This is a genomic window from Streptomyces sp. NPDC055632 (assembly GCF_053618675.1).
On the sequence record NZ_JBSHHY010000015.1, the window covers coordinates 54,568 to 108,239 of the forward strand.

General features: G+C 71.1%; 61 protein-coding genes, 2 tRNA genes and 2 pseudogenes (2 of these 65 only partly in view). 37 read left to right on the top strand and 28 right to left on the bottom strand.

The annotated features are described in order from the left end of the window. Positions 1–521, top strand: partial view of an SMI1/KNR4 family protein gene (locus tag ACWGSR_RS20290; protein ID WP_453567943.1) — the 3' portion only. The gene continues 28 nt to the left of window position 1, outside the view; 521 of the gene's 549 nt are visible here — the last part of the coding sequence; the start codon falls outside the window, past its left edge; its stop codon occupies positions 519–521. 133 nt (positions 522–654) lie between these two features. Here the strand turns inward: ACWGSR_RS20290 and ACWGSR_RS20295 are convergent, their stop codons facing one another. From ACWGSR_RS20295 to ACWGSR_RS20305, 3 genes are all read right to left on the bottom strand, one after another. Further along, positions 655–1,107 (bottom strand): hypothetical protein, encoded by a 453-nt coding sequence (locus ACWGSR_RS20295; RefSeq protein ID WP_453567946.1) that lies wholly within the window; start codon positions 1,105–1,107, stop codon positions 655–657. A 152-nt stretch (positions 1,108–1,259) separates the two neighbouring features. Further along, positions 1,260–1,357, bottom strand: a tRNA-OTHER gene (locus ACWGSR_RS20300). Positions 1,358–1,943: 586 nt separating this feature from the next. Beyond that, positions 1,944–2,699: a GntR family transcriptional regulator gene (locus ACWGSR_RS20305; RefSeq protein WP_453567949.1), complete on the bottom strand. Its 756-nt coding sequence runs from the start codon at positions 2,697–2,699 to the stop codon at positions 1,944–1,946. Between the two features lie 78 nt (positions 2,700–2,777). Between ACWGSR_RS20305 and ACWGSR_RS20310 the strand changes: the two are divergent. The 6 genes and pseudogenes from ACWGSR_RS20310 to ACWGSR_RS20335 all read left to right on the top strand — a co-directional run. Beyond that, positions 2,778–3,052: pseudogene (locus tag ACWGSR_RS20310) on the top strand (hypothetical protein); the annotation flags it as partial. 382 nt (positions 3,053–3,434) lie between these two features. After that, positions 3,435–3,659, top strand: a complete 225-nt coding sequence (locus tag ACWGSR_RS20315) for a hypothetical protein (RefSeq protein WP_453567952.1) — start codon at positions 3,435–3,437, stop codon at positions 3,657–3,659. Next, positions 3,656–4,363, top strand: a complete 708-nt coding sequence (locus ACWGSR_RS20320) for a GntR family transcriptional regulator (protein WP_453567955.1) — start codon at positions 3,656–3,658, stop codon at positions 4,361–4,363. Before ACWGSR_RS20315 ends, ACWGSR_RS20320 begins: the two co-directional genes overlap by 4 nt. A 681-nt stretch (positions 4,364–5,044) precedes the next feature. Next, on the top strand, positions 5,045–6,175 hold the full coding sequence (locus tag ACWGSR_RS20325; protein ID WP_453567958.1) for a nucleoid-associated protein: 1,131 nt from the start codon (positions 5,045–5,047) through the stop codon (positions 6,173–6,175). A 2-nt stretch (positions 6,176–6,177) separates the two neighbouring features. Beyond that, complete coding sequence (locus ACWGSR_RS20330) at positions 6,178–7,161, top strand: hypothetical protein (RefSeq protein ID WP_453567961.1); 984 nt, start codon at positions 6,178–6,180, stop codon at positions 7,159–7,161. A gap of 32 nt (positions 7,162–7,193) precedes the next feature. Continuing rightward, positions 7,194–7,802 carry a hypothetical protein gene (locus ACWGSR_RS20335; RefSeq protein WP_453567964.1) on the top strand — a complete coding sequence of 203 codons (609 nt, stop codon included), beginning with the start codon at positions 7,194–7,196 and terminating at the stop codon, positions 7,800–7,802. A gap of 463 nt (positions 7,803–8,265) precedes the next feature. Here ACWGSR_RS20335 and ACWGSR_RS20340 read toward each other — a convergent pair whose 3' ends face one another. Next, positions 8,266–8,619, bottom strand: coding sequence for a hypothetical protein (locus tag ACWGSR_RS20340; RefSeq protein WP_453567967.1), 354 nt, complete (start codon positions 8,617–8,619; stop codon positions 8,266–8,268). Further along, positions 8,616–9,086 carry an NUDIX hydrolase gene (locus ACWGSR_RS20345; RefSeq protein ID WP_453567970.1) on the bottom strand — a complete coding sequence of 157 codons (471 nt, stop codon included), beginning with the start codon at positions 9,084–9,086 and terminating at the stop codon, positions 8,616–8,618. The genes ACWGSR_RS20340 and ACWGSR_RS20345 overlap by 4 nt, the downstream gene beginning before the upstream one ends. An 18-nt stretch (positions 9,087–9,104) precedes the next feature. Between ACWGSR_RS20345 and ACWGSR_RS20350 the strand changes: the two genes are divergently transcribed. From ACWGSR_RS20350 to ACWGSR_RS20395, 10 genes are all read left to right on the top strand, one after another. After that, a complete protein-coding gene (locus tag ACWGSR_RS20350; protein ID WP_383430917.1) occupies positions 9,105–9,884 on the top strand; it encodes a GntR family transcriptional regulator in 780 nt (259 codons plus the stop codon). Positions 9,885–10,021: 137 nt separating this feature from the next. Continuing rightward, on the top strand, positions 10,022–10,378 hold the full coding sequence (locus ACWGSR_RS20355) for an SCO3933 family regulatory protein (protein ID WP_453567973.1): 357 nt from the start codon (positions 10,022–10,024) through the stop codon (positions 10,376–10,378). Positions 10,379–10,380: 2 nt separating this feature from the next. Next, entirely contained in the window at positions 10,381–11,748 is a 1,368-nt protein-coding gene (locus tag ACWGSR_RS20360; protein WP_453567975.1) for an FtsK/SpoIIIE domain-containing protein, read from the top strand. 88 nt (positions 11,749–11,836) lie between these two features. Next, complete coding sequence (locus ACWGSR_RS20365) at positions 11,837–12,493, top strand: DUF2637 domain-containing protein (RefSeq protein ID WP_453567977.1); 657 nt, start codon at positions 11,837–11,839, stop codon at positions 12,491–12,493. A gap of 17 nt (positions 12,494–12,510) precedes the next feature. Beyond that, complete coding sequence (locus ACWGSR_RS20370) at positions 12,511–12,705, top strand: mobile element transfer protein (RefSeq protein ID WP_453567979.1); 195 nt, start codon at positions 12,511–12,513, stop codon at positions 12,703–12,705. A gap of 13 nt (positions 12,706–12,718) precedes the next feature. After that, positions 12,719–12,877: a hypothetical protein gene (locus tag ACWGSR_RS20375; RefSeq protein WP_104860443.1), complete on the top strand. Its 159-nt coding sequence runs from the start codon at positions 12,719–12,721 to the stop codon at positions 12,875–12,877. A 26-nt stretch (positions 12,878–12,903) separates the two neighbouring features. Further along, positions 12,904–13,212: a SpdD-like protein gene (locus ACWGSR_RS20380; RefSeq protein ID WP_453567981.1), complete on the top strand. Its 309-nt coding sequence runs from the start codon at positions 12,904–12,906 to the stop codon at positions 13,210–13,212. 90 nt (positions 13,213–13,302) lie between these two features. Next, entirely contained in the window at positions 13,303–14,694 is a 1,392-nt protein-coding gene (gene repSA, locus ACWGSR_RS20385) for a replication initiator protein RepSA (RefSeq protein ID WP_453567983.1), read from the top strand. Next, positions 14,691–14,885 carry a helix-turn-helix domain-containing protein gene (locus ACWGSR_RS20390; RefSeq protein ID WP_453567985.1) on the top strand — a complete coding sequence of 65 codons (195 nt, stop codon included), beginning with the start codon at positions 14,691–14,693 and terminating at the stop codon, positions 14,883–14,885. Before repSA ends, ACWGSR_RS20390 begins: the two co-directional genes overlap by 4 nt. Then, on the top strand, positions 14,885–16,042 hold the full coding sequence (locus ACWGSR_RS20395; protein ID WP_453567987.1) for a tyrosine-type recombinase/integrase: 1,158 nt from the start codon (positions 14,885–14,887) through the stop codon (positions 16,040–16,042). Before ACWGSR_RS20390 ends, ACWGSR_RS20395 begins: the two co-directional genes overlap by 1 nt. A 63-nt stretch (positions 16,043–16,105) precedes the next feature. Here the strand turns inward: ACWGSR_RS20395 and ACWGSR_RS20400 are convergent. After that, a tRNA-Thr gene (locus ACWGSR_RS20400) sits at positions 16,106–16,182 on the bottom strand. A gap of 182 nt (positions 16,183–16,364) precedes the next feature. Here ACWGSR_RS20400 and ACWGSR_RS20405 point away from each other — a divergent pair. From ACWGSR_RS20405 to ACWGSR_RS20415, 3 genes are all read left to right on the top strand, one after another. Next, positions 16,365–17,462, top strand: a complete 1,098-nt coding sequence (locus ACWGSR_RS20405; protein WP_376242422.1) for an ABC transporter ATP-binding protein — start codon at positions 16,365–16,367, stop codon at positions 17,460–17,462. A gap of 224 nt (positions 17,463–17,686) precedes the next feature. Then, positions 17,687–18,097 carry a hypothetical protein gene (locus ACWGSR_RS20410; RefSeq protein ID WP_366376048.1) on the top strand — a complete coding sequence of 137 codons (411 nt, stop codon included), beginning with the start codon at positions 17,687–17,689 and terminating at the stop codon, positions 18,095–18,097. 172 nt (positions 18,098–18,269) lie between these two features. Further along, on the top strand, positions 18,270–18,986 hold the full coding sequence (locus ACWGSR_RS20415; protein WP_376242420.1) for a nucleotidyltransferase family protein: 717 nt from the start codon (positions 18,270–18,272) through the stop codon (positions 18,984–18,986). 138 nt (positions 18,987–19,124) lie between these two features. On the opposite strand, the gene ACWGSR_RS20420 is transcribed toward ACWGSR_RS20415, so the two are convergent. The 6 genes from ACWGSR_RS20420 to ACWGSR_RS20445 form a co-directional block, all read right to left on the bottom strand. After that, positions 19,125–20,732, bottom strand: coding sequence for a DoxX family membrane protein (locus tag ACWGSR_RS20420; RefSeq protein WP_453567990.1), 1,608 nt, complete (start codon positions 20,730–20,732; stop codon positions 19,125–19,127). A gap of 104 nt (positions 20,733–20,836) precedes the next feature. Then, positions 20,837–21,793 (bottom strand): 23S rRNA (guanosine(2251)-2'-O)-methyltransferase RlmB, encoded by a 957-nt coding sequence (rlmB, locus tag ACWGSR_RS20425; protein WP_366376042.1) that lies wholly within the window; start codon positions 21,791–21,793, stop codon positions 20,837–20,839. 76 nt (positions 21,794–21,869) lie between these two features. Continuing rightward, positions 21,870–23,267, bottom strand: a complete 1,398-nt coding sequence (cysS, locus tag ACWGSR_RS20430; protein ID WP_453567992.1) for a cysteine--tRNA ligase — start codon at positions 23,265–23,267, stop codon at positions 21,870–21,872. Between the two features lie 73 nt (positions 23,268–23,340). Beyond that, entirely contained in the window at positions 23,341–23,838 is a 498-nt protein-coding gene (gene ispF, locus ACWGSR_RS20435; RefSeq protein ID WP_453567994.1) for a 2-C-methyl-D-erythritol 2,4-cyclodiphosphate synthase, read from the bottom strand. After that, positions 23,828–24,577 (bottom strand): 2-C-methyl-D-erythritol 4-phosphate cytidylyltransferase, encoded by a 750-nt coding sequence (gene ispD / locus ACWGSR_RS20440; protein ID WP_453567996.1) that lies wholly within the window; start codon positions 24,575–24,577, stop codon positions 23,828–23,830. Before ispD ends, ispF begins: the two co-directional genes overlap by 11 nt. A gap of 365 nt (positions 24,578–24,942) precedes the next feature. Then, entirely contained in the window at positions 24,943–25,425 is a 483-nt protein-coding gene (locus ACWGSR_RS20445; RefSeq protein ID WP_003953493.1) for a CarD family transcriptional regulator, read from the bottom strand. A 627-nt stretch (positions 25,426–26,052) separates the two neighbouring features. On the opposite strand from ACWGSR_RS20445, the gene ACWGSR_RS20450 reads away from it, so the two are divergent. Beyond that, positions 26,053–26,718: a DUF461 domain-containing protein gene (locus tag ACWGSR_RS20450; RefSeq protein WP_453567998.1), complete on the top strand. Its 666-nt coding sequence runs from the start codon at positions 26,053–26,055 to the stop codon at positions 26,716–26,718. Between the two features lie 70 nt (positions 26,719–26,788). Here the strand turns inward: ACWGSR_RS20450 and ACWGSR_RS20455 are convergent. From ACWGSR_RS20455 to ACWGSR_RS20465, 3 genes and pseudogenes are all read right to left on the bottom strand, one after another. Next, positions 26,789–26,860 (bottom strand): annotated as a pseudogene (locus ACWGSR_RS20455) (DNA-binding response regulator); the annotation flags it as partial. A 99-nt stretch (positions 26,861–26,959) separates the two neighbouring features. Beyond that, entirely contained in the window at positions 26,960–27,640 is a 681-nt protein-coding gene (locus tag ACWGSR_RS20460; RefSeq protein ID WP_017242433.1) for a response regulator transcription factor, read from the bottom strand. After that, complete coding sequence (locus ACWGSR_RS20465) at positions 27,637–28,863, bottom strand: sensor histidine kinase (RefSeq protein WP_376242406.1); 1,227 nt, start codon at positions 28,861–28,863, stop codon at positions 27,637–27,639. The genes ACWGSR_RS20460 and ACWGSR_RS20465 overlap by 4 nt, the downstream gene beginning before the upstream one ends. Positions 28,864–29,160: 297 nt before the next feature. Here ACWGSR_RS20465 and phoU point away from each other — a divergent pair, with 297 nt between their 5' ends. Both phoU and ACWGSR_RS20475 read left to right on the top strand, forming a co-directional pair. Further along, positions 29,161–29,841, top strand: a complete 681-nt coding sequence (gene phoU, locus ACWGSR_RS20470) for a phosphate signaling complex protein PhoU (RefSeq protein ID WP_376242404.1) — start codon at positions 29,161–29,163, stop codon at positions 29,839–29,841. A gap of 153 nt (positions 29,842–29,994) precedes the next feature. After that, complete coding sequence (locus ACWGSR_RS20475; protein ID WP_366376031.1) at positions 29,995–30,147, top strand: hypothetical protein; 153 nt, start codon at positions 29,995–29,997, stop codon at positions 30,145–30,147. An 88-nt stretch (positions 30,148–30,235) separates the two neighbouring features. On the opposite strand, the gene ACWGSR_RS20480 is transcribed toward ACWGSR_RS20475, so the two are convergent. Then, complete coding sequence (locus ACWGSR_RS20480; protein WP_453568001.1) at positions 30,236–30,724, bottom strand: GNAT family N-acetyltransferase; 489 nt, start codon at positions 30,722–30,724, stop codon at positions 30,236–30,238. Between the two features lie 81 nt (positions 30,725–30,805). Between ACWGSR_RS20480 and ACWGSR_RS20485 the strand changes: the two genes are divergently transcribed. Continuing rightward, positions 30,806–31,645 carry a hypothetical protein gene (locus tag ACWGSR_RS20485; RefSeq protein WP_453568003.1) on the top strand — a complete coding sequence of 280 codons (840 nt, stop codon included), beginning with the start codon at positions 30,806–30,808 and terminating at the stop codon, positions 31,643–31,645. A 175-nt stretch (positions 31,646–31,820) separates the two neighbouring features. On the opposite strand, the gene ACWGSR_RS20490 is transcribed toward ACWGSR_RS20485, so the two are convergent. After that, positions 31,821–32,396 carry a CGNR zinc finger domain-containing protein gene (locus ACWGSR_RS20490; protein ID WP_453568004.1) on the bottom strand — a complete coding sequence of 192 codons (576 nt, stop codon included), beginning with the start codon at positions 32,394–32,396 and terminating at the stop codon, positions 31,821–31,823. A gap of 201 nt (positions 32,397–32,597) precedes the next feature. Between ACWGSR_RS20490 and ACWGSR_RS20495 the strand changes: the two genes are divergently transcribed. Next, the gene (locus ACWGSR_RS20495; protein WP_453568006.1) at positions 32,598–33,239 is read left to right on the top strand and encodes a LysE family translocator; all 642 of its coding nucleotides are present in this window, start codon (positions 32,598–32,600) and stop codon (positions 33,237–33,239) included. A gap of 82 nt (positions 33,240–33,321) precedes the next feature. On the opposite strand, the gene ACWGSR_RS20500 is transcribed toward ACWGSR_RS20495, so the two are convergent. The 3 genes from ACWGSR_RS20500 to ACWGSR_RS20510 form a co-directional block, all read right to left on the bottom strand. Continuing rightward, positions 33,322–33,795, bottom strand: a complete 474-nt coding sequence (locus ACWGSR_RS20500) for a hypothetical protein (RefSeq protein ID WP_453568008.1) — start codon at positions 33,793–33,795, stop codon at positions 33,322–33,324. 94 nt (positions 33,796–33,889) lie between these two features. Next, positions 33,890–34,627: a dienelactone hydrolase family protein gene (locus ACWGSR_RS20505; RefSeq protein WP_376242392.1), complete on the bottom strand. Its 738-nt coding sequence runs from the start codon at positions 34,625–34,627 to the stop codon at positions 33,890–33,892. A 206-nt stretch (positions 34,628–34,833) separates the two neighbouring features. Next, on the bottom strand, positions 34,834–35,595 hold the full coding sequence (locus ACWGSR_RS20510; RefSeq protein ID WP_376237028.1) for a phosphoglyceromutase: 762 nt from the start codon (positions 35,593–35,595) through the stop codon (positions 34,834–34,836). 124 nt (positions 35,596–35,719) lie between these two features. On the opposite strand from ACWGSR_RS20510, the gene ACWGSR_RS20515 reads away from it, so the two are divergent. Further along, positions 35,720–37,045 carry an MDR family MFS transporter gene (locus ACWGSR_RS20515; RefSeq protein ID WP_453568011.1) on the top strand — a complete coding sequence of 442 codons (1,326 nt, stop codon included), beginning with the start codon at positions 35,720–35,722 and terminating at the stop codon, positions 37,043–37,045. Between the two features lie 48 nt (positions 37,046–37,093). Here the strand turns inward: ACWGSR_RS20515 and ACWGSR_RS20520 are convergent, their stop codons facing one another. After that, positions 37,094–38,014 carry an MBL fold metallo-hydrolase gene (locus ACWGSR_RS20520; protein WP_453568105.1) on the bottom strand — a complete coding sequence of 307 codons (921 nt, stop codon included), beginning with the start codon at positions 38,012–38,014 and terminating at the stop codon, positions 37,094–37,096. A 144-nt stretch (positions 38,015–38,158) separates the two neighbouring features. On the opposite strand from ACWGSR_RS20520, the gene ACWGSR_RS20525 reads away from it, so the two are divergent. Further along, positions 38,159–39,208, top strand: coding sequence for an AraC family transcriptional regulator (locus ACWGSR_RS20525; protein ID WP_453568013.1), 1,050 nt, complete (start codon positions 38,159–38,161; stop codon positions 39,206–39,208). Here the strand turns inward: ACWGSR_RS20525 and ACWGSR_RS20530 are convergent. Together ACWGSR_RS20530 and mshA are read right to left on the bottom strand one after the other, a co-directional pair. Beyond that, on the bottom strand, positions 39,117–39,686 hold the full coding sequence (locus ACWGSR_RS20530) for a YbjN domain-containing protein (protein ID WP_453568015.1): 570 nt from the start codon (positions 39,684–39,686) through the stop codon (positions 39,117–39,119). The genes ACWGSR_RS20525 and ACWGSR_RS20530 overlap by 92 nt on opposite strands. Then, positions 39,679–41,046 (bottom strand): D-inositol-3-phosphate glycosyltransferase, encoded by a 1,368-nt coding sequence (gene mshA, locus ACWGSR_RS20535; protein ID WP_376237040.1) that lies wholly within the window; start codon positions 41,044–41,046, stop codon positions 39,679–39,681. The genes ACWGSR_RS20530 and mshA overlap by 8 nt, the downstream gene beginning before the upstream one ends. Before the next feature lie 333 nt (positions 41,047–41,379). Here mshA and ACWGSR_RS20540 point away from each other — a divergent pair, with 333 nt between their 5' ends. From ACWGSR_RS20540 to ACWGSR_RS20550, 3 genes are all read left to right on the top strand, one after another. After that, the gene (locus tag ACWGSR_RS20540) at positions 41,380–42,174 is read left to right on the top strand and encodes a class I SAM-dependent methyltransferase (protein ID WP_453568017.1); all 795 of its coding nucleotides are present in this window, start codon (positions 41,380–41,382) and stop codon (positions 42,172–42,174) included. A 246-nt stretch (positions 42,175–42,420) separates the two neighbouring features. After that, entirely contained in the window at positions 42,421–43,467 is a 1,047-nt protein-coding gene (locus ACWGSR_RS20545; protein ID WP_453568019.1) for a C40 family peptidase, read from the top strand. Positions 43,468–43,966: 499 nt separating this feature from the next. Further along, a complete protein-coding gene (locus ACWGSR_RS20550) occupies positions 43,967–45,202 on the top strand; it encodes a PP2C family protein-serine/threonine phosphatase (protein WP_383324948.1) in 1,236 nt (411 codons plus the stop codon). A 40-nt stretch (positions 45,203–45,242) separates the two neighbouring features. On the opposite strand, the gene ACWGSR_RS20555 is transcribed toward ACWGSR_RS20550, so the two are convergent. The 3 genes from ACWGSR_RS20555 to ACWGSR_RS20565 form a co-directional block, all read right to left on the bottom strand. Continuing rightward, positions 45,243–45,587, bottom strand: coding sequence for a DUF2516 family protein (locus tag ACWGSR_RS20555; RefSeq protein WP_376237049.1), 345 nt, complete (start codon positions 45,585–45,587; stop codon positions 45,243–45,245). Positions 45,588–45,677: 90 nt separating this feature from the next. Then, positions 45,678–46,268 (bottom strand): hypothetical protein, encoded by a 591-nt coding sequence (locus ACWGSR_RS20560; protein ID WP_376237052.1) that lies wholly within the window; start codon positions 46,266–46,268, stop codon positions 45,678–45,680. Positions 46,269–46,303: 35 nt separating this feature from the next. Continuing rightward, a complete protein-coding gene (locus ACWGSR_RS20565) occupies positions 46,304–46,750 on the bottom strand; it encodes a helix-turn-helix domain-containing protein (RefSeq protein WP_453568022.1) in 447 nt (148 codons plus the stop codon). A gap of 191 nt (positions 46,751–46,941) precedes the next feature. Between ACWGSR_RS20565 and ACWGSR_RS20570 the strand changes: the two genes are divergently transcribed. Further along, positions 46,942–47,565 (top strand): histidine phosphatase family protein, encoded by a 624-nt coding sequence (locus ACWGSR_RS20570; RefSeq protein ID WP_376237058.1) that lies wholly within the window; start codon positions 46,942–46,944, stop codon positions 47,563–47,565. 108 nt (positions 47,566–47,673) lie between these two features. Then, positions 47,674–48,648, top strand: a complete 975-nt coding sequence (locus ACWGSR_RS20575; RefSeq protein WP_453568024.1) for an endonuclease/exonuclease/phosphatase family protein — start codon at positions 47,674–47,676, stop codon at positions 48,646–48,648. Positions 48,649–48,828: 180 nt separating this feature from the next. On the opposite strand, the gene ACWGSR_RS20580 is transcribed toward ACWGSR_RS20575, so the two are convergent. Continuing rightward, a complete protein-coding gene (locus ACWGSR_RS20580) occupies positions 48,829–49,404 on the bottom strand; it encodes an HAD domain-containing protein (RefSeq protein WP_453568026.1) in 576 nt (191 codons plus the stop codon). A gap of 186 nt (positions 49,405–49,590) precedes the next feature. On the opposite strand from ACWGSR_RS20580, the gene ACWGSR_RS20585 reads away from it, so the two are divergent. The 5 genes from ACWGSR_RS20585 to ACWGSR_RS20605 all read left to right on the top strand — a co-directional run bounded on the left by ACWGSR_RS20585 (position 49,591) and on the right by ACWGSR_RS20605 (position 53,531). Further along, positions 49,591–49,986 (top strand): helix-turn-helix transcriptional regulator, encoded by a 396-nt coding sequence (locus ACWGSR_RS20585; RefSeq protein WP_366376000.1) that lies wholly within the window; start codon positions 49,591–49,593, stop codon positions 49,984–49,986. Positions 49,987–50,155: 169 nt separating this feature from the next. Continuing rightward, complete coding sequence (locus ACWGSR_RS20590) at positions 50,156–50,572, top strand: VOC family protein (protein WP_453568028.1); 417 nt, start codon at positions 50,156–50,158, stop codon at positions 50,570–50,572. A 59-nt stretch (positions 50,573–50,631) separates the two neighbouring features. Beyond that, positions 50,632–51,342 carry a DUF5710 domain-containing protein gene (locus ACWGSR_RS20595; RefSeq protein WP_453568030.1) on the top strand — a complete coding sequence of 237 codons (711 nt, stop codon included), beginning with the start codon at positions 50,632–50,634 and terminating at the stop codon, positions 51,340–51,342. 80 nt (positions 51,343–51,422) lie between these two features. Further along, entirely contained in the window at positions 51,423–51,908 is a 486-nt protein-coding gene (locus ACWGSR_RS20600) for a MarR family winged helix-turn-helix transcriptional regulator (RefSeq protein ID WP_376237074.1), read from the top strand. A 114-nt stretch (positions 51,909–52,022) separates the two neighbouring features. Further along, entirely contained in the window at positions 52,023–53,531 is a 1,509-nt protein-coding gene (locus ACWGSR_RS20605; protein ID WP_453568033.1) for an MFS transporter, read from the top strand. Here the strand turns inward: ACWGSR_RS20605 and ACWGSR_RS20610 are convergent. After that, on the bottom strand, positions 53,518–53,672 hold the end of the coding sequence (locus ACWGSR_RS20610) for a HelD family protein (protein WP_453568035.1). It continues 1,852 nt past the right edge of the window; only the last 155 of its 2,007 coding nucleotides appear in the window; its start codon lies beyond the right edge, outside the window — the gene reads right to left on this strand; its stop codon occupies positions 53,518–53,520. The two genes, ACWGSR_RS20605 and ACWGSR_RS20610, sit on opposite strands and share 14 nt — an antisense overlap.

The window sequence follows — 53,672 nt, forward strand, 5'->3', positions numbered from 1 at the left end:
GCATAGCAGCGAAGGCCAAGTCCCCTTACAAGGCCTTGCCCCCCGCCGTCACTGCCGATGATGTCGCCGAGGCGGAGGCAGCTCTCGGCTTCGCCCTCCCGCCCCTGCTGGCGAGCCTGTACCGGGAGGTGGCCAACGGTGGCTTCGGCCCCGATTACCAGCTCCTTCCGCTGGTGGGGTCAGGACGCACGGTGCTGAGCGAGTACCAGTCCGAACGATCCGCCTCGGCCGAGGACGAGACACCGTACTGGCCGGCGGGCGTGCTGCCGATCCTCGACTGGGGCTGCGCCATGTACGCCGCGGTGGACTGCCTCAGCGAGACCGCCACGGTCCTTCTCTTCGAGCCGAACGCCATGGAGGACGACGGAGCCGCCGCCTGGTTCGTCGACGCCGGGAGTCTGGCCGAGTGGCTCGAAACCTGGCTCGCCGGAACAGGCTGGTACCGGGAAGACGCCGACGAGTACGAAGACGTGGCAGAGCCGACCCCGTGGGAGATGGCCGCCTCCCGGATCGGGGAGTAAGCGAACCAAGGGATGGCCGTTGAGCTCACTCGGCTAGCGGCTCCTCAAGCGAAAGCGGCCTGGGGGGACCCGACTGTGGCTGAGTGCGCTGGATGCCTGTCCGGCCCGACCTCATGCTCAGCGCGGGAGCGGGTCAGTGGAACCAGACGACGAGGCGCACGTTCTCCGCGCCGTGAACTTCGCCGAGGATGCGCATGACGCTCCAGACGCGGCCCCAGTCGGTGTCGGTCCCTGCGGCCGATGCACGACTTCGTGTGCCGGAGGCGTCCGTCTCCTGCCAGTCGGTGGCGGACAGCTCGGTCCAGGTCACCCATGTCGTCCCGTACACGGAGTCGGGGCCGCCGTAGCCGGCGAACTCACGACGCAACCCTTCCGACGCGTCGTCCGGGAAGCCACGGTCCTCGGCAAGCGGACGGAAGCCGAAGGAGTTGCGAATACCGAAGAGACACGCCAGGCCGTCGTAGGCGTTGCCCCTGTTCAGCAGGAAGAGGTCTATGCCCGCTTCCCAGACCGTGTCCTCATCGTCCACGCCCCACAGCCGGGCCCCCGGACGGCACTCGATCATTCCACTGACGTCGGTCGACATGGCGTGATCCTGCCTGCCAGGCCCGGGAACGAGCATCCGTATTTCGCTCCGCGCGCTCGCGGCCGCCCTCGACCGACCACAGCCGTCGATGTCACCCGTAGACGGCGAAGACCCCCGACCAAGATCGGTCGGGGGTCTTCGCGTGTCCCACCTGGAGCCCCCTGTCGGGTTCGAACCGACGACCCCCGCTTTACAAGTTCGGCCAAGCGGTGCTGAGCAGAGGAGGGGCGCTACTGGCGGCTGCTGCGGCGATCCGGGGGCGACCGTCCCCGTCCACCATCGTTGATGTCAGATGTAGATGTCAGCCGGGCCGACCTAGCGGCGCGCTACCGCTTCTTCCGGAGCTTCTTCATCTTGGCTTCGGCTTCCTTCTTCTTCCGCTGCTCGACCCCGTACGGGGACCACGGACCCTGGTGCTTGGAGCACCGCGAGGTACCCGTGATCGCCTTGTTCTGGCAGCGGCCTCCGCTCCGAGTAGGAGCACCGCACCTCGGCTGAACCATCCCGTTCTCCTTCGTCACCGGACGCGGGAATGCTTCCAGCGCTCGCCGTAGAAGGGGGAGGCGCAAGCGCGGCGGACGGCAGCACGCCGACAGCACACGCACCGAAGGATGTGTTCAGACTTCCTCCGCTGTGGCGACCGGCCGCCCTGACATGCGCTGCCTGTCCACCTCTAGCTCTTCGTTCTCCAGAGCCGCGATGGCCTTCCGCCGCCATCGTCGAACCACGACGGACACGACCACCAGGGTCACGAGAGCGGCAGCAGGTGCACCCCAGACCAAACCACTGATGAGAAAACCGAGCGACTCCATGACTCCCCCTTGCGCAATGCTCCGTCAGCGGTTGATCGGGATCTCGTAAACGATCTCGCACAGGGCGGCCGGCACGACGATGTCAGCGGTCTCCACAGGCTGTCCCTGGTCGCTGTAGTACGTCCGCCGAATGTGGGTGACGAGCGCGGCCTTCTGGATCCCGAGAAGTGAGGCTTCTTCGGTGGTGGCCTGCCGGGGCTCGGGCTGCTCGACGGCATGGCTGACGGTCACGCCGATCTCGGCCATCCTGTTCACGACACCGGCGCCGGCGTGCGGTCCACCCTCCGGAAGGACTACGAGGGTCCCGCCAGTGAGGTCGTACGGCTCCCAGCTCGTCGACAACTGCACGGGCCGCCCGTCGGCGAGGAACTCGTACACGGTCCGGACGCACAGCTCGCCCTCACCGATCCCGAGCCGCGCAGCAATCTCCGCCGGCGCGGGGACCTTTGCATCGGTCCGACTCTCCCAACCACCGTTCCGCCCGACGGCCTTCATGTCCGCCCGGAACGGCGACCTGTCCGGCTGCTCGCGCGCCGCGGACCGCACCATCCGCACCCGCTGCCGGGGCTCGGCGACATAGGTCCCGGACCCGGCCCGCCCCTCCAGCACGCCCTGGGAGATCAGCAACTCCTGGGCCCGGCGAACGACGTTCTCGCCCACCCCGCACTCCTGGCCGATCTGGGCCCGCGAGGGCAGCCGGTCTCCAGGACTCCACTCGTGCTCCGCGATCCGCCGCCGCAGTTCGTCGGCGATACGGAGGTATGGCGGCTGCTCAGGCATATGGAAAATCTAGTCCACTAGCTCTAATCTAGTTAACTAGCTTCACTGAAAGTGATCGCCGGTAACGGAGGCTGCCCTGTGCCTGCTCCAGAAGTAAGCGCGGAGACCCTCGCCGCCCGGCTGTCCGCCCTGGGACTCACCACACGCGTGCTGGACCACACCAGACACACGTCGATCGAAGCGGAAGTACCGGAGACCCTCACCGCCGAGACATGGCGGGAGGTCCTGGAAGTCCTGGCCCAGGCAGATCGCTTCGGCCTGCTCGCCACCAGCCTGGGCGGCCGAACCCTCTGGGCCGCCGTGAACAAGCGGTCCCCGCGACACGCGACGTCCGGGGACCCGGCCATCAGCGATGGGAGCTGATCAGCATGCGCAACCGTATCCGCCGCACACTCCACCCCACCAGACCACGGCACGCCCGAACCACCCACCCCCACAAGCCCTTACGCCGCTCCACCCCACCGGGACGGACCATCACCCACGGCGAGAGCACGCCCCGCGTCAGCCGATACGCCGCCACCGCCGAGCGCCCCCACCGCATGCCGGCGGAGGCAGCCTGATGCCCTACACGAAGCCCACCCCGTACCTCTCGTCCCGGTGCCAGATCGGCACCCACCACGAGTGCGCCCACTCCTCCCCGGCAACGGCCCCGGTCGACATCCCGGTGATCTACGAGGCATGCGCCTGCCCCTGCCACACGCCAGCGACCACCCCACCCCGTCCGGAGGCAACGGCATGAGGCCCTGGGCCCCGACCGGCACCGTGGTCGCCCCCATCGAGATCAGCTCGATCAACGTCCAGCGAGGCGACGTCATCCAAATCGGCGGCCAGCCCTGCCGAGTGGCCGACCTCCGCCAACTCCCCCTCGGCGCCAAACGCCTCCTCTTCGAGACGGGCGAGCAACTGACCATGCACCCCCGCACCCGCCTGGTCGCCCTCCGAATCCAGAAAAGGTGGTGACCACGAACATGCCGACCCTCCGCGACACCATCGCCGAAGACCTCCGCATCCAGATCACCACCGGCGGCCTCAAGCCCGGAGACCGCCTCCCCTCGGAACCCAAGCTGGCCACCCACTACAAGGTCAGCACCCCGACCATCCGCCAGGCCCTCGCCCTCCTCCAGGCCGAAGGACTCATCGAGAAGACCCACGGCAAGGGCAACTTCGTCCGTGCTCCGCTCCGCCGTATCACCTACAGGGGCGGCACCGGCATACCGTTCGCCCCTGACCTCCAGACCACCATCCGCACCACCACTGTCCGGGCGCGCGGCCGCATCAGAGCCCTCTTGAGGGTCCCGTTCAACACCCCCCTAACGGAGTTCCACTGCACCACCTACGAGGGTGAGACTCCCCGAAGCGTGGCCCGCATCTACATCCCCCGTGATCTCGCGCCGGCCGCACAAATCACCTCCTCCTCCTGGCCCAACAGTCGAGACGCGGGCCGAATAGAAACCCAGGAAACAGTCACCGCCCGTCTCCCCACCCCGGAAGAGGCAACCGCCCTCCATATCAGCCCCACGCGGACAGTCCTCACCATCACACGCATCGCCCTCGACGCCACCGGCCGTGTGCTCGAAGCCGTACTCCTGGCCCTCCCCAGTGATGCCGCAGACGCGGTATTCACCACGTACCCGACAGTCAAGGAAAGAGAGACCGACAGGTGACCTCTCACGGCGAACTGCGACTCCTCCCGTGGTCCAGCCCGGACGGCAAGTCGTGCTTCCTGAGCACCGACGACAGCAACAGCCGTCTGTCTCGTCTGGCTGACTCCACGGAGGTGACCCAGGTCAACTCCGCAGTCGTTCTCCTGAACTACGTGCACGAGGTGCTCGACGACAGGACCGCGGACTCTAGAGAACTACGGTCCTTGGTGATGGACCTTGCAGACTCCCTGCGGGACATCCTGCGTGTGGCAGAGAGCTACAAGCATCGCCTGCCCTCCCATACGTAAACGGGAAGCGAGCGGCAGCACCGTACTGGGATGAGGTGAGGGGGAGGCCCCAGAGGAGATCTGGGGCCTCCCCCTCTGCGCGCACACCTCTCTTTGACCAGGATTTGCTGGTCAGAGGCGGCTAGGACGCCTCCGATGCACCAGGGATGTCCCCTGCCTCGTCCCCGCCCTACCTGACGGCAGGAGCGACCCAAGCAAGCCTCTGAACAGCGCGAATTGCGCCAGTGCCAGCAGCTACCCCCCAGTCATTCATATGGTGTGCCACCATACGGCCACGACGGGGTGGCTTCCAGAGGGGGACACATCCCGTCTGGGCGTCTCAGCTACCAGAACCACGGGTAGCGAACGCTTGCACTAAGTCTGACTAATTTGATTATTCTATGGGTAGGGGAAATTGCGAACCGATTTTGGCGATCTCGTCATCGATCAGGCAATTGTTCACGTGGTGCCGCAAAAACGACGTTCGGACCCCAAAGAAGAAATCCCCCTCAGTCAGACTGTCTGCAATCTAACAGATGATGTTCGAACGGCACTGCAGGCCAAACTTCGCGGGATCCTTGCCTCTACTGCGCGAGAAATCGTAGAGGATCCAGAATCTAAATCTAGCTTGCCGAACCATGTGTACGACTTCTTGACTGGGTCGTCAGATCTGGTCGAAGTCTCGGCAGAAATGGTCCACTTGCTGCGCAATAGCCAAACCGGAGTCAATCCCGCCGGCCTCCTTCTTGTTGCAGATTCTAGGCTGGCTGGCAAGCGAGCCCTGCTCCTCGTCAAGCTTGAGCAGGAAACGGGGATGCAGGCGAAGGTAATTGAAGCGAACGGGTTGCGCACCTTCGATATTCAGTACTTCGCGGATCTTCTTTTCACCGAAAAGTCAAAGGTCTACAAGGTTGCCCTCTTTTCTGAGGATGGAATTTCAGAAGAAGGACTTGAAGGGTGGGCCGCCGACCGACAGATGACTGGAAAAATGGCGAAGTTTTTCCTGGAACGCTTCCTAGGGTGCCAGCAAAAGAGCGAGCCACGTGAAGTGACGCGTCGGTTTCACGATGCGGCCACCGAGTGGATCAATAAGTACGTGACCGATCCAGACGTGCGCATTAACTACATCATGGCTACTCTTTCTGAACTACAAAGCCCGAATCCGGTCCTCGACCCGATCACGTTCGCCCAACAGCATCTCGCCCTCTCACACCGAGATGACTTCACAGAATTTCTGACGACAGCGGAAGTCCCTACACGCGCCTTCGATAAAGATATCGAGCATTTGCAGAGCCGATTGAATAATATGCGTGTCGCATTCGCTAACGGCGTCTTCATCGTCGCACCCATTGGCGCAATGGAAGACGATGAAATCGTGCAACTTGAAGATCAGGGCGACGGGAGGACGAGTGTAATTATCACAGGCACCGTCACAACCGCTACTGCCTACGCGCCCCCGGGCGGCAAGCGACGCGTTACGGATAAGCCTGGCTCTGAGGAATCTTCTCGGCCCGACGGGGACGGCAATGGCAGGATTTTCGAGTAGCCATGAGTGCTATCGAAGCAGCCCTTGAGAGATTCCTAAGAGAACGGCCGCAGATTGAGAATGCTGCGGAGCTCACGGCGGCGCGCATTCGTCGGCGAGCTGCGCGGGCTCACATCAGCTGTGAGGTCATCTGTCGAGCGAAAGAGCCGGCGAGCTTCCGACTGAAAGCCGAGCATAAGGAGTACGAGGACCCATGGAGGCAGATAACCGACAAAGCTGGCATTAGGGTTATCGTGCAACATCAAGGGCTGCTTGATCCAGCCTTGGAGCTCATCAAGGAGTCGTTCACCCTCGTAGGCGAACCGGAGGATGGACGCAAGGTTGCAGGGGCAGAAGATCGACTTCAGTATCCGCGCCTGCACGTACAAGTGGTGGCTTACGGAGATCAGGTCAGCGAAGACGGCCAGCCCTACGATTGCGAGATCCAGATCCGTACCGAGGCTACGGACCTGTGGGCCCGGATGTCTCACAAGCTCATGTACAAGCCTGCTTCTGGGCCCGTACCCTCCGATGTCAGACGCTCGCTGTACCGTCTGATCGCTCTGGTCGAGCTATACGATCTCGAAGTCCAGCGGGGGGTGGAAGCCTTGGCAGATCACCCGAACATCGCACGAAGCAACCAGCTCCTAGAACAAGCCGAGACCATATTCGAAACGTTCACACGTCACGACTATCGCCGAGATCTTTCCGAAGAAGTTGTTGATGTGCTCACTAAGACAATCCCGGAGAACATCAACTATGCGGATCAATTGGAGAGATTCACCGAAGAAAGACGAGTGGATCTGGAGCGAATTTACGAAGATTATGGCCCCGATAGTGATCACTTCCTAAGACACGGCCGATACTTGCTGGCTAGCCAGCCCGAAAGCCTAATCATTTTCGAAAGGCTCTCTTCCGCGAAGCTTCTACTGCAGGGGACTTGGCAGGATGAATTGCCCGATTCTATGTTGCGCGACATGGCCGATGCGTGGGGGGTTTCTTTTTGACTAAGATTCAGCAGCCAGAAATTTCGGGAGCTGTGGCTGCCACAACCATGTTCGTGGAAGTCTTGGTTGTGGGTATTGGATCCCTAGCAGCACTAGTCACTTTCCTTGCGGCTATTGCTGGTCCCGATAACGCATCCCGCATTTCCCCCATCATGGGGTCCTCTATCGCCGCCGGCCTGGCTCTCGCTTTCTCTTACGCGCTGGGTATCCTCGTCGACCGGGGAGCGGATGGTCTACTGGCGAAGCGGCGCAGAAGCATTCGATCCGAATATTTTACTTCAAATTCGTCTTACAGTGCGGCTCGCCAGCATGTTTCAGGGCGACCAGACCTTGCGGCTCGCGCCGACTATGCTCGCTCTCGGATGAGGATTTGTCGAGGGTGGATTCTTAATAGCCCGGCACTCTTTGGTGCGGCCATTTTCTTGATTGCGCGCTTCGAGCTGAAAAACTCTACCACCTTGATCGCTTGCTCTGCGGCGGTGGGTGCTCTTTTGACGTTCGGATTTTATGTCGCTTGGCGTAATATTACGGCGACAAGTTACAGCAAGATCGCCCAGCAGGCACAGGTAAACACAGTGAGTGTTCCCTCTCAGAACTCCTCGGAAGTTCAGGGAGCACCCCAAGCTTCGTTGGCGGAGTAGGGCCACCTGTTTTGCAGCCTGCGCCCTGCGTTCCGCACCTGACAAAGTAGCCCGCTCCCATCCCGTCTGCCGTCGACCCACACACCGTGGAGCAGGCGCGGTGCTGGGCGTCCAGGTGGAGCGCGCCACTGTACGAACGACCTGGACGCCCGGCGCCGTGTCTGCTGGGCTCTGCCTGGGTCGACGGCAGACGGGATGGGAGCCCCCCACCCCCACATCCCACCGGCCGGCACCCGCAGACGGGCCCCTCCATCCCGGAGCCTGAGCGCCCCCGCCGGAGGCATCGTTTGATCCGCAGATCACTTCGGTCGCGTCGTGGTTCGGCGCCCATCAACCCGAGCTGTCAGGCGTGCGGGACGGCGGCCGGGCTGGAGCGGGGCGTCAGACAGGAGCGCAGGCCCGGGCGACGGGCCGCGCGCGCCGCGCCGTGCGCGGCGGGTGCCTTGATGAAGTAGGGAAACTCTTACCGCGCCTGCGGGTTTCGCTCGGCCTTGAACTCGTCTAGTAGCTCGAAGAACAGGTCAATACCAGCTCTGTCGGCTGCCTGCGCGGTCTTCGTGATCTCGATGGCCCAGCCCATGGGGCTGCTGTGCGTCCGGCCAAGTCGTGGCCACAGCCACTCCGTGAAGGGGCCTTCGTGTTCGAAGTCCAGCACTGCCTGAGGGCCGTAGATCGCGGAGGCCACGCGGAAGCCGTACAGCATGGACTGGAGCTCCAGGAGGGAGCCACCTCGGACGAACATGCCTGGCCGAAGGCGGACTTGATCCAGGAAGTCGTAGATGTCACGGCACTCGTCGACGTGCTTCGCCTTGGTCACCCGGACTTCTCCAGGAGATGCCGGCCGTCGTGACTGCGGACGTGCGGGCCTTTGTCGTCCAGGGCGTCGAGGAGGCGGACCGCGTACACCTCGGTCATGCGGGCGGTGACCTCTTCCGGCGTAAGCCACTCGACCGCAGTCGACTCCATGGAGGTCCTTTCCTCGCCGCCGGACGGCCTGCAGCGGAAGACAAGCGCCACGATGCCGCGGGTCGTGTTCTTGTAGACCCCAGTCAGTTCCTCGACCTCTACCTGGATGCCGGTCTCCTCCCAGACCTCGCGGGTCACGCCCTCTTCGGGGGCCTCCGTAAGTTCCAGGACTCCGCCCGGGAGCTCCCACGTGCCGTTGTCCGCGCGGCGGATCGCCAGGAGTCGGCCGTCTTCGCGTACGACCGCGCCCGCGACGGACACGGAGTGCAGTGGCGTTGACGTCGTCTCTCGGGCGCTGTTACTCATGTACAGGAGCATAGGAGAGTGAGAAGGACTATGGGAACGACAGCAGGAGGTGGGAGGGCCGTACCCCGGTACGTCCAGATCGCCGAGGAGATCGTGCAGCAGATCAAGGCCGGCGTTCTCAAGCCCGGCGACCTGGTGCCGAGTGAGTCCGAGCTCGTCGAGCGATACGGCGTCGCCGGCGGGACCATTCGTAAGGCGATGGTCGAGGTTCGTGCGAGCGGGCTCGTGGAGACGCGGCACGGCAAGGGGTCGATCGTGAAGGACCGGCCGCCCGTGCGGTTGCGTTCCTCGGACCGGTTCCGGGCCTCGCATCGCCGGGGTGGGAAGGCTGCCTACCTCGCCGAGTCCGCCCAGTCCGGCGCCACTGCCAAGGTGAGCGTCCTCTACATCGGGCCGATGGAGGCGCCGGAGGACATCGCCGAGCGCCTGGGCGTCGACACCGGTACGCAGGTGCTCGCGCGGCGGCGTCTGTACTTCCGTAACGGCGTGCCCGTAGAGACCGCCTCCTCCTATCTCCCATGGGACGTGGTCAAGGACATCCCCCAGCTCTTCTCCGAGAACCCCGGACCCGGCGGGATCTACGCCCGCCTGGAGGACGACGGACACGTCTTCACCGAGTTCGTCGAGACGTTGCAGGCGCGGCCGGCCGCCAAGGCCGAAGCCTCCGAACTCGCGCTGAGCCCTGGGGCGCCCGTCGTTCACCTGCTGCGGAACGCCGTCACCAAGACCGGTCGCGTGGTCGAGGTCTGCGACACCCTCATGGCCGCTGACCAGTTCGTCTTCGAGTATCGGATCCCTGCTGCGGACTGACGCGCGGTCAACTCTCCTCAACCCGCTTGGACTTCTTCGTCCGGCGGGTTGACTCATATATAGGAGTCAGGCACTCTTCTTCATGTCACTCATATACATGAGTGACGGAGTCAGACACTTCTAGAGGAGTGATCTCTGTGCGTCAGATCCCCGTCGACACCTCCGCAGCCTCCGTGATGGTCGCCCAGCCCCCGCAGCCCAAGGTGAAGGACCGCCGTACCGGCGAGCGCGCCACGGACGCCGAGACCGGCGCCGCGCTGTCGACCGTGGACGTGATGTTCGCGGCGAACGGCGAGGTCGAGATCCTGACCGTGACCGTCCCGGAGACCGGCGTCTCCGCCGACCTCGTCATGGGCACCCCGGTCGCCGTCACCGGCCTGATCGCCCGGCCCTGGGAGAACGAGTTCAACGGCCAGCGCCGGCACGGCATCGCCTTCCGCGCCGTCGCGGTCACCTCGCTCGTCGGCAGCGCGGCGAACCAGAAGGCCGCCTGATCATGGAGTGGTCGATCCTCTCCGCCGTGGTGGTCGTCGTCGCCCTCGCCGGTCTTCTGCGGTGGCGGCGGCCCGCCTGGTACTGGTTGGCCTTCGGGGCCGCGCTCGCCGCCCTCCGGGTCCTGGTCCGGTACTCCTCGGTCATGGACGCCTGCGGGCTGACCGTTCCTCCGCCCCGCTGGCGTCTTGCCGTCGCCCGGATGGCCAACCGGCCCGTGCCGGAGCCCCGCGCTCCGCGCATCCTGCGGCTTCGGCCCACCCGGACCGGCCTCGTCTTACGGCTGGGGCTCCGCCCCGGACAGGACGCCTTCGACGTGGCCGCCTCGTGCGACCGGCTGCGGCACTCGTTCGGCATGCACGGCGTCGCCTCGCGGGAGGTCCGCTCCGGCGTCGTCGAACTGCGGATGACCGGTTACGACGTGCTCAAGCGGGTTCAGATGCCCGCAGGCGTCGAGCGCTCGACCATGCGCCTGCCGGTCGCCCTGCGGGAGGACGGCGCCGTCCACTACCGCGACTACCGCACCACCCCGCATGCCCTCACGATCGGAGCCACCAAGTCCGGGAAGTCCGTCTACCAGCGGAACCTGGTCGCCGAACTCGCCGCTCAGGAAGTGGCCTTGATCGGGATCGACTGCAAGCAAGGGGTCGAGCTGTTCCCCCTGGCCCGTCGCTTCTCCGCCCTCGCCGACAACCCCGACACCGCCGCCGACCTCCTCGACGCCCTCATCGCGCACATGGAAGGCGTCTACCAACTCATCCGCGCCGAACAGCGCATCACCGCCGACACCCCGGACGTCGACATCGCCGCCGACATCTGGGACCTGCCCGACCACCTCCGTCCCGTTCCCGTGGTCGTCCTCGTCGACGAGGTCGCCGAACTCGCCCTCTTCTCCACGAAGGAGGAGGAGAAGCGGCGGGACCGGATCATCACCGCACTCGCCCGGCTCGCCCAGCTCGGCCGTGCCGCCGGCATCTACCTGGAGGTCTGCGGGCAGCGCTTCGGCTCCGAACTCGGCAAGGGCATCACCATGCTCCGCGCCCAGCTCAGCGTCCGTACCGCCCACCGCGTCAACGACGAGACCAGCGCCAACATGGCCTTCGGCGACATCGCACCGGACGCCGTGCTCGCCACCGTCCAGATCCCCGTCGAGTCGCCCGGCCTCGCGATCACCGGCGACGCCTCCGGCGGCTGGGCCCGCATCCGTACGCCCCACACCTCGCTCCGTGCGGCCGTCAACGCCTGCAACAAGTACGCGCACCTCACCCCGGACCTGCCCGGCCTCGCCGCCTTCCGGCCCGCCGTCGAGCCGCTCACGCACCCGACCAAGGTTCCGGCCCCGGCATCCGCCGAGTACCCGGCCACCGCCTGACCTTCCCCACCCCACCCGGTCGGCGCGACCGCATCGCGCCACGTCCCTACTCCGCCATGCCCGGAACGCCCGCAAAGGAGGTGCCGACATGACCAACAAGCTCCGCGTCAACGCCGTGCTGGTCCAAGCCCTGATCGCCGGTGCGCTGTCCTTCGCCCACCTGCACGACCTGGCCGCCGCGGCCGGTCAGACCGGATGGAAGGCGTGGGCCTATCCCGTCTCCGTCGACCTGCTCCTGGTCGCCGCCTGGCGTCGGCTCCGCTCGGACGGCTCGTCCCGGCTCGCCTGGTGCTGGTTCCTGGTCTCCCTGTTCGCCTCGCTCGGCGCGAACGTCGCCACCGCCGGGTTCCTCGACCTCGCCCATCCGCCCGGCTGGCTGCGCTTCGGCGTCGCCGGATGGCCCGCGGTCGCCTTCCTCGGCGGCACGCTGCTCGCGCACTCACCGGCTCCGACGACCTCGGAGATCCGCCCAGTGGTCGAGCCGGAGCCGACAGAAAGCGTGTCGACCGAGGCGGAGCACGTCCCCGAGCCCGACCCCGAAGCCGTCGCCGTGGGGGAGCCCACCCGGCCCGCGCCGGCAGCCGCGCCCGCCGTGTCCGTCCCCGCAGCCCTCGTCGAGCACGCTCGCAAGCTCGCCGACGACCACCACGCCCGTACAGGCCACCCCATCGACACCGACACCCTGCGCGCCCGCCTCGGCGTCCCCGCGCCCATGGCGGACGCCATCGCCGCCCAACTCTCCTGATCAGAACGGAGAACGCCATGTCCCCTCGCGACCACTTCCACTCCGTCATGCGCATCGGTCCCGTACAGATCGGCACCCACCGCGACCGCCACGGCCGCACCAAGTACGCCGCCGTCTGCACCGCCGACCGCTGCGGCTGGTCCTCCGACTACTCCAGCTCCTCCACCGCGCAGCTCGCGGCCCGTACCCACCGCTGCCGCATCTCCGACTGAAGGGATACCGCTCGTGGACGTTCCGCTCTGGCTCGCTCTGGTCGTCGTCGGCGCTCTCGGCATCAAGCTCATCCGCCCGCCCTGGTGGCTCGTCGCCGTGCTCCTCCTCGGCGGCTTCCTCCTCGCCGACAGCCTGCTGGCCCCCGTCATCGACACCGCGATCTCCAAGTGACCCGACCCGGAAGGGAGAACCACCCCATGCTCCGACCCAAGATCCCGACCATGCCGACGCCGACCGGCCTCGTCACCCCGCCCGCCGCCGTTCAGCCGACTGTCGTCCAGACCGTGCAGCAGCCCCTGGCCCCGGTCGCCCCGCCCGCTCGGCCCACCGTCCAGATCACCCCCGGCACCGCACTCGCCGTCATCGGCGCCGGCAGCGCCGTCGTCCTGGTCGTCGGAACGGTCCTGGTCTCGATGCTGCTCGCGACCGCCGTCACGGCCGCGTCGGTCGCCGTCTGCGCCGTCGTCGTCCGTTCGCTGATCGCGTCCTCGGCCAAGTGCCGCTGACCGGCCCCCGGGCGGCCTCGATACCGCCAAGCATCCGCCGCCCGGGAGCCGTACCCCTCACCGATCTCTCAACCGGAAGGAACACCCATCATGGATCAGCGCGCCGCCGCCACCGCGGCGGGCCTGGACCCGGCCACCCTCCACGACGTCCTCCGAGTCGCCGCCGCCCCCGACTTCGACCGCTGGCGGGACCAGGTGCACCGCACCGGCGGCTGCTCCGACCCCGTGCACCTGACCGGCTGGTCCCTCGCCAAGGACCGCACGTCCGGCGAGATCATCCGCCGCTACTCCACGGAGGCCGAACCCGGCGGACGTCTCCGCGTCGCCTGCGGCAACCGCCGGGCCTCCCGCTGCCCCTCCTGCGCGCACACGTACGCAGGGGACACGTACCACCTGATCCGCGCGGGCCTCGCCGGTGACGACTCCAAGGACGTCCCCGCGACGGTCCGCGACCACCCCCGGGTCTTCGCCACCCTCACGGCCCCGTCCTTCGGTCCCGTGCACAACCGGCCCGACCGCGGCGCCTGCCGCTGCGGCGCCCGCCACCCGGAAAACGACTCCGTCCTGGGCACGGCGCTCGACCCCGAGTCGTACGACTATGCCGGAGCCGTCCTCTTCAACAACCACGCCGGTCAGCTCTGGCAGCGCTTCACCAACCGGCTGCGGCGCGAACTGGCCGCCCGTGCCGGGCTCACCCAGCGCGAGCTGAAGGACGTCTTACGGATCTCGTACGGGAAGGTCGCCGAGTTCCAGAAGCGCGGTGCCATCCACTTCCACGCCGTGATCCGGCTCGACGGACCGAACGGCCCCGGCACCGTCCCGCCCTCGTGGGCCACTGTGCAGCTCCTCGACGACGCGATCCGCGCCGCCGCCGTCCACGCGTACACGACCATCACCGTCCCGGCCGCCGGAGACCAGCCGCGCCGGCGGTTCCAGTGGGGCCGCCAGCTCGACATCCGACCGGTCAAGGCGTTCGGTGACGGCTCCGACATCACCGAGCAGGCCGTGGCCGCGTACGTCGCCAAGTACGCCACCAAGGCCGCCGAGACCACCGGCAGCCTCGACCGGCGGATCGGCAACCGGGAGGTGCTCGACCTCCTGGACGTGGCCGACCACCCCCGCCGCCTCATCAAGGCCTGCCTCGACCTGGCCCCGCTCTACCCGGACCGCAAGCTCACCGCCTGGGCCCACATGCTCGGCTTCCGCGGCCACTTCTCCACCAAGTCCCGCCGCTACTCGACCACCCTCGGCGCCCTCCGCCAGATCCGCGCCGACTACCGCGCCGCTCAGGAACGCGTGGACGCCGACCCGGACACCGTGCTCGTCCTCGCCTCCTGGCAGTACGCCGGGCACGGCCACACCCTCGGCGAGGCCGCCCTCGCCGCGACCATCTCGCGCGGAATCCGGCTCAACCGCCAGACCGCACGGGAAGCCCTGCGCGACCAACTCGCCCCGGAAGGACAGGAAGGAGCCGCAGCATGATCACCGCCACCACCACCGACGAACTGCTGACCGTGCCCGAGGTCATGGCGCGGCTCAAGCTCGGACGGTCCACCGTCTACGACCTCATCCGCTCGCGCCGCCTCACCTCGATCACCGTCGGCCGTGCGCGCCGCGTCCCGGTCGACGCCGTCCGGGACTTCATCTCGTACGAGATCGGGGAGGCCGCCTGATGGCCGCCCAGCGCAAGCGCAACCCGAACGGCGCCGGCACCATCACCCAGCGGAAGGACGGGCGCTTCCAGGCCGCCGTCTACGTCCTCCAGCCCGACGGCACCCGCGCCCGGAAGTTCGCGTACGGCAAGACCTGGGCCGAGTGCGACGCCAAGCGCCGCGCGCTCCTCGACAAGGTCGCGAGCGGCACCCCCGTGCCCACCCGTTCGGCGAAGCTCTCCGAGTGGCTGGCGTACTGGCTAGAGAGCGTCGTCCGGCCGCGCCGCAAGCTCAGCACGTACGACAAGTACGAGGCGCACGTGCGGCTCTACCTCTCCCCCATGCTCGGCACGAAGCGGTTGGAGTCGCTGAGCGTCCCCGACGTCCGGCGCTTCCTGCTCCAGTTGGAGAAGAAGACCACCGCGGCCACCGCCAAGGAGTCTCACCGCGTACTGCGTACGGCTCTCTCCGCAGCCTGCCGGGAGGAGCTGATCGTCCGGAACGTCGCCAAGCTCGTGGAACCGCCCAGGGCCGCCGTACGCGACCTCAGCCCGTGGTCCCTCGACGAGACGCTCGACTTCCTCGCCGCCGCCCGCCGGGACCCGCTGTACGCCGCCTTCGTGCTCGCCATCGCGATGGGGCTGCGCCGGGGCGAGATCGTCGGACTGCGCTGGAACGACATCGACCTGGAGAACCGCGTCCTCCTGGTCCGCCAACAGGTCCAGCGTCGTCGCGGGGTCCTCTACAACGACGAGACCAAGGGACGCCGCTCCCGGGCGATCCCGCTCCCCGCCATGTGTCTGGCTCCCCTGCGCTGGCACAGGATGCGGCAGAAGACGACGTACGAAGCGGCCGGTACGGAGTGGACGACTGCGGGCTACGTCTTCGCCACCCGCACCGGCCGCCCCGTCGAGCCCCGCAACGTCCACCGCTCCTTCGTCCGCGTCAGCGAGGCGGCCGGCCTCCGTCCCATCCGCCTCCACGATGCCCGGCACGGCTGCGCCACGCTCCTCACCGCGGCCGGGGTCGCGCCCCGCGTCGTGATGGAGATCCTGGGCCACAGCCAGATCAGCCTGACCATGGACGTGTACACCCACGTCGTCCAGGACACCCAGCGCGAGGCCATCAGCCACATGGACCGGCTCCTCACGCGGAAACGGCCCGACCGCCCCCGTTGATGTCACCCGTGGATGTCAAAGACCCCCGACCAAGATCGGTCGGGGGTCTTCGCGTCTCCTGCCTGGAGCCCCCTGTCGGGTTCGAACCGACGACCCCCGCTTTACAAGAGCGGTGCTCTGGCCAGCTGAGCTAAGGAGGCAGCCCGTGCAGTGTATCCAACGAGCGTCCCGTGGTGGTCGGGAATCTCACGGGGCGGGGAGTGCTGACAGATCCCGCGCCGCCAGGTAGCGTCACCCGTGGTTCACCCAGGTGGACTAGACCTCAATCCTTCCTTTACTCGGATCGTCCGGCACGTTCCTGCCGGTGAAGGGACACATCACCATGGCTTCCGTCACGTTCGACAAGGCGACCCGGGTGTACCCCGGTGCCACCAAGCCCTCCGTCGACCAGCTCGACATCGAGATCGCCGACGGCGAGTTCCTCGTCCTCGTCGGGCCCTCCGGCTGCGGCAAGTCGACCTCCCTGCGCATGCTCGCGGGTCTCGAGGACGTCAACGCCGGCTCCATCCGCATCGGTGACCGCGACGTCACGCACCTGCCGCCCAAGGACCGGGACATCGCCATGGTGTTCCAGAACTACGCGCTCTACCCGCACATGACCGTCGGCGACAACATGGGCTTCGCACTCAAGATCGCCGGCGTCAACAAGGCCGAGATCCGCGCCAAGGTCGAAGAGGCCGCGAAGATGCTCGACCTCACCGAGTACCTCGACCGCAAGCCGAAGGCGCTCTCCGGCGGTCAGCGCCAGCGCGTCGCCATGGGCCGCGCCATCGTCCGCGAGCCGCAGGTCTTCCTCATGGACGAGCCGCTGTCGAACCTCGACGCCAAGCTCCGCGTCTCGACCCGTACGCAGATCGCGAGCCTCCAGCGCCGTCTGGGCATCACCACGGTCTACGTCACCCACGACCAGACCGAGGCCCTCACCATGGGCGACCGCGTCGCCGTCCTCAAGGACGGTCTGCTCCAGCAGGTCGACTCCCCGCGCAACATGTACGACAAGCCCGCGAACCTCTTCGTCGCCGGCTTCATCGGCTCCCCCGCCATGAACCTCGTCGAGGTCCCGATCACCGACGGCGGCGTGAAGTTCGGCAACAGCGTCGTCCCGGTCTCCCGCGACGCCATCGCCGCCGCCTCCGCCAACGGCGACACCACCGTCACCGTCGGCGTCCGCCCCGAGCACTTCGACGTCTCGGGCCCGACGAGCAAGGACGGCCTCGCCGTCACCGTGAACGTCGTCGAGGAGCTCGGCTCCGACGGCTTCGTCTACGGCTCCACCCGCGTCGGCGGCGAGGACAAGGACCTGGTCGTCCGCGTCGGCGGCCGCGACGTCCCCGCCAAGGGCTCCACCCTCCACGTCGTGCCCCGCGCCGGCGAGCTGCACGTCTTCTCCACCTCCACGGGCGCCCGCCTCAGCGACTGACCCGCAGGCGACGAGAACGGCCCCGCGTCCGGGTGGACGCGGGGCCGTTCGGCCATTCGGCCTTCCCCAAGGGGTTTACGGTGGAAAACCCCGGCATTCCGGGCCCGCACCCACCCCGGGCCTCCCTCCCGCGTCAACACGGAATTCGAAAAGCCGCCTCGAACCATCCCCCGCGAGAGTGACTAAATGTCGCCATATCACTACCGCCCGCTACGCTCGCCTGCGTGACCCACTCTGCCCGCCGAATCGGCCGCTCCCTCGCCCTCGTCCTGCCCGTCGTCCTGGTGCTCTCGGGAACGCTCGCGGTGTCCGCCGTTCCGTGGGCCGGCCAGGACTCCGCGACCCAGCTCACGGCGTCCGCCAAGGACGTCTCCGTCCCGGCCAAGTCCCGTGCCCCGCAGGACGTCCTGCGCGACCAGCTCCTCGCCGAGCTGCAGGCGAAGGACCCCGGCACCGCCCTCACGCACCTCCAGCGCGAGGTCGAGAACCGGCCCTCCCTCGCCCAGCACTGCATGTCGATCGCCCGCGACCTCGGCCGCGCCGCCGTCCAGCGCTACGGCGCCGCCCGCGCCCAGTCCTTCTCCCGCCCGGTCTGCGACACCTCGTACGCGACCGGCGTCATGCGCGCGAGCTGAGACCCGCCGGCCCGTCACCGCGTCACGGGCCGCGTTCGTCGTCGCACGCACCGGGCCCGTCGCCCCGCCCGCCGGGCCCGTCACCGCGCCACGGGCCGAGGCCCGTCACCGGGCCGCCGCGAGCCGAGTCCGTGGCGCGGAGACCGCACACCGGGCGCCTATCGTTCCCCGTATGCACTCCACTCCGACGCAGGCCGTGGTCCTGGCGGGCGGCCAGGGCTCGCGGCTGCGCCCCTACACCGACGACCGCCCCAAGCCGATGGTCGAGATCCCGGGCACCGGGACCCCGATCATCGGCCATCAGCTTTCCTGGCTGGCCGCCGAGGGCGTGACCCACGCCGTCGTCTCCTGCGGCCACCTCGCCGAGGTCCTCCAGGAGTGGCTGGCCACCGCCGACCTCCCGCTCGACGTGACCACGGTCGTCGAGAGCGAGCCCCTGGGCCGCGGCGGCGGCCTCAAGTACGCCGCCCAGCGCCTCCCCTCGCCCGACGAGCCCTGGTACGCCACCAACGGCGACATCTGGACCCGCTTCTCGCTGCGCGAGATGGCCGCCTTCCACGCCGAGCGCGACGCCCTCGCCACCCTCGCCCTGGCCCGCCCCCGCATCCCGTGGGGCGCCGTCGAGACCGACACCTTCGGGCACATCACCGACTTCATCGAGGCGCCGCCGTCGCCGTTCCTCATCAACGCCGGCGTGTACGTCTTCTCCGCCGACTTCGCCGAGTTCCTGCCCGACCTCGGCGACCACGAGCGGACCACCTTCCCCCACCTCGCCCGCGAGCGGCGCCTGGCCGGCTTCCCGCTGCCCCAGGGGGCGTACTGGCGGGCCATCGACACCGCCAAGGACCTCACCGAGGCCGCCAAGGAGCTCGCCGCGCAGAAGGTCTGACGCACGGGCACGCGGGCACGCGGGCACGCGGACGCCCAGGCTCCGGGCTCCGGGCCCGGCACGCCGAAAGGGCGGTCCCGCTTCGAAGCGGGGCCGCCCTTTCCTGTGCGTACGAACGCCGCGCGTACGTACCCGGTCTCAGCCCAGCAGGCCGCCGATCGGGTTCCGGGCGCCGCCGTCCCCGCCGCCCGACGTCGGGCCGCTCTCCGACGGCGTGCCCGTCGAGCCGGTCGAGCCCGTGGAGCCGCCGCCCGACGTGCCGCCCGTGCTGCTCGGGGTGTCGCTGGTGGACGGCGGGGGCTCCGGGTTCGACCGGGTGGGCGTACGGCCGCCGGAGCCGGTGCCGGCGCCCTGCGTGGCGGTCGGGCGCTGCTCCTGGGTGCGGGTGGACTCGCGGGTCGGCTCGCTCGTGCGCTCCGCCTCCCGGGTCCGCTCGCTCTTCGCCGGGGCCTCGGTCGTCTTCTCGGCGGTCGCGGCCGGCTTCGGCGTGTCGGACGCCGGCCGGGAGGGGGCGTCGCCGCGCGGCTCCTGGAGCGGACGGCCGGGGAGACGGTTGATCGGGTCGTCGTTGGGGCCCGGGACGGTGACCATTTCGGTGGAGCGGACCGCGCCGCCGAGGACGGAGCCGACGAGGAGGGTGAGGCCGACGACGACGGCGGCGAGGAGGGTGCCGCGGCGCAGCACCCGGCGGCGCAGGTCCAGGAGGTCGGCGCGGGGGCCGAGGGTCCGCCAGGCCTCCCCGGCGAGGCGGCCGTCGAGCGAGTAGACGGGGGCGCCCGCGATGATCAGCGGCGACCAGGCGGCCAGGTAGATGATGTCGGCGGAGTCGTAGACCGGGACGCTCTTCCAGCTCACGGTGAGCAGCAGCGCGGCGGAGAGCAGGGCGCCGACGACGGCGGCGACCCGCTGCCAGAGGCCGAGGATCGTGAGGACGCCGACGACGACCTGGAGGAAGGCGACGGTGAGTCCGGCGCCGACGGGGTGCTGGAGGGCGAAGTCGCGGAGCGGTTCGGCGAGGGCCCAGGGGTGGAGGGAGTTGAGCCACTTCACCATGGAGCCGCGCTCGCCGCCGTCGAAGTAGACGGGGTCGCAGAGCTTGCCCATGCCCGCGTAGACCGAGATGAGGCCGAGGAAGACGCGGAGCGGGAGGAGGACGACGCCGAGGTTCATCCGGCGGCCGGGGTAGTAGGCGTGCCGGACGGAGTCCTGCCCGCCGCGCCGGCCGGCCCGGCCCGGCCGCTCCTCCTCGGCGCCGTACGGCTCCTCCGGTTCGGGCCGCGGCTCGTACAGGTCGTCGTAGGCGCCCTCGGCGCGCCGCATCGGGGGCAGCAGCGGCCCGGCGGGCACCACGGGGGTGGGCATGGTGTCGCCGACGCGCGGGATCGCCTGCGTGGCGCCGGTGTCCTGGCCGCCGTGACCGCCGACCGGTTCGAGCGTGGCGACGGAGGACTCGCGCACGGCCTGGAGGAGGCCGGTCGCGCCCGGCGACGACTTCCCGGTCCACACGACGGGGCGCCGGCGCGGGCCGCCGGCCGCCCGGGCCGCGGCCCCGGCCGCGACTCCGGCACCGGACAGGGCCGCGGTGCGGGCGCCGGGCGCGAACCTCGGCTGCGGGGCCGGCGCGAGCCGCACACGGAAGCTGGCGTGGTTCACGATCACCTGGGCGGGATCGGAATCCACCTTGACCATGCTCAGCGGGGGCTGATCGTCGAACCCCGGCCGGGGCGTTCTGGTGTCCACGCTCATCTAACCGAGTGATCCGGGTTTAGGACACTGCCTTGACGGCTCGCAAATGTCCGAGACCCGTCAAGATCAACGCCGCGGCCGGGGCCGGGGGTGCGGGGCCGGTGTCAGCCCCTGCGGCGGCGGGCCGCCTCGTACAGCACGACACCGGCGGCGACACCGGCGTTGAGCGACTCGGCGCCGCCCGGCATCGGGATGCGGACGAGGAAGTCGCAGGTCTCGCCGACGAGCCGGGACAGGCCCTTGCCCTCGGAGCCGACCACGATGACGACCGGACCGGACAGCGCCTCCAGCTCGTGGACCTCGGTGTCCCCGTCGGCGGACAGGCCGACGACCGTGAGACCGGCCTTCTGGTACTGCTCCAGACAGCGGGTCAGGTTGGTGGCGCGGGCGACCGGGGTGCGGGCGGCGGTGCCGGCCGAGGTCTTCCAGGCGCCGGCGGTCATGCCGGCCGCGCGCCGCTCGGGGACGACGACGCCGTGGCCGCCGAAGGCGGAGACGGAGCGGACGACGGCGCCGAGGTTGCGCGGGTCGGTGACGCCGTCGAGGGCGACGATCAGCGGGTCGTCGTGGTCGTCGAACGCGGCGGCGGCCAGGTCCTCGGGGTGCGCGTACTCGTACGGCGGGACCTGGAGGACGAGGCCCTGGTGGTTCAGGCCGTTCGTCATCCGGTCCAGCTCGGGGCGCGGCGCCTCCATGATGTGGATGTTGCCGCGGCCGGTGGCGAGGTTCAGGGCCTCGCGCACGCGCTCGTCGTTGTCGATGAACTGCTGGACGTACAGGGTCGTGGCGGGCACGCCGTCGCGCAGGGCCTCGAAGACCGGGTTGCGGCCGACGACCATCTCGGACTGGCCCTTGCCGCCGCGGCGGGCGACGGGCTTGCGCTTGGCCGCCTGCCGGGCCATCGCGTTGGAGACGCGGAACGCCTTGTGGCCCTTGCGGTCCTCGGCCCTGGGCGTCGGGCCCTTGCCTTCGAGGCCCTTGCGCCGCTGGCCACCGCTGCCGACCGTCGCACCCTTCTTGTTCGACGTGCGGCGGTTCCTGCGCTGGCTGTTCCCGGCCATGACTACCTGTTTCCTCTGCTGACGTACGAAGTCTGTAACTGAAGTGTGCCGCCCGGAGGTCCGAGCGGCACGTCTTCTAACGGTTGCCCAGCGTCCAGCGGGGGCCGTCGGGGCTGTCCTCGATGGCGAGGCCGGACTGGTTGAGCTGGTCGCGGATCGCGTCCGCGGTCGCCCAGTCCTTCCGCTCGCGCGCCGACTCGCGCTGCTGGAGCACGAGCCGTACGAGGGTGTCGACGACGCCGTGGAGCTCCTCGCCGCCGCCGGACTCCTCGGCCCAGTGCGGGTCGAGGGGGTCCAGGCCGAGGACGCCGAGCATGGCACGGACCTCGGCGAGGCGGGCGATGGCTTCGTCCTTGTCGTCCGCGGCGAGGGCGCTGTTGCCCTGGCGGACGGTGGTGTGGATGATCGCGAGCGCGTGGGGCACGCCCAGGTCGTCGTCCATGGCCTCGGCGAAGGCCGGCGGCACCTCGGCGGCGGGGGCGACGGGCGACCCGGCCTTCTCGGTGGCGCGCTGGACGAAGCCCTCGATGCGGGCGAACGCCGACTCGGCCTCGCGCAGGGACTCCTCGCTGTACTCGATCATCGAGCGGTAGTGCGGGGTGCCCAGGTAGTAGCGGAGGACGATGGGCCGCCAGTTCTTCACCATCTCGGACACCAGCACGCTGTTGCCGAGCGACTTCGACATCTTCTCGCCGCTCATGGTGACCCAGGCGTTGTGCACCCAGTACTGGGCGAACGCGTCGCCGAAGGCCTTGGCCTGGGCGATCTCGTTCTCGTGGTGCGGGAAGATCAGGTCGAGGCCGCCGCCGTGGATGTCGAAGGCGGAGCCCAGGTACTTGTGGGCCATCGCCGAGCACTCCAGGTGCCAGCCGGGACGGCCGCGGCCCCACGGGGTCTCCCAGTCGGGCTCGCCCGGCTTGGTCGCCTTCCACATGGCGAAGTCGCGCGGGTCGCGCTTGCCGGAGACGCCCTCGTCGGGCTGGCGCAGGTCGTCGATGTCCTGGTTGGACAGCTCCAGGTAGCCCGGGAAGGAGCGCACGTCGAAGTAGACGCTGCCGTCCGCCTCGTAGGCGTGGCCGCGCTCGATGAGTCCGCGCATCATCTCGATCATCTCGGGGACGTGCCCGGTGGCGCGCGGCTCGTAGGTGGGCGGCAGGCAGCCGAGCGCGTCGTAACCGGCGTTGAACGCGCGCTCGTTCTCGTATCCGATGGACCACCAGGGACGGCCCTGGTCCGCCGCCTTCGCGATGATCTTGTCGTCGATGTCGGTGACGTTGCGCACGAACGTGACGTCGTAGCCGCGGTACTCGAACCAGCGGCGCATGATGTCGAAGTTCAGCCCCGACCGGATGTGGCCGATGTGCGGGGCCGCCTGGACGGTGGCGCCACAGAGGTAGATCGAGACACAGCCCGGTGTGAGCGGGGCGAAGTCACGGATCTGCCGGGCGCTGGTGTCGTACAGGCGAATAGTCACCCCTCCAGGGTAGTGGGCGTGTGGTGGTGCCCCGCGACCTATTCCCGGCCACGGGGCACGTTTTTCGTCGCCCCTACTGCTGTACGGGGTAGACGAGGGCGGTCGCCAGGGCGGCGAGGCCCTCGGCGCGGCCGGTGAGGCCGAGGCCGTCCGTGGTGGTGCCGGAGACGGAGACGGGCGCTCCGGCTGCCTCGCTCAGCGCCTTCTGCGCCTCGTCGCGCCGCTTGCCGACCTTGGGGCGGACGCCGACGACCTGCACGGCGATGTTCCCGATCTCGTACCCCTCGGCGCGGACGATCCGGGCGGCCTCGGCGAGCAGGGTGGCGCCGGAGGCGCCGGACCACTCGGGGCGCGAGGTGCCGAAGTGGGCGCCGAGGTCGCCGATGCCGGCGGCGGAGAAGAGCGCGTCGCAGGCGGCGTGGGCGGCGACGTCGCCGTCGGAGTGCCCGGCGAGTCCGTACTCCTCGCCCTCCCAGAGGAGGCCCGCGCACCAGAGTTCGCGGCCCTTCTCGAAGGCGTGGACGTCGGTGCCGATGCCGGTGCGGGGAAGGTTCGTCGGCTCAGAAGCCATCGTTGGCCCTCCTGCGGGCGAGTACGGCCTCGGCGAGGACGAGGTCGAGGGGGCGGGTCACCTTGAAGGCCTCTTCGTGGCCGGGCACGACGACGACGGGCGCGCCGAGCATCTCGACCATGCCGGCGTCGTCGGTGGCGCCCTCTCCGGTGAGGGCGACGGTGGCGTGGGCGTCGACCAGGGTGTCGCGGTCGAAGCCCTGCGGGGTCTGGACCGCGCGGAGGCGGGCGCGGACCGGGGTGGCGACGACCTGCTCGGGGTCGCCGGGCTTCTCCGCCGGCTCGACCTCCTTGACGGTGTCGGCCACGGGCAGCGCGGGGACGACGGCGACGGCCCCGTCCCGTACGGCCTCGACGACGGCGTCCACGGTGTCGACGGGGACGAGCGGGCGGGCCGCGTCGTGGACGAGGACGGCGGTGATGCCCTCGGGGAGCGCTTCGAGGCCGAGGCGCACGGACTCCTGGCGGGTCTCGCCGCCGGGCACGACCAGGTAGTCGGTGCGCTCGGGGAGGGCGTGGGCGTCGAGGAGGTTCTTGACCTCGGCGGCGCCGTCGGGGGGCGCGACCACCACGACGAGCGAGACCGCGCGGGAGGCGGCCATCGCGCGGACGGCGTGGACGAGCATGGGGGTGCCGTTCAGCGCGCGCAGCGCCTTGGGGGCGCCCGGGCCGAGGCGTACGCCCCGTCCGGCCGCCGGGATCACGACGGCGGTACGGCTAGGACGCGCTTCGTCTGACATCGGTTGCACTCCGGCAGGTTTGTTTCCGCGGCCGACATGGGTATGGCACTCACCGTGCCGGACGCTCCGCCTTGACCGGGCCCTTTCCGTGACGACGGTCGAGGCGTTGCCGCCCAGCACAGGGGGTTCGGACGGGGCGGGGATTCCCGGCGCGTCGGGCTCCATTCCGCGCGGATGAGTCCGTGCGGGTGGGTCCGTGCGGAGAAGCCGGGGGAGCCGCGCCCGAGAAGTAGAAGTACGTGGGTACGTGGGTACGCGAACATGCCGCAGCGCCCGGCGACAGCGCTGTGTGGATCACAGCGCGCCAGCGGGCACCGCGGCATCGCTTCACTTGAAGAACGCGGTCCGGTGTGGCCGGATCACGCTCAGGACGCGAGGACCTCGTCGAGGAGAGCCTCGGCCTTGTCCTCGTTCGTGTTCTCCGCGAGGGCCAGCTCGCTGACCAGGATCTGCCGCGCCTTGGCGAGCATGCGCTTCTCACCTGCGGAGAGACCCCGCTCGCGCTCGCGCCGCCACAGGTCGCGCACCACTTCGGCGACCTTGATGACGTCGCCGGAGGCGAGCTTCTCGAGGTTTGCCTTGTAGCGACGGGACCAGTTCGTCGGCTCCTCGGCGTACGGCGCGCGCAGCACCTCGAAGACCCGGTCCAGCCCGTCCTGCCCGACCACGTCGCGGACCCCGACGAACTCCGCGTTGTCCGCCGGCACGCGGACCGTCAGGTCACCCTGCGCGACCTTGAGCACCAAGTAGGTCTTGTCCACGCCTTTGATCTGGCGAGTTTCGATGGCCTCGATCAGCGCGGCCCCGTGATGGGGATAGACCACGGTGTCGCCAACCTTGAACGTCATGTGACAGGTACCCCTTCCGTGGCTATCCAGAGTAACACGGATACGGCTTCTTCTGAATGGCGTTTTCGCAGGTCAGGGCATATCTCGGGGCTTGACAACAGCGACGCGGACGTGCTGCGGAGGGCTTCCGGAAGGGGGTATTCGCAGGTCGGAGCGGCTGTGCGGACGGAGAGAAACGCGCACGTTACACCTACCCGAGCCTCCGTGGCGAGGGGTTGATGTCCCGTTTTGTCGGGTTCGGAGTGGCCTTCTTCACGTGCTCCGTTCGAGGATCGGTCACCCGTACGGATGCATCCCGGGGTGATTCCCGGAATTGATCAGCCGAGAGCGGCCGAGATCGTCCGAGATCGGTCCGGGATTTCCCGGAGGGGCGGCTCCGGGGAATGCGGGGGACCCTCGAATTGATCAAGGCGGTTATGTGAACAACAGGTCAATGCGTTGTGATCCGGCCACGCGGCGGGGTGCCGCGCCGGATGCCGCGGACCCGGCCGTGATCCGCCGGACACCCCCTAGGGGCGGGTCGGGTGCGGGACGGAGAGTGCGGCTCGGTAACCTAAGCGCGCTGACACGCCTTTAGTTGGCTTTGACACCCAAACCCGTCCGTACGTCCTAGGAGATGCCGCCGCCGTGAGCCGCAGCCTTCGACGCGGCGCCCTCGCCGCCACCGCCCTCGTGTTCTCCGTCGCCGCGCTGTCCGCCTGTGGGGCGGGCAACGACGCACAGACGCTCGGCGTCCGGCCCGACAACGCCGCCATCACGGTGGACGACGTCAAGATCCAGAACGCCCTGGTCATCACCCAGCCCGAGATCGGCGTCAAGGGCCCGGCGGCCGTCTCGGCCACGGTCTTCAACAACGGCTCCCAGCCGCAGACCCTCGACGCCATCACCCTGCCGGGTTCGAGCGCCACCGTGAAGCTGACGTCGGCCGGCGGCTCCGGCGCGATCACCGTCCCGGCCAACGGCTCCGTCGTCATCGGCGGCGCGGGCAACGCCACCGCCATGATCGAGAACGGCACCGAGTCCGCCCGCCTCGGCGACGCGCAGAAGGTCGTCTTCAAGCTGAGCCGGACCGGCGAGGTGGCCCTGAAGGCCTTCGTCGTCCCCGCGGACAGCTACTTCAAGGAGTTCGGCCCGGAGGTCGTCCCCGCTCCCCCGGGCGCCACGCCGACCGCCTCGGCGTCCCCGTCGGGCGAGGCCGGCCACGGCTCGGAGCACGGCGGGGAGGGCGCCGAGCACGGCGCCGAGGGCTCCGCGACGCCGTCGGGCGAGGCGAGCCACGAGGCCGGTCACTGACCCCCGTACGTACGTGAGAGGGGCGCCCCCTGGTGGGGGCGCCCCTCTCACGTATCCGTACGGCGGGCCTCTACGGCTCGAACTTGTAACCCGGGCCCCGGACCGTCACCAGGTGGCGCGGGGCGCCCGGGTCCGGTTCGAGCACCGTCCCGCGTGCGCTCCTCGCACTGCTCGGCCCAGGGGCCTCACAGGCTTCGGAACGCCGCGCCGGACTCCGTCCGGCCTCGACGGGCCGCCCGCTCTACGGCTCGAACTTGTAGCCCAGGCCCCGGACCGTCACCAGGTAGCGCGGGGCGCCCGGGTCCGGTTCGATCTTGGCGCGCAGGCGCTTGACGTGGACGTCGAGGGTCTTGGTGTCGCCGACGTAGTCCGCGCCCCACACCCGGTCGATGAGCTGCATGCGGGTCAGCACGCGGCCCGCGTTGCGCAGCAGCATCTCCAGCAGGTCGAACTCCTTCAGGGGCAGGTCGACCTTGCCGCCGGAGACCGTCACCACGTGCCGGTCGACGTCCATGCGGACCGGGCCGGCCTCCAGGGCCGCCGGGGTGACCTCCTCCGGCTCGCCGCGGCGGCGCAGGACCGCGCGGATGCGGGCGACCAGCTCCCGCGAGGAGAAGGGCTTGGTCACGTAGTCGTCGGCCCCTATCTCCAGGCCGACGACCTTGTCGATCTCGCTGTCCTTGGCGGTCACCATGATCACCGGGACGTTCGAGCGGCCGCGCAGCTGGCGGCACACCTCGGTACCGGGAAGGCCCGGAAGCATCAGGTCGAGGAGGACGAGGTCGGCTCCGTTGCGCTCGAACTCGTCGAGGCCGTCGGGCCCGGTCGCCGCGACGGCGACCTCGAAGCCTTCCTTGCGGAGCATGTACGACAGGGCGTCGCTGAAGGATTCCTCATCCTCGACGACGAGCACTCGGGTCACGGAAGGACCTCCGGGGCGGGAAGCGGTTCGGTCATGAGATCGGGGGTGGGGGAGGCGGGCCGGCGGTCCCGTGCGGCGCCCGCCTCGGGCAGCCGCAGGGTGAAGGTGGAGCCCTGACCCTCGGTGCTCCAGACGGTGACCTCCCCGCCGTGCGAGGCGGCCACGTGCTTCACGATGGCGAGGCCCAGGCCCGTGCCGCCGGTGGCACGGGAGCGGGCGGGGTCGACGCGGTAGAAGCGCTCGAAGACGCGCTCCTTGTCCTTGTCGGGGATGCCGACGCCCTGGTCGGTGACGGCTATCTCGATGAGGTCGCCGCCGGGCGCGGCGATCTTGCGGGCCGCGATGCCGACGCGGGTGTGGGCCGGTGAGTAGTTGACGGCGTTCTCGACGAGGTTGCCGAGGGCGGCGGCGAGCTGGCCGCGGCTGCCCCAGACGTGCAGTCCGGCCGAGCCCCCGGAGGCCATCGTGATCTGCTTGGTGGTGGCGGTGTGCCGGGAGCGGTCGATCGCCTCGGCGACCAGCTCGTCCACGGACACCGGCTCGGAGTCCTCCAGCGGGTCGTCGTTCTGCACGCGGGAGAGGTCGATCAGCTCCTGTACGAGGTTGGTGAGGCGGGTCGCCTCGATCTGCATCCGGCCGGCGAAGCGGGTGACCGCCTCGGGGTCGTCCGAGGCGTCCATGACCGCCTCGGAGAGCAGGGAGAGCGCGCCCGTGGGCGTCTTCAGCTCATGGCTGACGTTGGCGACGAAGTCCCTTCGCACCGCCTCGATGCGCCGGGCCTCGGTGAGGTCCTCGACCAGGAGCAGTACGAGCCGGGAGCCCAGCGGGGCGACCCGGGCGGAGACGGCGAGGGCCTCGCCGCGTCCGGTGCCGCGCCGGGGCAGGTCCAGTTCGACCTGCCGTATCTCTCCGTCGCGACGGGTGTCGCGGGCCATGTTGAGCATGGGCTCGACGGCCAGCTTGCCGCCGCGGACCAGACCGAGCGCGTACGCCGCCGAGCTGGCCTTCACCACGGAGTCGCTCTCGTCGAGGACGACCGCGGAGGAGCGCAGTACGGACAGCACGGTGTCGACGCCGGGCGGGAGCACGGCGTCGGTGTGCAGCGAGGTACGGGTGGGTCGCGTCTGGTCGCGTTCGCTCCAGCGGAACGCCAGCATGGCGATCACGCCGGTGCACACGCCGGCGATCGCTGCCAATGCGGCGACCGCCGCGTTCACGTCCATGCCCCCAGGTTATGCGGGCTGCCGGACACTCTCCCAGCCGTCCGAGTGGCTGCTCGAACAGTCGTCGCCCAGAGTTCACCGTGGAGACCCGGTCGGTTCACTTGTCCCGGCGGGCGCGGTGGCGTGCGTCGCCCAGAGTTCACCTGGGGGACGGGGGCGGTTCACACGAGGGGGTGGAGCCGGACGCGTAGGGGGCCGAACGTGGGAGCGTGGGGTTCGGACCCCACCCGTACCCCGGGGCCTCCGGAGCCCCCAGAGCCTCCGGAGCTTTGCAGCTTTGCGTAGAGAGGGACATCCATGCGGGACGCGTACCACGAGGAACTGGACTCGATCGGAGAGAGCCTGGTCGAGATGGCCCGGCTCGTCGGGTCGGCGATCGGGCGCGCCACGACGGCGATGCTCGACGCGGACCTGAAGCTCGCGGAGAGCGTGATCGCGGCGGACCAGAAGGTCGACGACCTCCAGCACGACCTGGAGGCGCGGGCGATAGCGCTGCTCGCCCGCCAGCAGCCGGTGGCGACGGACCTGCGGATCGTGGTGACCTCGCTGCGGATGAGCGCCGACCTGGAGCGCTCGGGCGACCTGGCGCAGCACGTCGCGAAGCTGGCGCGGCTGCGGTTCCCGGAGTCGGCGGTGCCGCGGGACCTGCACGCGACCATCCTGGAGATGGGGCAGCTCGCGCAGCGCCTGATGGCGAAGGCGGCGGAGGTCATCATCACGAAGGACGTCGACCTGGCGCTCCAGCTGGAGCAGGACGACGACGAGATGGACCTGCTGCACCGGACGCTGTTCCGGCACCTGATGGACGACCGGTGGAAGCACGGCATCGAGACGGCCGTGGACGTGACGCTGCTCGGCCGGTACTACGAGCGGTTCGCGGACCACGCGGTGTCGGTGGCGAAGCGGGTGGTGTACCTGGTGACGGGCGAGCACGCGGACGATCTCCAGGCGGCGGACGCGCCGGTGGAGGGGGCGTAGCCCCTCGTCGGGGCGGTTCGGGGGGGTCAGGGGGCGGCCGGGTGCTGTTCGGGGGGCGCACGGACGTGCGGGCTCCGGTGCGCCGTTGATGCGCCGGTGCGGGTGGGCATGCAATGGGGGGAGGCGATCCGCGCCTCGAAAGGGAGGGACCCCATGGCCGATTCCCCGATGACGACCGACTCCGGGACGGAGCCGCCGCGCGAGGCGGTCCTGTTGCCCGTCCTCGGCGCCTGCGGCTGCGGCTCGGGCTGCGGCTGCGGCTGCCAGTCGGGCGGGCCGTGCCAGTGCGGGGGCTGCTCGGGCTGACGCGGACGGGAACGTACGCGTGCGCGGGAAGGGGTGCGGCGATCCGCACCCCTTCCTCTCTTTCAGTACGGGCTTTCAGCGGAGGCTTTCAGTCCAGGTCGAGCACGCCGACAACCTGCTCTCCGCTCGTCTCCCCGGTGGTGCGGAACCCGAGCCGGCGGTAGAACGCGCCGGGCCCGTCGTCGCCGGGCCGCCAGGTCACGTACATCCGCCGCACACCGCGCCGCCGCAGTTCGTCGGCGACGGAGAGGACGGCGAAGCGCCCGCACCCCTTGCCCTGCGCGTCGGCGGAGATGTTGAGCCGCCAGAGGCCGCTGCGCCGGTCACCGGGGGCATCCTCGCTCCACGGGAGGTCGAGGAAGGCCATGAGGAACCCGACGAGCCGCTCCCCGTCAAGGATCAGCCGGGGCCAGGCGGCCTCGCCGAAGACGTAGGCCTCGGCGAGGGACCGCACGACGGGCGCGACGTTCCGCTCCTGGTGGGGGTGGACGCGGAGGTCGAGGGCGGCGTCGACGGTGGCGGGGGTGACCTGCTCCAGGCGGAGTGACGTGCTGGGGGTGCTGGGGGTGCTGCTCATGATCCGGACGCTAGCGGGGGCGTACGGATCCGTCGTGCGATTTACGTGCTCGCGCGTACACCGGAATACGCCCCTGCCGAGATGACGCACTCGGCGAGACCTACCTCCTGTCATCTGCCGGAGGAGCTGGACGAGGCCTTCGCGCTGCGGTTCGGCGGCAGCCCGCCGGAGGCCCTGAACTCCACCCACTCCCTGACGATCGTCGCGAGCGAGGTCGACGCGGCGACGGAGCGGATCGTCGGCTACCTGGCCTCGGGGTTCCAGGTGCCGGTCAACGTCCTCTTCTTCCGGTACTTCGAGGACGAGGGGCGCTCCTACCTGGCGCGCACCTGGCTGATCGACGACGCGGAGGCGACGGCGCCGTCGGCGGGGGCGAAGGCGCGCGGAAAGCAGGAACCCTGGAACGGGACGGACTGGTACGTCTCGTTCGGCGACGAGCGCGAGGGCCGGAACTGGGACGACGCGCGCCGCTACGGCTTCGTGTCGGCCGGCGGCGGGGAGTGGTTCTCCCGCACGCTCCGCTCCCTGCCGGTCGGCGCGCGCGTGTTCACCCACATCCCGAAGGTCGGGTACGTGGGGGTCGGCACGGTGTCGGGCGAGGCGCAGCCCTTCGAGGACGCCCTCCTCAACGTGGACGGCGAGGATCGCCGCATGGCCGAGCTGCCCTTGACGGGCGCGTACCGTCCGGCCGGGCCGGACGCGCCGCAGGACGGGGAGGACCGGCGCGAGTGGGTCGTCCCGGTCACGTGGGAACGCGCCGTGCCCCGCGAGCGGGCGCTGTGGCGTCCGGGCTTCTTCGCCAACCAGAACTCCGCCTGCAAGCTCCGCGCCCGCTTCACGCTCGACGAGGTCTCCCACCACTTCGGCGTCGCCGACGGTCCTGGCGATGCCGGACCGACCTCGCTCGCCTCGCCCGGCTGACCAGGTTGACCGCCCGACCAGGTTGACCGCCCGACCGCCTGACCGCCTGACCACCTGATCAGATCGACCGGCTGACCGGCTGACCGGCTGACCGGAATCAGGCTTTCCGTCGACGAGATGACCGGCGGCGCCGGGCGGGGACGTACGGGCAGCACTGCCGAACACCCGAAAGCGGTCAGTCGGCGAGGCCCGTTTCCCGGCGCTTGCCGGCGAGGAAGCGCGCCTTCTTCTCGCGGTTCCCGCACGTGTTCATGTCGCACCATCTCCGCGTACTGCCGCGACTCGCGTCGAAGAAGGCGGCGCGGCACGTGGGCGATGCGCACAGGGAGATCTTCCCCGCCCGCTCCCCCGCGAGGATGCCGATCGCGTCGGCGGCGATCACGCTGAGCGCGTCCTCCACGGAAGAAGAGCCCAGCCGCCATCTCCGCTCGCCCTCGGGCGTCAGGACCGCCGAGGCCAGGCCTCGGGCACTGCACTCATTGATGACCTGGACGGCCGGGGAGGGAAGCGGCTTCTGATGCGCGGCTGCGGTGGCGGCAGCGTGAATCGATTCCCTCAGCTCTCGGGCCCGGTCGAGCTGGGACTGCGTGCAGGAATCGACCGCGAGCCCGTTGACGTCCAGCCAGTCCACGAGCCGAGAGGGCACGGGAATGCGCTCCAGCTTTTCACCGCAGCGCTCCGACAGGGTTCCCGTGAAGCTGGTCGCCAGTATTTTTCCCAGGCGGAATTCAGGAAGGCGAACAGTGACCATGGAACCACCTTAGACGGTCTCTGTCAGGGTACAAGGCTGAAGAACCGCCCTGGGTGGTTCCGTGCCACCTTACGGATCTCACGGAAAGTCGCAGCTCAGCAGCGTGACGACAGTCATCGACCGGAGCAGATCTGCGTGGGACGGTCACTGTCGACACCGAGGGATCCTGGCACGCCACGCCGAAGCCGGAAGAGAACGAAGATGATGGATTTAGCGGTACTGCCGAGCTACATCGCGGTGATCCTGCTCTTTCTCGCCCCGCCGGGACCCGATATGGCCTACATGATCGCGGTGGGTCTCGAAGGCGGTCGCCGATCCGCCGTGAAAGCGATCCTCGGCATCGGAACGGGCATGGGTTTCTACGCCGCCCTCGTCGTCGCCGGCATGGGAGAGATAGCCCGTTCGCATCCGGCGGTCCTCGACGCGGTGAGGATACTGGGAGCGGCATATCTGCTGTGGCTGGCGTACGCGACCGTGCGAAGCGCACGTCGCGCGATCGGCGGGCGGGGCGACATCGTGCCGGGCAGGTGGTACCTGCGAGGAGTACTGGTCAGCCTGACCAACCCCAAGGTGATCCTCTTCTACCTCGCCGTGCTCCCGCAGTTCATCGGGAGCGCGGAGGACCCCGAGCTGCAGATGGCCGTCCTCGGCGCGGTCAACGTCCTGATGGAAGTGGTTCTCTACGGATGCGCCGGGGTGCTGTCGGGCTTCTTCCACGCGCGGCTCACCGGTTCGACGAAGGCGACGGCCGTACTGAACTACGCGGCGTCCGGCGTGTACGTCGTGCTGGCGGTGGCGATCTCCGTCGAGGTCCTCCTGGCCCACCAACGGCTGACGCGGTGAGCCGAGTCGGCGCCGGGTGACGAGCCGGCGGACACCACGTGCGCAGGCGTTCGCGCCCGTCCGCCGCCGCCCGTCGGCGTCGTCACTCGGTGAGGTACTCACCGCTCGACCGGTCGCCACGGGTGTCTCGTCGCGGTGCCGCCCAGCCTCCGTCGGGCCATCCGCCGGGGCCGTCCGTGCGGATGAGGATGCCCGGGGCGTCCGGATCGACCTCGCCCGTGTAGTGGTTCGGCCAGAAGGCCCGGCGGGTGCGCGGCAGAGGCACCTCGACGAGTCGGCCGTCGTGGATCATCCACAGGCCGAAGCACTCGTCCTCCTCGTCGTGGACCAGCACCTGCACCGAGTGCGGTGACGGCCAGGGCAAGGATTCGAGGTGCTCCAGCAGTCCGATCCACCGGGACCGTCGCACGAACTCGATGGCCCAGCCGCCGAACATGCCGTGCCCGATGTCGGTGAAACATCCCGACCATTTCCGGCTGTCGTCCTGCCGGGTCAGCGGCTCCATGACCTCTTCCGCGTGGCGCGCCAGCACGATGACTTCGGCGAATCTGCTCATGCGGGAGTATGGCCGGCCGCCGGGACGGAACGGCAACCGGATTTTCGTCGCCCCGCGGGGCCACGGCGGAGCGGAGCGCGGCCGGGTGCCCGGGTCACGCCCCCGGATCCTCCGTCACCGGCAGGCACTCGGCGAGCAGGTCGACGACGTCGCGCCAGGCTCGCCGCGCGTGCTGGGGGTGGTGGCCGACGCCGGGGACCGTGGGGTGGTCGACCGGCGGGTGGTGGAAGGCGTGCAGGGCGCCGCCGTAGACCGTGAGGCGCCAGTCGACGCCCGCGGCCCGCATCTCGGCGGTGAACGCCTCCCGTTGCGCGGGCGGCATGATCGGGTCCTCCGACCCGACCCCGGCCCACACCGGGCAGCGGATGCGCGACGCCTCGCCCGGACGGCCCGTGGTGGTCGCGTTGACCGTGCCGATCGCGCGCAGGTCGACGCCGTCGCGCCCGAGTTCCAGCCCGACGGCGCCCCCGGTGCCGTAGCCGACGGCGGCGATCCGGTCGGGGTCGGTCCGCGGTTCGGCGCGCAACACGTCGAGTGCCGCATGGCCGATGCCCCGCATCCGGTCGGGGTCGGCGAGCAGCGGCAGGCAGCGGGCCAGCATCTCCTCGGGGTCGCCCAGATAGCGCCCGCCGTGAAGGTCGAAGGCCAGCACCACGTATCCCAGCCCGGCGAGGGCGTCGGCCCGGCGGCGCTCGACGTCGCTGAGTCCCATGCCCTCCGGTCCGAGCAGCACCGCGGGCCTCCGGCCGGCACCGGCCGGGAGCGCGAGGTGCCCGATCATCGTCAGACCGTCCGCCGGATACGCGACCGTACGCGTCGTGATCGTCGTCATGGGGCGGGACTGTAGTGAGCGTCGAGCCCGGTCCGGCCGGTGTTCCGCCACCGGCGGAACAGCCTGCGTGGCCTTCGTACCCCTCGTGTCCCTCTGAGATACGGGGGCCGAGCGGCCCCACCGCGCCGACGGGCCGTGGACGGCCCGCGGAACGCATCGGCCCCCGGCCGGCGGAGAATCCGCGGGCAGGGGGCCGACCACGCGGGCTACTTCTTCTTGCCCTGGTTCTTCACGGCCTCGATCGCCGCGGCCGCCGCCTCCGGGTCGAGGTACGTGCCGCCCGGGTTGAGGGGCTTGAAGTTCTCGTCGAGCTCGTAGACGAGGGGGATGCCGGTCGGGATGTTGAGGCCCGCGATGTCGGCGTCCGAGACGCCGTCCAGGTGCTTGACCAGGGCACGGAGGCTGTTGCCGTGGGCGGCGACCAGGACCGTGCGGCCGGTGAGGAGGTCCGGGACGATGTTGTCGTACCAGTACGGGAGCATCCGCTCGACGACGTCCTTCAGGCACTCCGTGCGCGGGCGGAGCTCCGGCGGGATCGTCTGGTAACGGGCGTCGTGCGCCTGCGAGTACTCGCTGTCGTCCGACAGCGGCGGCGGCGGGGTGTCGTACGAGCGGCGCCACAGCATGAACTGCTCCTCGCCGAACTCGGCGAGCGTCTGCGCCTTGTCCTTGCCCTGGAGGGCACCGTAGTGGCGCTCGTTCAGGCGCCAGGAGCGGTTCACCGGGATCCAGTGGCGGTCCGCCGACTCGAGGGCGAGCTGCGCCGTGCGGATGGCGCGCTTCTGGAGGGAGGTGTGCAGCACGTCGGGCAGCAGGCCGGCGTCCTTGAGCAGCTCGCCGCCGCGCGTCGCCTCCTTCTCGCCCTTCGCGGTGAGGTTCACGTCCACCCATCCGGTGAACAGGTTCTTCTCGTTCCACTCGCTCTCGCCGTGGCGGAGGAGGATCAGCTTGTACGGTGCGTCGGCCATGCGTACGAGCCTAATCGACCTCCGACGATTGACGCGCGTCGTCAATTGAGTGGTGTCCGGCATGAGAGATGCGTAAGTTACGGACGGCCACATAGGGGCTTACGCACGCCAGGGGGCGCCACACATGTCCATCAGTACGCTCAGACGATCGGCCCGCGAGACGGTCTCCGGTCTTCCACCCGGCTTCTGGTGGCTCTGGCTCTCCACCCTCGTCAACCGGACCGGCGCCTTCGTCCTCACCTTCCTCTCCCTCTACCTGACCCTGGAACTCGGGCACTCCGCCTGGTTCGCCGGGCTCGTCGTCGCCCTCCACGGCCTCGGCGGCATCGCCGGCTCCCCGCTCGGCGGCGTGCTCACCGACCGCTGGGGCCGCCGCCCCACCATGGTCACCATGCACCTCGCGGGCGCCGCCTGCGCCGCCGCCCTCGCCGTCGTCACCAGCGCCTGGGGCATCGCCGTCGTCGTCCTGCTGATGGGCGTCGCCATGCAGGCCGTCCGGCCCCCCATCAACGCCACCATCGCCGACATGGTCCCCGCCCACGACGTGCGCCGGGCCTACGCCCTCAACTACTGGGCCCTCAACCTCGGCTTCGCCGTCGCCGCCATCGGCGGCGGCGCCGCGGCCTTCCTCGGCTACCGCACCCTCTTCGTCGTCGACGCCGCCGCCACCGTCCTGTGCGCCGTCATCGTCTTCCTCCGGCTCCCCGAGACCCGGCCCGAACGGCAGCCCCGGGAGGAGGGGAAGCCCGCCGCCGAGGAGAAGGTCAGCACGCTCACCGTGCTGCGCGACGCGCCCTTCCGGACGCTCGTCCTCCTCAACCTCCTCGTGTGTCTGGTGTTCACCGCTCCCTGGATCGGGCTTCCCCTGACCATGGCCGACCAGGGGCTCTCCCCCTCCTCCTACGGCGTCGTCATCGCCGTCAACGGCGTCGTCATCGTCGGCTTCCAGCTCCTCGTCAACAAGCTCACCGACAAGCGCTCCCCCGTCCTCCTCCTCTCCCTCTCCTCCCTCCTCTTCGGTCTCGGCACCGGCGCCACCGCCCTCGCCGGCTCCTCCGTCGCCTTCGCCGCGACCGTGGTCGTGTGGACCGTCGGCGAGATGATCCACGTCCCGACCAACGCCGCAGCCACCGCCCGCCTCGCCCCCGAGCACGCCCGCGGCCGCTACCAGGGCGTCATGGGCATCTCCTGGTCCGTCGCCGGTTTCGTCGCCCCGATCGTCGCCGGCGCGATCGTCGACGGGCCCGGCCCCGGCGTCCTCTGGGCGGCCACCGCCGTGATCGGCGTCCTCGCCGCCGCCGGTTACGCCACCCGGCTGCGGAAGGCCCTCGCGGAAGACACCGAGGAGACCGGGGCCGCCGTTCCCGTGCCCGGCCCCCTGGCCTCTCCCGCGCCCGCTCCCGTCGTCGTGAAGGGCGGGGACGCCGAGGACTCGCCCGTCAGCACCTGACCCGTCGGCGCCCGAATCGTCAGCGCCCGAACCGTCGGCGCCCGAGCCTCACCGGCCCGTCCACTCCGCCCAGTTCTTCAGGGCGAAGCCCCCGCCCGCCCTGCGCACCTCGGCCGCTCCCGCCCCGCCGAAGTGCGCGGGCACGACCAGTTCCCGGCGGTCCGCCGCCCGTTCGAGGATCCGGCGGCGGCTCGCCTCCGCCCCCGCCGGGTCCATGCAGAAGCAGCTTCCGTGCGAGGGGTCGAGGAGCTGTACGGGGCTGTGGACGAGGTCCCCGACGAAGACCGCCCGGTCTCCACCGGATTCGAGCCGCAGCACCGCGGAGCCGGGCGTGTGGCCGGGCGCCGACTCCAGCACCAGGTTCCCGTCGATGCGGTGCTCCCCGTCCCACAGCACCGTCCGGCCCTCCCGGTGCACCGGCGCGACGCTGTCCTCGTAGACGAGCCGGTCCTGCGCGCGCAGCCCGCCGCCGTACGCGTTCCCCGGGCCGAAGTGGGCGTCGTCGGCCGCCGGGAGGAGGTACCGGGCGTTCGGGAACGCCGGCACCCACTCGCCCGGCGCGTCGCCGGGCCGGGTGTTCCAGCCGACGTGGTCGGCGTGCAGGTGCGTGTTCACGACCACGTCCACGTCCTCGGGCCGTACGCCCGCCCGCTCCAGGCTCCCGAGGAAACCGTCCCGCCGCCGGTGGAAGAGCGGCGCCCCCGGGCGCTCGCGCCCGTCGCCCACCCCCGTGTCGACCAGGACGGTCAGGCCCCCGCTGCGCAGCACCCAGCTCTGGAGCGCCATCTGCGCGCTGCCGTCGGCCGGGTTCCAGTGGTCCGGCACCAGCCACGCCCCGTTGTCCTCCCACAGGCCGGGCCCGGCCCCCGGCACGAGGGCGCGGGCGGGCCCGAACGGGCCCCGCCACTCCACGACCCGGATGATCTCGACGTCCCCCAGGACCATGCGCTGTGCGTTCTCTTCGCTCATGCCGTCGCTGCTCATGCCGTCGTCGCTCATGTCGTCGCTGCTCATGCCGTCGACCCTAGGGAGGCTTCGGTGAGCCGTTCAATGCCCGTACGGATCCCGTGGATACGCGTACGGCTCACGCCGGGTCGGCGGTACGGTGCCGCCATGGACGTGGTGAGCGACGCGATCTCGGCCGTACGGGTCGGGCGGCCCTCCTCCCACCGGCTGCGGACGGGCGGGCGCTGGTGCGCGCGGCTGGCACCGTACGACGGCGCCGGCTTCCACGTCCTCCTCGAAGGCTCCTGCTGGCTGCTGCCCGACGGCGGCGCCCCGGTCGCGCTCGGGCCGGGGGACGCCGTACTGCTTCCGCACGGGACCGGGCACGTGATCGCCGACTCGCCCGCCGACGCGGAGACCGTCGCGCGGGCCGAGCCCTTCGTCCGCCGGGACGGCGAGGATCCGGCGAGCGGGACCGTGCCCGCGCCCCGGCCGGGAGAGCCCGCGGTGGTGATGCTCTGCGGCAAGTACCGGCTCGACCGCAGCCACGCGCACCCGCTCCTGGCCGAGCTCCCGTCCCTCGTCCACCTGCCGGACCGCGACGGCACCTCTCCCGAACTGCGTTCCGCCGTAAGCCTGTTGGCGGGCGAGCTGGGCGGGGAGGAGGCCGAGCGGCCCGGGTCCGGCATCGCCCTGCCCAGCCTGCTCGACCTGCTGCTCGTCTACATGATCCGGTCCTGGATGGACGGAGGCACGGACGGGAGCGCGGGCGGCGTCTGGCCGGCGGCCCTCGGCGACCCGGTGGCCGCCGCCGCGCTGCGCGCCCTGCACGCCGACCCGGCCGCGCCCTGGACCGTCGACCGGCTCGCGGCCGAGGCGGGCGTCTCCCGCGCCACCCTGGTCCGCCGCTTCACCGCCCGCGTCGGCCGGGCCCCGATGGCGTACCTCACCTGGTGGCGGCTGACCCGCGCCGCCGCCCTGCTCCGGAACGGCACGGACCCGCTGGGCACCGTCGCCCGCCGCGTCGGCTACAGCACGCCGTACGCGCTCTCGCACGCGTTCCGGCGCGAGTTCGGGATCACGCCGGGGCGGTACCGGGAGAACGGGGAGGGGCGGAAGGGCGCGCTCAGTCCGTCGGCTTCGCCGGAGACTCCTCGGACACACTCCCGGACGCCTGCTCGGAGGCCGCCTCCGGCGTCTTCGCCAGCAGGTTCTTGAACGCGTCCAGGTTCCGGGTCGACTCCCCCCGCGAGACCCGCCACGCGTACTCGCGCCGGATCGACGTCGCGAAGCCCAGCTCCAGGAGCGTGTTGAAGTCGCCGTCCGCCGCCTCCAGGACCGAGCCGAGCAGCCGGTCCAGTTCCCCGGGCGTGACGGCGGCGAGCGGGAGCTTGCCGGTGAGGTACACGTCGCCGAGGCCGTCGACCGCGTAACCCACCCCGTACAGCTTGAGGTTGCGCTCCAGGAGCCAGCGGTGGACGCCCGCCTCGTTCTCGTCCGGGTGGCGGACGACGAAGGCGTTGAGGGAGAGGGAGTGGCGGCCCGCGCGGAGGGAGAGCGTCGTGAAGAGCTTGCGCGTGCCCGGGAGCTTGACGACGTAGGAGCCCGGTCCGGGGGACTCCCACTCCAGTTCCGCGTCGTCGAGCGTGGACTCGATCGTCTGCCTGACGTCCTCGGCGGTCTTGTCCTCAGCCATGGTGGGAGCGTACGCGACGCCGGTTGTCGCGCAGCCGGTGGTCGTGCACGGCGGCCGTGTAGACGTCCGCCGTGGCCGAGGCCGCCGTGTCCCAGCCGAAGGAGCTCGCGTGCGCCGCCGCCGCCTCGCCCATCCGGTCCGACAGGGACGGGTCGTCCGCGAAGCGGCCGAGCGCCCGCGCGTAGTCCGCCGGGTCGTGGCCCTGCACGAGGAAGCCGGTCACGTCGTCCCGCACGGCCACGGGCAGGCCGCCCACCGCCGCCGCGACGACCGGGGTGCCGGCCGCCTGCGCCTCTATGGCGACCAGGCCGAACGACTCGCTGTACGAGGGCATGACGAGGACGCTGGCCGCGCGGAACCAGTCGGCGAGCCGCTCCTGGCCCACCGGCGGGTGGAAGCGCACGACGTCCGCGATGCCGAGCCGGGCGGCGAGCTTCTGGAGCCCCTCCGGCTTGGCCAGGCCGCTGCCGCTCGGGCCGCCGACCACGGGGACGACCATGCGGGAGCGGAGGGACGGGTCCCGGTCCAGGAGCCGGGCGGCCGCCCGGAGCAGGATGTCCGGGGCCTTCAACGGCTGTATCCGGCCGGCGAAGACCGGCACGAAGGCGTCCCGGGGCAGGCCGAGCCGGGCCCGGGCGGCGGCGCGGCCGTCGGCGGGGCGGAAGCGGTCGAGGTTGACGCCCGGGTGGACGACCGCGACCTTGCCGGGCTCCGCGTCGTAGAAGCGGGCCAGCTCGTCGGCCTCCTCGGCCGTGTTGGCGATCAGCCGGTCGGCGGCGGAGACGATCTGGGTCTCGCCGATCACGCGGGCCGCGGGCTCGGGCGCGTCGCCCTCGGCGAGCGAGGCGTTCTTGACCTTCGCCATGGTGTGCATGGCGTGGACGAGCGGGACGCCCCAGCGCTGGGCGGCGAGCCAGCCGACGTGGCCGGAGAGCCAGTAGTGGGAGTGGACGAGGTCGTAGTACCCCGGGCGGTGGCCCGCCCACGCCTGCATCACGCCGTGCGTGAAGGCGCAGAGCTGGGCCGGCAGCTCCTCCTTGGCCAGGCCCTCGTACGGGCCGGCGTCGACGTGCCGCACGAGCACGCCCGGCGTCAGCTCGACCACCGGGGGCAGGCCGCCGGTGGTGGCCCGGGTGAAGATCTCCACCTCGATGTCGATGGCGGCGAGCCGCTTGGCCAGCTCGACGATGTAGACGTTCATGCCGCCCGCGTCGCCGGTGCCCGGCTGGTGCAGCGGCGAGGTGTGGACGCTGAGCATGGCCACGCGCCGGGGGGGCCGGGGCCGGCCGGGAAGCCGGAGCCGGGCCGGCGCCGGGTGCCGGTGCCGGGTACCGGCGAACCGGGACACGTACTGGCTCACGTCGGCGGTCCTTCCGCTCGGGGGCCGGGACCGGGGCCGGGGTCGGGGCGCGGACCGGGGCCTTCGGTCTTCGGCGTGCGTTCGGCCGGTCGTCGGCCGGTCGTCTGCTGGTCTTCGGCTTTCGGGCTGGGCCGGGTCGGTCCGGATCCGACCGGTTCGGATCCGACCGGTCCGGTCCGGGTCGGGCATGGCGGCGGGAGGGCGCGGTACGTCCTCCAGCCGCGACAACACCGGAACGGTCCCTTTCATTTCCGGTGGCGGAGGCGTTTTGCCAATTCATTGCCGGAGGACGGAGCACGCGGCCCCCTCCCCCGCACCCCTTACGCTCGTGGCATGGCCCCGCGCACCACCCGCCCCGTCGGCACCCCGACCCGCGGGACCACCAACCCGAACCGGCTGCGCCGCATGGACCGCTGGATCGCCGCCGTCCACGGGTCCGCCCTCCGCCGCTCCCCCGAGCCGCCCCTCGCCGTCGACCTCGGGTACGGGGCCGCCCCCTGGACCGCCGTCGAACTGCTCGCCCGGCTGCGCACCGCCGATCCCCGCACCCGGCTGTACGGCGTCGAGATCGAGCCCGCCCGGGTCGAGGCCGCCCGGCCCTACGAGCACGAGGGGCTCTCCTTCCTGCACGGCGGCTTCGAGGTGCCGGTCCCCGGCCGGGTCGCCCTGGTCCGGGCCGCGAACGTGCTGCGCCAGTACGACGAGGAACAGGTCGCGGCCGTCTGGGAGCGCCTGTGCGGGCGGCTCGCCCCGGGCGGGCTGCTCGTGGAGGGCACCTGCGACGAGATCGGGCGCCGGCACGTGTGGGTGGCGCTCGGTCCGGAGGGGCCCCGCACCGTGACCTTCGCCACCCGGCTCGGCTCGCTCGACCGCCCCTCCGACCTGGCGGAGCGGCTGCCGAAGGCGCTGATCCACCGGAACGTGCCGGGCGAGCCGGTGCACGCCTTCCTGCGGGACTTCGACCGGGCGTGGGCCGCGGCCGCCCCGTACGCCTCGCTCGGCGCGCGCCAGCGCTGGATCCGTTCCGTGCGCGACCTGGCGGCGGACTGGCCGCTGACGGACGGCCCGCGGCGGTGGCGCCAGGGGGAAGTGACGGTGCGGTGGGAGGCGCTGGCGCCCGGGGGGTGACGGTGCGGTGGGAGGCGTCGGCGCCGCGGGCGTGACGGTGCGGTGGGAGGCGTCGGCGCCCCCGCTCCCACCTAATTCTCGCCACCTGTGGAACGCCACTCCCGCCCCATGCGTCACCCATGGGGGGAACGCGTCCGACAGGCCTCGCTTTCCCTTGTTACTTTCCGGTTTCGCATGGCACTATCGCCAAGGTCACCGGCAGGTTACTGACGGTAAATCACTTGTGGGTCACCAGAGGGGGAGCTCGTGAACCGACGCCGCCGTGCCGCCGCGATCACCATGATCTGCGCCTTGGCCGTGCTGGCCTCCCCCGTGCTGACCCTCCAGGCCTCCGCCGCGCCGCTGCCCCCTCCCCCGCCGAAGAAGAGCCTGGAGGAGGTGCGCAAGGAGATAGACGGTCTGTACCGGCAGGCCGCCGTCGCCACCGACGCGTACAACCTCGCCGAGGAGAAGGCCGAGGAGCAGTCCACCGAGATCGTCCGGGTCAACCGGATGCTCGCGGAGGGGCGCGAGAAGATCGAGAGCCTCAAGATCCAGGCCGGCGCCGCCGCCCGTGCCCAGTACCGCAACGGCGGGCTGCCCGAGGGCGCGCACCTCATCCTCACCAACGACCCGCAGCTCTTCCTCGACGCCGCGGGACGCATCAAGGACGGCGCGAAGGCCACCAAGGACCTCCTCGCCGAGATGACCCGCACCCAGGCCTCGCTGGACGTCTACGCCAAGGAGGCCGGCGACCACTGGACCAGGCTGGAGGCCAACCGCGTCCGGCAGGCCGCGGCGCGGAAGGAGATCAACGCCAAGATCGACGCGGCCAAGAAGCTGGAGTCCGAGCTCGCCGCCGAGGAGCGGGAGCGGCTGCGCCGCCTGGAGGAGCAGGCCCAGAAGGACGCCCAGCGGACCTGGCTCGACGCCGGCGCCCTCAAGGGGCTGAAGGCGGAGGCGACCGCGGAGGGCCTGAAGGCGGTCGAGTTCGCGACGGCCCAGATCGGCAAGCCGTACGGCTGGGGCGACGAGGGCCCCGGCTCCTTCGACTGCTCCGGCCTCACCCAGAGCGCCTGGGGCGCGGCGGGCCTCCGGATCCCGCGCACCTCGCAGGAGCAGTGGCGGCTGCTGCCGCGCGTGGACGTCAAGGACATGCGGCCGGGCGACCTGATCGTCTACTTCAAGGACGCGAGCCACATCGGGATGTACGTCGGGAACGGGACGATGGTGCACGCACCGCGCCCGGGACGGAACATCACCCTCGCGGGCGCGGGCTCGATGGAGATCCTGGGAGTCGTCCGCCCGGTGTGAGCCGGTGGGCCGGTGTGAGCCGATGAGCCGGTGCGGGCCGGCGGGCCCGCGCAAGCAGGAGACCTGTGTGAGCGGTGGGCCCACGGGCCGCACGAGCGGCGGGCGAGCGGGCGGGCGGCGTCCCACGAGCTCCGCATCGCCCCTCCCGACGTGACGGAGAAAGCCCCGGCCGCAGGCCCGCCCGTCCCGCCCGCGTGACCTTTCTCATTGCCCCCGGACCCGCTCCCACCTGCCGTACGGGGGCGAGTACCTCCCCTTCCGCGGCATATGCCAACCGTGGCGCGCGCACTCACAGCCGATCTCCATTCCGCTGCGCACCGTCCTGGCGCTAGGGTCCGGGACGGGCGGGGTGCCATCCGGCACTCCGCGCCCCCTCGGGGGGAGGGAAGGAAAAACCGGACCGATGCCCGTATCCGTACCGCGTCAGAGAAACGTCTCTGCCGCCGCGGGCCCCGGCGACGACACCGATACGGACGCCACCGATACGGACGCCAGCGCCATGGACGCCACCGCTATGACAGGCACAGTCACAGGCACCGACCGCACCGATCTGACCCTCCTGGTCGTCGAGGACGACCCGGCGGGCGCCCTCGCCGTACCCGAACTCCTCGACGCGGCGGACGCCGCCGGCACCCGGGTCCGCATCCGTACCGCCCGCAACCTCACCGAGGCCGAGCGGCTGCTCACCGACGACGTCCACTGCGTCCTCGTCGACCTCTCGCTGCCCGGCCCCCGGGCCGCCGCCGGCGACGACCCGCTCGCCCCGCTCCGGCACATCCTGCGCCTGGCCCCGCGCCACGCCGTCCTCGCGCTCGCGGCCTCGGCCGACGCGGAGCTGGCCGCCGAGGCGGTACGGGTCGGGGCCCAGGACCACCTCTTCCGCGAGGAGCTCGACGGGCGGCTGCTCAGCCGGGCCATCCGGTACGCGGTCGAGCGCAAGCGGGCCGACGCCGTGCAGGTGAAGCTGGCCGAGTCCCGGCTGCGGGCCCAGGAGAACGCCCGCCTGGAGCGCGGACTGCTCCCGACGCCGCTCCTGGAGGGCTCCGACCTGCGGTTCGCGGCCCACTACCGGCCCGGCCGGTCCCGCGCGCTGCTCGGCGGCGACTTCTACGACGTCGTCCGCACCCCGGACGGCACCGTCCACGCCATGATCGGCGACGTCTGCGGACACGGCCCGGACGAGGCGGCGCTCGGGGTCGAGCTGCGGATCGCCTGGCGGGCCCTGACCTTCGCGGGCCTGTGCGGGGACGAGCTGCTCTCGACGATGCAGCAGGTCCTGGAGCACGAGCGGGAGAGCGAGGAGATCTTCGCGACCCTCTGCACGGTCGACATCGCGCCCGACGGGCGCCGGGCGGGGCTCTGCCTGGCCGGCCACCCGTCGCCGCTGATCGCCCGGCAGGGCCGGGCCGCGCGGCTCCTCCCGTACGAGGACGGCGGCCCGGCCCTGGGGCTGCTGCCGCGCGCCCGCTGGCCGCGCCGCCAGGTGGAGCTGGGCGGGGCGTGGAGCCTGCTCATGTACACGGACGGGCTGATCGAGGGCCGCTCGGCCGGGCCCGGTTCGCCGCGCCTCGGCCAGGAGGGGATGGTCGCGATGATGAACCGGCAGCTGGGTGCGGGCCTGCGGGGCGAGGAGCTCCTGGAGGCGGCCGTGACGGAGGTCCGGTCCCTGAACGGCGGCGAGCTGACGGACGACGTGGCCGTCCTGGCCCTGGAGAGGGACAGGGCCCGGGGATGACCCCGGGCCCTGTCGCCGCCTGCTCGTCGCTCCCGCTCCGCTAACGGCCGCCGTTGTAGGGGCCGTACGGTCCGTCGCTGCTGGAACCGCCGCCCCGGGGACCGCGGCCGCCGCCCGAGACCTGCGCGAGCGCGGGGCGCACGTCCACCATGAACACGATGGCGGCGATCACTCCGGCGATCTGCAGGAACAGCATCGGCAGGAGCAGGTTCAGGACGAGGTTGACGCCCAGGATGATCAGCCAGAACTTCTTCGTCTGCTTGTCCGCGGCGCGGTAGGCGTCCTCGCGCGCCATGGCGGCGAAGACGAGCGCTGCGACGGCGAAGCCGGTGAAGACCAGGAACATCACCAGGTTAAGGAGGGAATCGAATCCCGCGCGCAACATGCTGAGCACCGCCTAGTGGGGATGGAGAGAGAGCGCCTCACGGTCAAGGTACCCGGTACGACGCTCCGTGTACCCGTACGGGGGCCGCCCCTACTCCTTCTCGGCGGCGACCGACACCTTCTTGGCGGGCGCCTTGCGGGCGGTGGTCTTCTTGGCGGACGCCTTCTTCTCCTCGGCCTCGGCCTGGATCGTCCCGACCGTCTTGGCCCCGTCGGTCCCGTCCGCCCCGTCGGCCTTCGGCTCCGGGTCGGGCTCGACGGCGATGGCGATCTCGGTGATCTCCTCGGCGGCCTCGCCGCGCCAGGCGCGGACGGTCTCCTCGCCGTGGGCGGCGACCTCCTCGTACTTCTCGCGCGCCTTGACCGCGTACTCGGCGGCGACGCCGACCCCGCGCAGGGCGAGGTCCTGGGCGGTCTCGCCGAGCTTCTTGAGGTCGGTGTCGAGGACCTCGACGACCTCGGCGAACTTCGTCCGGGCGGTGGCCTGGGCCTCCTTGGCCTGGGTCGTCACCTTCTCCTGCACGACCTTCGGGTCGGTCTTCCGGACGGCCTCGATGCGCGCGGGCGCCTCGGCCGCGATCTGCTCGATCAGGCCGGGAACCTTCCGGGCCTGCCGCACGGCGAGGTCGGCGGTGCCGGCGGCGAAGTAGAGGGGGGTACGCAGTTCGTCGATGATGGGCATGCTGGTGGTCCTCCCGGATGTGACGTACGTACTGGCTAACGCGAAGGCGGTTCTTCGGCATCGGGCACGGGCGCGGGCGCCTGCGCGGGCCCGGGGACGTCCTCGGGGACGTCCGCGGAAGCGGCCTCGGCGGCGTTCTCCTTGCGGAACGAGTCGTAGATCTGGAGCAGCACCTGCTTCTGCCGCTCGCTGATCGAGGGATCGGCCAGGATGACGGCGCGCGTCTCCAGCTCCTCCCGCTCCTTCTCGTCGAGGATCCCGGCCCGTACGTAGAGCGTCTCGGCGGAGATCCGCAGCGCCTTCGCGACCTGCTGCAGCACCTCGGCGCTGGGCTTCCGCAGGCCCCGCTCGATCTGGCTCAGGTACGGGTTCGACACCCCGGCGGCCTCGGCGAGCTGCCGCAGCGACAGCTGCGCGGTCCTCCGCTGCTCGCGGAGGTAGTCGCCGAGATTGCCGAGATTGCCGACGTTGAGCGATGCCATGCTCCGACCATGCCAGCCGTTGCTAACTATTGCAAGCGACTGCTTGCAAAAGTCGCGCTCGTGTCAAGTGCGGGAAACGGGCCGGGGAGCGGGGCCGGGAAACGGGACGGGACGCGGCGGAACCGGGCGGGGCGGGCCCGGCGTCCCTCGCAGACGTACAAGATCACCGGTCGGCGACGGAGGCCCGGGACATGGCGGACACGGCTGCGCGATACCTCTACCTCGCCCGGCACGGCGAGGCGTCGGCGGACGAGACCGCCCTGACGGAGAACGGGCGGCGGCAGGCCGTCCTGCTCGGCGAACGGCTCCGGGGCGCGCCGCTGTCGGTGATCCACCACGGCCCGCTGCCCCGCGCCGAGGAGACCGCCCGGCTGATCGGCGCACGGCTCGACGGCGTTCCGCTGCGGCGGTCGGAGGCGGCCGGCGACTACGTCCCCCACCTGCCGGCGAAGGAGGAGCTGCCGCCGGACTCGGCCGACGCCCTGCTCGCCTTCCTCTCCGGGGTCACGGAGGAGGAGCGCGACCTCGGCCGGGAGCTGGCCCGGGAGGCGCTCGCGGAGTTCACGGGCCCGGTCGACGGCGAGCACCCCCGCCACGAGCTGGTGGTCACGCACAACTTCCTCGTCGGCTGGCTCGTCCGGGCCGCCCTCGACGCGCCCGAGTGGCGCTGGCTGGGCCTCAACCAGGGCAACGCGGCCCTGACGGTCCTCCGCTACGCGCCCGGCCGGCCGCCCTCCGTGCTGTTCTCCAACGACATGCGGCACCTGCCGGAAGAACTGCGCTGGACCGGCTTCCCGTCCGAGTTCCACATCTGATCCTCCGTACGGCACCGGGGCGAGAGGACGAGGGCGGGTTCGGGGCCTTCCAGGCCGTCCCCGGGGGACGTCTTGTCGAACGGGCCGGATCGGGGAGCGGGGGCGGCGGTGGGGTGGCGGGAAACCCGGAGGACGGGTTCGGGGCGGAGGCCGGGGCGGGAAGTCCGGAGGCCCGGGTGGGTGATCGGCGGGGTCGCGGTGGCGATCGCCGGTCTGCTGCTGTTCCACCGGGCCGTGCCCGGTCCCCCCGGCGGTCTCCTCGCCTCCTTCCTGCCCTGGCTCGGCCCGGTGGTCGTGGTGCTGTTCGGGCTCGCGCTGCCGCGCCGTTCCGGCGTCGCACCGGCCGCGCTCGTCCTGCCGGCGGCGGCCTGGACGTACGCGTTCGGCGGGCTGCTCCTGCCCGGGGAGGGGCCGGGCAGCGGGCCGTACGGACTGGTCGTCGTGCAGCACAACGTGAGCGACGAGAACCCCGACCCGGCCGGCACCGCCCGCGCGCTGGCCGCCGCCGGGCCCGACCTCGTCGCCCTGGAGGAGCTGGTGCCCCCGGCGCTGTCCGTCTACGAGGAGGTGCTCGCGCCGGAGTACCCGTACCGCGCCGTCCACGGCACGGTCGGGCTCTGGTCGAGGCATCCGCTCACGGGAGTGCGCCCGGTGGACATCAAGCCGCCGGAGATCACCGAGCCGTGGGAGCGGGGGCTGCGGGCCGTGGCCCGCACGCCGCGCGGCGACGTCGCGGTGTACGTCGCGCACCTGCCCTCGGTACGGATCGGGGCGGGCGGTCTGGTGTCCTCCCGGCGCGACGAGAGCGCCCGGCTGCTCGGGGACGCCGTCGCCGCCGAGGAGGTGGCGGCGGTGGTCCTGCTCGGCGACCTCAACGGCACCGTCGACGACCGCGGCCTCGACCCGCTGACCTCGCGCCTCGGCGTGGCCCGGCGCGGTCTCGCCCCCAGCTTCCCCGCCGCCTTCCCGGTGGCCCGCATCGACCAGGTCATGGCCCGCTCGGCGGCCGTCGGCCGGATCCGCACCCTGCCCGCCACCGGCAGCGACCACCTGCCGGTCCTCGCCCGGGTCACCCTGCGCTGAGACCTAGGGCGTGTGTCGAAAGTAGCGCCGTCTGCCCGAAGGGCAGGCCCGGCGGTGTCCGGTGCGTGCGATCGCAAGGCGGAGGGTCGCCCCGATACTGGTTGTATCGGGGTGATCCCGACAACGCGGCGAGCGTGCGTGCCGGGCGCCGCCGGGCAGGCGGGACTTTCGACACACGCCCTAGGGCCTGTCCGCGAGGCCGTCCAGCCACTCCGCCAGGGCCGCGAAGTCCGCGTCCGTGAGGCCGTCGCGGGGGTCGACGCGCCGGAGGAGGGCCGGGGCCCGGTGGTGGGCGGCCACCCAGGCCCGGTCGGCCCCGGTGATCTCGTCGTCCACCCAGACGAAGGGACGGCCGGCGGCCCGGGCGACGAGGGGGCGGGTCTTCCAGTGGAGGCCCGTGCGCCCGCGCTCGGCCACGTCCTCGTCGGTCTCGTCCGGCCAGAGCACCACCGGAAGGTCCGGCAGGCCCAGCCAGGGCGCGACGTACGCGTTCGCGTCGTCCATCCACGTCGTCGCCCACACCAGCTCGCACCCCGTCGCCGCCAGACGCGGCCCGAGCCCGGGGTCGACCCGCGCGAGGAGCGGGTTCATGCCGTCGTCCGGGCCTCCCGTGGGCGGGAGGTACGTCGGGTAGCCCCCGGGGTGCCGCGTCGACGGCCCTCCGAAGGGGATGAGAGGGCCGTCGACGTCCAGGAAGAGGAGGGGGAGGGGGAGGGGCGAGGGGTTCCCTCGGGGGATCGGTCGGCGCGGGGACACGTCCCCACCGTACGCGGCCGGGGAGGCCGTACCCGCCGGGCCCGGGAAGGCCATACCCACCGGGCCGGGAAAGCCGTACCCACCGGGCCGGGGCCTCACCCACCGGGCCGCCGGGAAAGCCGTGCCCACCGGGCCGGAAAGGGCGTACCCCCGGTCCCGGTCCCCCTGCCGTGCCATCCTGGGAAGGTGAACCTGGAGGACCTGGTACGGCTGCGGCGCGCACGCGACACGATGGACCGCGACTACGCGTCGCCCCTGGACGTCCCGGCCCTGGCGAAGGTGGCCCTGATGTCGACCGGGCACTTCGCGCGGAGCTTCCGCGCCGCCTTCGGGGAGACGCCCTACAGCTATCTGATGACCCGTCGCGTCGAGCGGGCCAAGGCGCTGCTGCGGCGGGGCGACCTGAGCGTCACCGAGGTCTGCTTCGAGGTGGGGTGCACCTCGCTCGGGTCGTTCAGCTCGCGCTTCACCGAGCTGGTCGGGGAGACGCCGAGCGCGTACCGGGCCCGCGACCACGCGGAGGGCGCCGAGATCCCCGCGTGCGTCGCCAAGGTCCTCACCCGGCCCGTCAGGAACGGGTAGCGGGCGAACGGGGCCGGGACCGGAAGGCCGGGACCGGGGGCCGGGGACCGGTCAGGGACGGCCGGCGGGCGGCCGGGCCCGGGGCGGGAGATCCGTCAGGAACGGCCGGCGGGCGAACGGTCAGGATCGGAGAAGCGGGGGTCCGGGTCCCCGCCGTAGCGTCGGTCCCATGGACATCACGCTCTCGCAGTGCTTCATCGCCGTCGACGACCACGACAAGGCGCTCTCCTTCTACCGCGACGCCCTCGGGCTCGACGTGCGCAACGACGTCGGCTTCGAGGGGATGCGCTGGGTGACCCTCGGCTCGCCCGCGCAGCCCGGCGTGGAGATCGTCCTCGAACCGCCGCTCGCCGACCCGGGCGCCTCCCCCGCCGACCGGCAGGCCGTCGCGGAGCTGCTCGCCAAGGGCCTGCTGCGCGGCGTGATCTTCTCCACCGACGACGTCGACGCCACCTTCGAGCGGATCCGGGAGTCCGGCGCCGAGGTCCTCCAGGAGCCGTTCGACCAGCCGTACGGCGTCCGCGACTGCGCCTTCCGCGACCCGGCCGGGAACATGATCCGCTTCGCCCGGCGCCGTACCGACTGACCCTCGCCCCGGTGCCCGGCCCGTGGCAGCATGGGCCGGGGCCGACAGGGAGGGCGGGCATGGCGGTCGAGCGGATCTGGCTGGACGTTCCGTACGCCGAGAAGGACGAGGCGAAGCGCGGCGGCGCCCGCTGGGACCCGGCGGCCAGGCGGTGGTACGCGCCCCGGCCGGGGATGGCGGAGCTCGCCCGCTGGACCGCCGCCGCCGACGTGCCCGAGCTGCTGCCCGGGGAGGACCGGAGCCTCGGCAGCGGTCTGTTCGTCGACCTCGTGCCCCGGACCTGCTGGTTCACCAACGTGCGGTCCTGCGTCGCCCCCGCCGACTGGGAGCGGCTGCGCCGGATGATCACCCGCCGGGCCGGGCAGCGCTGCGAGGCCTGCGGGGCGGGCGAGGACCGTGAGGCCCGGCGGTGGCTGGAGGCCCACGAGCGCTGGACCTTCGACGAGGCCGCCCGCGTCCAGACCCTCAAGCGGCTCATCTGCCTGTGCACCGACTGCCACACCGTCACGCACTTCGGCCTCGCCCAGGTGCGCGGCCTCCAGGACCGGGCCCTGGCCCACCTGCGGAAGGTCACCGGGATGGGCGAGGCGCAGGCGCACGAGCACGTGGAGATCGCCTTCGAGGTCTGGGACCACCGCTCCCGGCACGACTGGGAGCTCGACCTCGGCATCCTCACCGGCGCGGGCGTCACCCTCGCCGCGCCCCCGCACGCGGACGCGCGCGCCCGGGTCGCGGTGGAGACGCTGAACCGGCTGGGGGGCCGGCCGTAGACGGAGGTCGCGGCCGAGAACCTCCCGTTCCTCCCCTTTCCGATAATCCGCGACGGATCGTTCCTCGCTACCCTGGCCGCATGACCTCCATGGCCCCCGCCCGCACCGAGCCCGACCTCTCCTACCTCCTCGACCACACCAGCCACGTCCTGCGGACCCGGATGGCGGCCGCGCTGGGCGAGATCGGGCTCACCGCCCGCATGCACTGCGTCCTGGTCCACGCCCTGGAGGAGGAGCGCACACAGGCGCAGCTCGCCGAGATCGGGGACATGGACAAGACGACCATGGTGGTGACCGTCGACGCCCTGGAGAAGGCCGGGCTCGCCGAGCGGCGGCCGTCGAGCACGGACCGGCGGGCGCGGATCATCGCCGTGACCGGGGCGGGGGCGGAGGTCGCGGCGGAGAGCCAGAGGATCGTCGACCGGGTGCACGAGGAGGCCCTCTCCTCGCTCCCCGACGACGAGCGCGCGGTCCTGCTCCGCGCCCTGGACCGCCTGGCCACCGGCCATCTGGAGATCCCCGTCGAGAGCCCGAGGCCCGCCCGCCGGGCCCGTCAGCGCGGGTGAGCGGCCCCGGGCCCCGTTCCGCGCCCCCCAAAATCTCATCCCGTAAAAAATAGTCTGCAACAAAACCTTCTGCTAGCGTCTTTCCTGTCGCCTCCCTCCGACAGGAGAGTCCTCATGCGCACGCCCACACCCACGCCCACGTCCGCACCCGCCTCCCCTTCCCCCTCCACCCCCTCCCGCCGCCTCGCCCTCGGCGTCCTCGCCGCCGGCCTGCTGATGACGGTCCTCGACGGCAGCATCGTCACCGTCGCGATGCCCGCCCTCCAGAGCGACCTCGGCTTCACCCCCGCCGGCCTGAGCTGGGTCGTCAACGCCTACCTGATCGCCTTCGGCGCGCTCCTCCTCCTCGCCGGCCGCCTCGGCGACCTGATCGGGCGCCGGAAGATGTTCCTGGCGGGCACCGCGCTCTTCACCGCCGCCTCGCTCCTCGCCGGGGCCGCCTCCACCCCCGGCGTCCTCGTCGCCGCCCGCTTCCTCCAGGGCGCCGGCAGCGCGATGGCCTCGGCCGTCGGCCTCGGCATCCTCGTGACCCTCTTCACCGAGGAGCGCGAACGGGCCCGCGCCATCGCCGTGTTCAGCTTCACCGGGGCCGCCGGCGCCTCCCTCGGCCAGGTCCTCGGCGGCGTCCTCACCGACGCCCTCGCCTGGAACTGGATCTTCCTGATCAACCTGCCCATCGGTGTCGCGACCCTCCTCACCGCCCTCCGCGCCCTCCCCGCCGACCGGGGCCTCGGGCTCCGCGCCGGCGCCGACGTCGGCGGCGCGCTGCTCGTGACCTCCGGGCTCACGGCCGGGATCTACGCCGTCGTCACGATCGAGGAGCACGGGGCCGGTTCGGCGCACACCCTCGGCTTCGGGACCCTCTCCGCCGCCCTCCTGGCCGGCTTCCTCGTCCGCCAGGCGAAGGCCGCGCATCCGCTCATGCCCCTGCGGATCCTCCGCTCCCGCAGCGTCGCCGGCGCGAACGCCGTCCAGATGCTGATGGTCGGCGCGCTCTTCTCCTTCCAGATCCTCGTCGCCCTCTACCTGCAGAAGGTCCTCGGGTACGGGGCCTCCGCGACCGGCTTCGCGATGCTGCCCGCCGCGCTCGTCATCGGAGCCGTCTCGCTCGGCGCGTCCGCCCGGCTCATCGCCCGCTTCGGCGAACGGAACGTCCTGCTCACCGGGATCGTGCTGCTCGTCGGCGTCCTCGGCCTGCTGACCCGCGTCCCCGTCCACGCCTCGTACGCCACCGACCTGCTCCCCGTGATGCTGCTCGCCGGCGGGTTCGGCCTCGCGCTGCCCGCCCTCACCTCGCTCGCCATGACGGGCGCCGAGGAGTCGGACGCGGGTCTGGCCTCCGGGCTCTTCAACACCACCCAGCAGATCGGCATGGCCCTGGGCGTCGCGGTCCTCTCCACCCTGGCCGCCGCCCGCACCGAGTCCCTCGCCGGGGCCGGACGGCCCGCCGCCGAGGCCCTGACCGGCGGCTACCACCTGGCCTTCGGCGTCGGCACCGGCCTCCTGCTCGCGGCCCTGGCCGTGGCGGCCCTCGTCCTGCGGAACCCGGCGGCACGGAGGCCGGAGCCGGACACGGAGCCGCGCACGGAGCCCCGGACCGGGGCCGAACTCACCGCGCCGTAGCGGGGACCGGCTCCCGCAAGCACTCCGGAAGCTCCTCCGCGTGCACGAGCGTCAGGCGTGACACGGCCCGGGTGAGGGCCACGTACAGCAGGTTCGCGCCGCGCGGCCCGGAGGCCGCGACGGCGGCCGGTTCGACCACCA

Coding starts and splice junctions, on each gene's coding strand:
- ACWGSR_RS20510 (WP_376237028.1), bottom strand. CDS start 35,595: ATGGCCGACGCACCGTACAAGCTGATCCTCCTCCGCCACGGCGAGAGC.
- ACWGSR_RS20595 (WP_453568030.1), top strand. CDS start 50,632: ATGGCGGTCGAGCGGATCTGGCTGGACGTTCCGTACGCCGAGAAGGAC.
- ACWGSR_RS20520 (WP_453568105.1), bottom strand. CDS start 38,014: ATGAGCGAAGAGAACGCACAGCGCATGGTCCTGGGGGACGTCGAGATC.
- ACWGSR_RS20350 (WP_383430917.1), top strand. CDS start 9,105: ATGGGAACGACAGCAGGAGGTGGGAGGGCCGTACCCCGGTACGTCCAG.
- ACWGSR_RS20525 (WP_453568013.1), top strand. CDS start 38,159: ATGGACGTGGTGAGCGACGCGATCTCGGCCGTACGGGTCGGGCGGCCC.
- ACWGSR_RS20445 (WP_003953493.1), bottom strand. CDS start 25,425: ATGACGTTCAAGGTTGGCGACACCGTGGTCTATCCCCATCACGGGGCC.
- ACWGSR_RS20420 (WP_453567990.1), bottom strand. CDS start 20,732: ATGAGCGTGGACACCAGAACGCCCCGGCCGGGGTTCGACGATCAGCCC.
- ACWGSR_RS20555 (WP_376237049.1), bottom strand. CDS start 45,587: ATGTTGCGCGCGGGATTCGATTCCCTCCTTAACCTGGTGATGTTCCTG.
- repSA (WP_453567983.1), top strand. CDS start 13,303: ATGGATCAGCGCGCCGCCGCCACCGCGGCGGGCCTGGACCCGGCCACC.
- ACWGSR_RS20395 (WP_453567987.1), top strand. CDS start 14,885: ATGGCCGCCCAGCGCAAGCGCAACCCGAACGGCGCCGGCACCATCACC.
- ACWGSR_RS20370 (WP_453567979.1), top strand. CDS start 12,511: ATGTCCCCTCGCGACCACTTCCACTCCGTCATGCGCATCGGTCCCGTA.
- ACWGSR_RS20515 (WP_453568011.1), top strand. CDS start 35,720: ATGTCCATCAGTACGCTCAGACGATCGGCCCGCGAGACGGTCTCCGGT.
- ACWGSR_RS20415 (WP_376242420.1), top strand. CDS start 18,270: ATGCACTCCACTCCGACGCAGGCCGTGGTCCTGGCGGGCGGCCAGGGC.
- ACWGSR_RS20490 (WP_453568004.1), bottom strand. CDS start 32,396: ATGGTCACTGTTCGCCTTCCTGAATTCCGCCTGGGAAAAATACTGGCG.
- ACWGSR_RS20605 (WP_453568033.1), top strand. CDS start 52,023: ATGCGCACGCCCACACCCACGCCCACGTCCGCACCCGCCTCCCCTTCC.
- ACWGSR_RS20485 (WP_453568003.1), top strand. CDS start 30,806: ATGACGCACTCGGCGAGACCTACCTCCTGTCATCTGCCGGAGGAGCTG.
- ACWGSR_RS20565 (WP_453568022.1), bottom strand. CDS start 46,750: ATGGCATCGCTCAACGTCGGCAATCTCGGCAATCTCGGCGACTACCTC.
- ACWGSR_RS20540 (WP_453568017.1), top strand. CDS start 41,380: ATGGCCCCGCGCACCACCCGCCCCGTCGGCACCCCGACCCGCGGGACC.
- ACWGSR_RS20465 (WP_376242406.1), bottom strand. CDS start 28,863: ATGGACGTGAACGCGGCGGTCGCCGCATTGGCAGCGATCGCCGGCGTG.
- ACWGSR_RS20390 (WP_453567985.1), top strand. CDS start 14,691: ATGATCACCGCCACCACCACCGACGAACTGCTGACCGTGCCCGAGGTC.
- ACWGSR_RS20600 (WP_376237074.1), top strand. CDS start 51,423: ATGACCTCCATGGCCCCCGCCCGCACCGAGCCCGACCTCTCCTACCTC.
- ispF (WP_453567994.1), bottom strand. CDS start 23,838: ATGGCTTCTGAGCCGACGAACCTTCCCCGCACCGGCATCGGCACCGAC.
- ACWGSR_RS20315 (WP_453567952.1), top strand. CDS start 3,435: ATGAGGCCCTGGGCCCCGACCGGCACCGTGGTCGCCCCCATCGAGATC.
- ACWGSR_RS20500 (WP_453568008.1), bottom strand. CDS start 33,795: ATGAGCAGATTCGCCGAAGTCATCGTGCTGGCGCGCCACGCGGAAGAG.
- rlmB (WP_366376042.1), bottom strand. CDS start 21,793: ATGGCCGGGAACAGCCAGCGCAGGAACCGCCGCACGTCGAACAAGAAG.
- ACWGSR_RS20480 (WP_453568001.1), bottom strand. CDS start 30,724: ATGAGCAGCACCCCCAGCACCCCCAGCACGTCACTCCGCCTGGAGCAG.
- ACWGSR_RS20550 (WP_383324948.1), top strand. CDS start 43,967: ATGGACGCCACCGCTATGACAGGCACAGTCACAGGCACCGACCGCACC.
- ACWGSR_RS20405 (WP_376242422.1), top strand. CDS start 16,365: ATGGCTTCCGTCACGTTCGACAAGGCGACCCGGGTGTACCCCGGTGCC.
- ACWGSR_RS20360 (WP_453567975.1), top strand. CDS start 10,381: ATGGAGTGGTCGATCCTCTCCGCCGTGGTGGTCGTCGTCGCCCTCGCC.
- ispD (WP_453567996.1), bottom strand. CDS start 24,577: ATGTCAGACGAAGCGCGTCCTAGCCGTACCGCCGTCGTGATCCCGGCG.
- phoU (WP_376242404.1), top strand. CDS start 29,161: ATGCGGGACGCGTACCACGAGGAACTGGACTCGATCGGAGAGAGCCTG.
- ACWGSR_RS20330 (WP_453567961.1), top strand. CDS start 6,178: ATGAGTGCTATCGAAGCAGCCCTTGAGAGATTCCTAAGAGAACGGCCG.
- ACWGSR_RS20380 (WP_453567981.1), top strand. CDS start 12,904: ATGCTCCGACCCAAGATCCCGACCATGCCGACGCCGACCGGCCTCGTC.
- ACWGSR_RS20570 (WP_376237058.1), top strand. CDS start 46,942: ATGGCGGACACGGCTGCGCGATACCTCTACCTCGCCCGGCACGGCGAG.
- ACWGSR_RS20365 (WP_453567977.1), top strand. CDS start 11,837: ATGACCAACAAGCTCCGCGTCAACGCCGTGCTGGTCCAAGCCCTGATC.
- ACWGSR_RS20505 (WP_376242392.1), bottom strand. CDS start 34,627: ATGACGACGATCACGACGCGTACGGTCGCGTATCCGGCGGACGGTCTG.
- ACWGSR_RS20530 (WP_453568015.1), bottom strand. CDS start 39,686: ATGGCTGAGGACAAGACCGCCGAGGACGTCAGGCAGACGATCGAGTCC.
- ACWGSR_RS20560 (WP_376237052.1), bottom strand. CDS start 46,268: ATGCCCATCATCGACGAACTGCGTACCCCCCTCTACTTCGCCGCCGGC.
- ACWGSR_RS20495 (WP_453568006.1), top strand. CDS start 32,598: ATGATGGATTTAGCGGTACTGCCGAGCTACATCGCGGTGATCCTGCTC.
- ACWGSR_RS20295 (WP_453567946.1), bottom strand. CDS start 1,107: ATGTCGACCGACGTCAGTGGAATGATCGAGTGCCGTCCGGGGGCCCGG.
- ACWGSR_RS20590 (WP_453568028.1), top strand. CDS start 50,156: ATGGACATCACGCTCTCGCAGTGCTTCATCGCCGTCGACGACCACGAC.
- ACWGSR_RS20305 (WP_453567949.1), bottom strand. CDS start 2,699: ATGCCTGAGCAGCCGCCATACCTCCGTATCGCCGACGAACTGCGGCGG.
- ACWGSR_RS20345 (WP_453567970.1), bottom strand. CDS start 9,086: ATGCTCCTGTACATGAGTAACAGCGCCCGAGAGACGACGTCAACGCCA.
- ACWGSR_RS20475 (WP_366376031.1), top strand. CDS start 29,995: ATGGCCGATTCCCCGATGACGACCGACTCCGGGACGGAGCCGCCGCGC.